At 62.2% G+C, this 56,504-nt stretch carries 57 protein-coding genes (1 of these 57 only partly in view); 22 read left to right on the plus strand and 35 right to left on the minus strand.

Going from position 1 to position 56,504, the window contains the following annotated elements:
* Nucleotides 1–473: 473 nt before the first annotated feature.
* Nucleotides 474–1,397, minus strand: coding sequence for a LysR family transcriptional regulator (locus NCT05_RS24330; protein WP_008348596.1), 924 nt, complete (start codon nt 1,395–1,397; stop codon nt 474–476).
* Between the two features lie 153 nt (nt 1,398–1,550).
* Between NCT05_RS24330 and NCT05_RS24335 the strand changes: the two genes are divergently transcribed.
* The 5 genes from NCT05_RS24335 to NCT05_RS24355 are packed head-to-tail and all read left to right on the plus strand — an operon-like array spanning nt 1,551 to nt 7,003.
* Nucleotides 1,551–2,726: an L-rhamnonate dehydratase gene (locus NCT05_RS24335; RefSeq protein ID WP_250503359.1), complete on the plus strand. Its 1,176-nt coding sequence runs from the start codon at nt 1,551–1,553 to the stop codon at nt 2,724–2,726.
* A gap of 46 nt (nt 2,727–2,772) precedes the next feature.
* Complete coding sequence (locus NCT05_RS24340; RefSeq protein WP_175981250.1) at nt 2,773–4,071, plus strand: MFS transporter; 1,299 nt, start codon at nt 2,773–2,775, stop codon at nt 4,069–4,071.
* A 24-nt stretch (nt 4,072–4,095) separates the two neighbouring features.
* Nucleotides 4,096–5,097, plus strand: coding sequence for a 4-hydroxythreonine-4-phosphate dehydrogenase PdxA (locus NCT05_RS24345; protein WP_250503360.1), 1,002 nt, complete (start codon nt 4,096–4,098; stop codon nt 5,095–5,097).
* A 4-nt stretch (nt 5,098–5,101) separates the two neighbouring features.
* The gene (locus NCT05_RS24350) at nt 5,102–6,058 is read left to right on the plus strand and encodes an amidohydrolase family protein (RefSeq protein ID WP_008348604.1); all 957 of its coding nucleotides are present in this window, start codon (nt 5,102–5,104) and stop codon (nt 6,056–6,058) included.
* Nucleotides 6,059–6,082: 24 nt separating this feature from the next.
* Entirely contained in the window at nt 6,083–7,003 is a 921-nt protein-coding gene (locus tag NCT05_RS24355) for a dihydrodipicolinate synthase family protein (protein ID WP_250457527.1), read from the plus strand.
* Here the strand turns inward: NCT05_RS24355 and NCT05_RS24360 are convergent, their stop codons facing one another.
* A complete protein-coding gene (locus NCT05_RS24360) occupies nt 7,004–7,915 on the minus strand; it encodes a LysR family transcriptional regulator (protein WP_250503418.1) in 912 nt (303 codons plus the stop codon).
* A gap of 94 nt (nt 7,916–8,009) precedes the next feature.
* Here NCT05_RS24360 and NCT05_RS24365 point away from each other — a divergent pair, with 94 nt between their 5' ends.
* Nucleotides 8,010–9,110, plus strand: a complete 1,101-nt coding sequence (locus NCT05_RS24365) for an NADH:flavin oxidoreductase/NADH oxidase (RefSeq protein WP_008348610.1) — start codon at nt 8,010–8,012, stop codon at nt 9,108–9,110.
* 42 nt (nt 9,111–9,152) lie between these two features.
* Here the strand turns inward: NCT05_RS24365 and NCT05_RS24370 are convergent, their stop codons facing one another.
* The 19 genes from NCT05_RS24370 to mdlC form a co-directional block, all read right to left on the minus strand.
* The gene (locus NCT05_RS24370; RefSeq protein ID WP_250503361.1) at nt 9,153–9,839 is read right to left on the minus strand and encodes a substrate-binding domain-containing protein; all 687 of its coding nucleotides are present in this window, start codon (nt 9,837–9,839) and stop codon (nt 9,153–9,155) included.
* Nucleotides 9,840–9,844: 5 nt separating this feature from the next.
* On the minus strand, nt 9,845–10,528 hold the full coding sequence (gene ligK / locus NCT05_RS24375) for a 4-carboxy-4-hydroxy-2-oxoadipate aldolase/oxaloacetate decarboxylase (protein WP_008348612.1): 684 nt from the start codon (nt 10,526–10,528) through the stop codon (nt 9,845–9,847).
* Between the two features lies 1 nt (nt 10,529).
* On the minus strand, nt 10,530–11,555 hold the full coding sequence (locus tag NCT05_RS24380) for an amidohydrolase family protein (RefSeq protein WP_008348613.1): 1,026 nt from the start codon (nt 11,553–11,555) through the stop codon (nt 10,530–10,532).
* 15 nt (nt 11,556–11,570) lie between these two features.
* Complete coding sequence (locus NCT05_RS24385) at nt 11,571–12,920, minus strand: MFS transporter (protein WP_034472432.1); 1,350 nt, start codon at nt 12,918–12,920, stop codon at nt 11,571–11,573.
* A gap of 74 nt (nt 12,921–12,994) precedes the next feature.
* Nucleotides 12,995–14,296, minus strand: coding sequence for a gallate dioxygenase (locus tag NCT05_RS24390; RefSeq protein ID WP_250503362.1), 1,302 nt, complete (start codon nt 14,294–14,296; stop codon nt 12,995–12,997).
* Between the two features lie 278 nt (nt 14,297–14,574).
* Entirely contained in the window at nt 14,575–15,564 is a 990-nt protein-coding gene (dhaK, locus tag NCT05_RS24395) for a dihydroxyacetone kinase subunit DhaK (RefSeq protein ID WP_250503363.1), read from the minus strand.
* Between the two features lie 14 nt (nt 15,565–15,578).
* Nucleotides 15,579–16,214, minus strand: a complete 636-nt coding sequence (gene dhaL, locus NCT05_RS24400) for a dihydroxyacetone kinase subunit DhaL (RefSeq protein ID WP_250503364.1) — start codon at nt 16,212–16,214, stop codon at nt 15,579–15,581.
* Nucleotides 16,211–17,230, minus strand: a complete 1,020-nt coding sequence (locus NCT05_RS24405; protein ID WP_250441112.1) for an ABC transporter ATP-binding protein — start codon at nt 17,228–17,230, stop codon at nt 16,211–16,213. Before NCT05_RS24405 ends, dhaL begins: the two co-directional genes overlap by 4 nt.
* Entirely contained in the window at nt 17,223–18,338 is a 1,116-nt protein-coding gene (locus NCT05_RS24410; protein ID WP_034472427.1) for an ABC transporter ATP-binding protein, read from the minus strand. Before NCT05_RS24410 ends, NCT05_RS24405 begins: the two co-directional genes overlap by 8 nt.
* 3 nt (nt 18,339–18,341) lie before the next feature.
* Nucleotides 18,342–18,536: a hypothetical protein gene (locus tag NCT05_RS24415; protein ID WP_008348936.1), complete on the minus strand. Its 195-nt coding sequence runs from the start codon at nt 18,534–18,536 to the stop codon at nt 18,342–18,344.
* Entirely contained in the window at nt 18,533–19,486 is a 954-nt protein-coding gene (locus NCT05_RS24420) for a carbohydrate ABC transporter permease (protein WP_175982596.1), read from the minus strand. The genes NCT05_RS24415 and NCT05_RS24420 overlap by 4 nt, the downstream gene beginning before the upstream one ends.
* Entirely contained in the window at nt 19,483–20,439 is a 957-nt protein-coding gene (locus tag NCT05_RS24425) for a carbohydrate ABC transporter permease (RefSeq protein WP_008348939.1), read from the minus strand. Before NCT05_RS24425 ends, NCT05_RS24420 begins: the two co-directional genes overlap by 4 nt.
* Before the next feature lie 72 nt (nt 20,440–20,511).
* Complete coding sequence (locus NCT05_RS24430; protein ID WP_175982597.1) at nt 20,512–21,843, minus strand: ABC transporter substrate-binding protein; 1,332 nt, start codon at nt 21,841–21,843, stop codon at nt 20,512–20,514.
* A gap of 114 nt (nt 21,844–21,957) precedes the next feature.
* Nucleotides 21,958–22,977: a LacI family DNA-binding transcriptional regulator gene (locus tag NCT05_RS24435; protein WP_175982598.1), complete on the minus strand. Its 1,020-nt coding sequence runs from the start codon at nt 22,975–22,977 to the stop codon at nt 21,958–21,960.
* A gap of 254 nt (nt 22,978–23,231) precedes the next feature.
* The gene (locus NCT05_RS24440) at nt 23,232–24,377 is read right to left on the minus strand and encodes an alpha-hydroxy-acid oxidizing protein (protein ID WP_250503365.1); all 1,146 of its coding nucleotides are present in this window, start codon (nt 24,375–24,377) and stop codon (nt 23,232–23,234) included.
* 157 nt (nt 24,378–24,534) lie between these two features.
* The gene (locus NCT05_RS24445) at nt 24,535–25,911 is read right to left on the minus strand and encodes an MFS transporter (protein WP_250457533.1); all 1,377 of its coding nucleotides are present in this window, start codon (nt 25,909–25,911) and stop codon (nt 24,535–24,537) included.
* A 188-nt stretch (nt 25,912–26,099) separates the two neighbouring features.
* Complete coding sequence (locus tag NCT05_RS24450; RefSeq protein WP_284502584.1) at nt 26,100–27,035, minus strand: ketopantoate reductase family protein; 936 nt, start codon at nt 27,033–27,035, stop codon at nt 26,100–26,102.
* A gap of 74 nt (nt 27,036–27,109) precedes the next feature.
* A complete protein-coding gene (locus NCT05_RS24455) occupies nt 27,110–28,561 on the minus strand; it encodes an aldehyde dehydrogenase (protein ID WP_175982602.1) in 1,452 nt (483 codons plus the stop codon).
* A gap of 37 nt (nt 28,562–28,598) precedes the next feature.
* On the minus strand, nt 28,599–30,212 hold the full coding sequence (mdlC, locus tag NCT05_RS24460) for a benzoylformate decarboxylase (RefSeq protein ID WP_250503366.1): 1,614 nt from the start codon (nt 30,210–30,212) through the stop codon (nt 28,599–28,601).
* 242 nt (nt 30,213–30,454) lie between these two features.
* Between mdlC and NCT05_RS24465 the strand changes: the two genes are divergently transcribed.
* The 4 genes from NCT05_RS24465 to NCT05_RS24480 all read left to right on the plus strand — a co-directional run bounded on the left by NCT05_RS24465 (nt 30,455) and on the right by NCT05_RS24480 (nt 32,896).
* The gene (locus NCT05_RS24465) at nt 30,455–31,381 is read left to right on the plus strand and encodes a LysR family transcriptional regulator (protein WP_250436857.1); all 927 of its coding nucleotides are present in this window, start codon (nt 30,455–30,457) and stop codon (nt 31,379–31,381) included.
* 439 nt (nt 31,382–31,820) lie between these two features.
* Entirely contained in the window at nt 31,821–32,366 is a 546-nt protein-coding gene (locus NCT05_RS24470; RefSeq protein WP_175982605.1) for a fimbrial protein, read from the plus strand.
* Nucleotides 32,367–32,465: 99 nt separating this feature from the next.
* Nucleotides 32,466–32,603: a hypothetical protein gene (locus NCT05_RS24475; RefSeq protein ID WP_250503367.1), complete on the plus strand. Its 138-nt coding sequence runs from the start codon at nt 32,466–32,468 to the stop codon at nt 32,601–32,603.
* Nucleotides 32,604–32,620: 17 nt separating this feature from the next.
* Entirely contained in the window at nt 32,621–32,896 is a 276-nt protein-coding gene (locus NCT05_RS24480; RefSeq protein WP_502801798.1) for a hypothetical protein, read from the plus strand.
* Nucleotides 32,897–33,137: 241 nt separating this feature from the next.
* On the opposite strand, the gene NCT05_RS24485 is transcribed toward NCT05_RS24480, so the two are convergent.
* Nucleotides 33,138–33,377 (minus strand): hypothetical protein, encoded by a 240-nt coding sequence (locus tag NCT05_RS24485; RefSeq protein WP_250503369.1) that lies wholly within the window; start codon nt 33,375–33,377, stop codon nt 33,138–33,140.
* On the opposite strand from NCT05_RS24485, the gene NCT05_RS24490 reads away from it, so the two are divergent.
* Nucleotides 33,376–33,681, plus strand: a complete 306-nt coding sequence (locus NCT05_RS24490; RefSeq protein ID WP_008348961.1) for a hypothetical protein — start codon at nt 33,376–33,378, stop codon at nt 33,679–33,681. The two genes, NCT05_RS24485 and NCT05_RS24490, sit on opposite strands and share 2 nt — an antisense overlap.
* Nucleotides 33,682–33,686: 5 nt before the next feature.
* Here the strand turns inward: NCT05_RS24490 and NCT05_RS24495 are convergent, their stop codons facing one another.
* The 3 genes from NCT05_RS24495 to NCT05_RS24505 form a co-directional block, all read right to left on the minus strand.
* Nucleotides 33,687–34,778, minus strand: coding sequence for an NAD(P)H-dependent flavin oxidoreductase (locus tag NCT05_RS24495; protein ID WP_250503370.1), 1,092 nt, complete (start codon nt 34,776–34,778; stop codon nt 33,687–33,689).
* Between the two features lie 25 nt (nt 34,779–34,803).
* On the minus strand, nt 34,804–35,718 hold the full coding sequence (locus tag NCT05_RS24500; protein ID WP_250503371.1) for a LysR family transcriptional regulator: 915 nt from the start codon (nt 35,716–35,718) through the stop codon (nt 34,804–34,806).
* Between the two features lie 166 nt (nt 35,719–35,884).
* A complete protein-coding gene (locus tag NCT05_RS24505; RefSeq protein ID WP_008348966.1) occupies nt 35,885–37,396 on the minus strand; it encodes a CoA-acylating methylmalonate-semialdehyde dehydrogenase in 1,512 nt (503 codons plus the stop codon).
* 112 nt (nt 37,397–37,508) lie between these two features.
* Between NCT05_RS24505 and NCT05_RS24510 the strand changes: the two genes are divergently transcribed.
* A complete protein-coding gene (locus NCT05_RS24510; protein ID WP_175982612.1) occupies nt 37,509–38,450 on the plus strand; it encodes a LysR family transcriptional regulator in 942 nt (313 codons plus the stop codon).
* A 61-nt stretch (nt 38,451–38,511) separates the two neighbouring features.
* Here the strand turns inward: NCT05_RS24510 and NCT05_RS24515 are convergent, their stop codons facing one another.
* Nucleotides 38,512–38,814 (minus strand): DUF4148 domain-containing protein, encoded by a 303-nt coding sequence (locus tag NCT05_RS24515; RefSeq protein WP_033536520.1) that lies wholly within the window; start codon nt 38,812–38,814, stop codon nt 38,512–38,514.
* 257 nt (nt 38,815–39,071) lie between these two features.
* Between NCT05_RS24515 and NCT05_RS24520 the strand changes: the two genes are divergently transcribed.
* On the plus strand, nt 39,072–40,307 hold the full coding sequence (locus tag NCT05_RS24520; protein ID WP_175982613.1) for an NAD(P)/FAD-dependent oxidoreductase: 1,236 nt from the start codon (nt 39,072–39,074) through the stop codon (nt 40,305–40,307).
* 7 nt (nt 40,308–40,314) lie between these two features.
* Here the strand turns inward: NCT05_RS24520 and NCT05_RS24525 are convergent, their stop codons facing one another.
* On the minus strand, nt 40,315–41,211 hold the full coding sequence (locus tag NCT05_RS24525; protein WP_250503372.1) for a fructose bisphosphate aldolase: 897 nt from the start codon (nt 41,209–41,211) through the stop codon (nt 40,315–40,317).
* A gap of 174 nt (nt 41,212–41,385) precedes the next feature.
* Nucleotides 41,386–41,784 (minus strand): hypothetical protein, encoded by a 399-nt coding sequence (locus NCT05_RS24530; protein WP_250436863.1) that lies wholly within the window; start codon nt 41,782–41,784, stop codon nt 41,386–41,388.
* A 305-nt stretch (nt 41,785–42,089) separates the two neighbouring features.
* Between NCT05_RS24530 and dacB the strand changes: the two genes are divergently transcribed.
* On the plus strand, nt 42,090–43,742 hold the full coding sequence (gene dacB, locus NCT05_RS24535; RefSeq protein WP_250503373.1) for a D-alanyl-D-alanine carboxypeptidase/D-alanyl-D-alanine endopeptidase: 1,653 nt from the start codon (nt 42,090–42,092) through the stop codon (nt 43,740–43,742).
* 12 nt (nt 43,743–43,754) lie between these two features.
* Here the strand turns inward: dacB and NCT05_RS24540 are convergent, their stop codons facing one another.
* Entirely contained in the window at nt 43,755–44,624 is an 870-nt protein-coding gene (locus NCT05_RS24540) for an alpha/beta fold hydrolase (RefSeq protein WP_008348981.1), read from the minus strand.
* A gap of 104 nt (nt 44,625–44,728) precedes the next feature.
* Between NCT05_RS24540 and NCT05_RS24545 the strand changes: the two genes are divergently transcribed.
* Complete coding sequence (locus NCT05_RS24545; protein ID WP_008348983.1) at nt 44,729–45,577, plus strand: LysR substrate-binding domain-containing protein; 849 nt, start codon at nt 44,729–44,731, stop codon at nt 45,575–45,577.
* Here the strand turns inward: NCT05_RS24545 and NCT05_RS24550 are convergent.
* From NCT05_RS24550 to NCT05_RS24560, 3 genes are all read right to left on the minus strand, one after another.
* Entirely contained in the window at nt 45,555–46,616 is a 1,062-nt protein-coding gene (locus NCT05_RS24550; RefSeq protein ID WP_250503374.1) for a phytoene/squalene synthase family protein, read from the minus strand. The two genes, NCT05_RS24545 and NCT05_RS24550, sit on opposite strands and share 23 nt — an antisense overlap.
* A 92-nt stretch (nt 46,617–46,708) precedes the next feature.
* Nucleotides 46,709–47,425 (minus strand): DUF899 family protein, encoded by a 717-nt coding sequence (locus NCT05_RS24555; RefSeq protein ID WP_250503375.1) that lies wholly within the window; start codon nt 47,423–47,425, stop codon nt 46,709–46,711.
* 27 nt (nt 47,426–47,452) lie between these two features.
* A complete protein-coding gene (locus NCT05_RS24560; protein WP_250503376.1) occupies nt 47,453–48,112 on the minus strand; it encodes a glutathione S-transferase family protein in 660 nt (219 codons plus the stop codon).
* A gap of 226 nt (nt 48,113–48,338) precedes the next feature.
* Here NCT05_RS24560 and NCT05_RS24565 point away from each other — a divergent pair, with 226 nt between their 5' ends.
* Nucleotides 48,339–48,842, plus strand: coding sequence for a response regulator (locus tag NCT05_RS24565; RefSeq protein ID WP_250503377.1), 504 nt, complete (start codon nt 48,339–48,341; stop codon nt 48,840–48,842).
* Here the strand turns inward: NCT05_RS24565 and NCT05_RS24570 are convergent.
* Entirely contained in the window at nt 48,817–49,176 is a 360-nt protein-coding gene (locus NCT05_RS24570) for a hypothetical protein (RefSeq protein WP_250503378.1), read from the minus strand. The two genes, NCT05_RS24565 and NCT05_RS24570, sit on opposite strands and share 26 nt — an antisense overlap.
* A gap of 77 nt (nt 49,177–49,253) precedes the next feature.
* Nucleotides 49,254–49,532 (minus strand): hypothetical protein, encoded by a 279-nt coding sequence (locus NCT05_RS24575; protein ID WP_175982621.1) that lies wholly within the window; start codon nt 49,530–49,532, stop codon nt 49,254–49,256.
* A gap of 133 nt (nt 49,533–49,665) precedes the next feature.
* Here NCT05_RS24575 and NCT05_RS24580 point away from each other — a divergent pair, with 133 nt between their 5' ends.
* From NCT05_RS24580 to NCT05_RS24595, 4 genes are read left to right on the plus strand one after another with little or no spacing between them, the layout of a single operon-like run.
* Nucleotides 49,666–50,505, plus strand: coding sequence for an ABC transporter permease subunit (locus tag NCT05_RS24580; protein ID WP_008348998.1), 840 nt, complete (start codon nt 49,666–49,668; stop codon nt 50,503–50,505).
* The gene (locus tag NCT05_RS24585; protein ID WP_008349001.1) at nt 50,502–51,218 is read left to right on the plus strand and encodes an ABC transporter ATP-binding protein; all 717 of its coding nucleotides are present in this window, start codon (nt 50,502–50,504) and stop codon (nt 51,216–51,218) included. Before NCT05_RS24580 ends, NCT05_RS24585 begins: the two co-directional genes overlap by 4 nt.
* Before the next feature lie 30 nt (nt 51,219–51,248).
* A complete protein-coding gene (locus tag NCT05_RS24590) occupies nt 51,249–52,253 on the plus strand; it encodes an NrtA/SsuA/CpmA family ABC transporter substrate-binding protein (RefSeq protein ID WP_033536495.1) in 1,005 nt (334 codons plus the stop codon).
* A gap of 16 nt (nt 52,254–52,269) precedes the next feature.
* Entirely contained in the window at nt 52,270–53,511 is a 1,242-nt protein-coding gene (locus tag NCT05_RS24595; RefSeq protein ID WP_250503379.1) for an acyl-CoA dehydrogenase family protein, read from the plus strand.
* Nucleotides 53,512–53,558: 47 nt separating this feature from the next.
* On the opposite strand, the gene NCT05_RS24600 is transcribed toward NCT05_RS24595, so the two are convergent.
* Complete coding sequence (locus tag NCT05_RS24600; protein WP_008349006.1) at nt 53,559–54,614, minus strand: LLM class flavin-dependent oxidoreductase; 1,056 nt, start codon at nt 54,612–54,614, stop codon at nt 53,559–53,561.
* Nucleotides 54,615–54,954: 340 nt separating this feature from the next.
* Here NCT05_RS24600 and tauA point away from each other — a divergent pair, with 340 nt between their 5' ends.
* Nucleotides 54,955–55,920 (plus strand): taurine ABC transporter substrate-binding protein, encoded by a 966-nt coding sequence (gene tauA, locus NCT05_RS24605; protein WP_372492545.1) that lies wholly within the window; start codon nt 54,955–54,957, stop codon nt 55,918–55,920.
* Nucleotides 55,917–56,504 carry the 5' portion of a taurine ABC transporter ATP-binding protein gene (locus NCT05_RS24610; protein ID WP_250503380.1) on the plus strand. The gene runs 192 nt beyond the window's last position, so the window shows 588 of its 780 coding nt (coding positions 1–588); it begins with the start codon at nt 55,917–55,919; its stop codon lies beyond the right edge, outside the window. Before tauA ends, NCT05_RS24610 begins: the two co-directional genes overlap by 4 nt.

The raw sequence follows: 56,504 nt of genomic DNA on the forward strand, positions 1-56,504 counted from the left end.
AACGACTGAGCGCGATCCGCAAAGGCTCGCCGAGGCGCGTTTAGTTGCGGGAAAGCGGTTGCTCACACAACTTGGCTTCGTTAGAGGAGAAGTCGAAACGGATACTCATATCTATGAACATTCTCGCCTGACCAACGGCAAGCGGGTCGAAGTCTCATTCCTTCCCGAGTGCCCCAACGTGTGTTGTCCGACAAGTTCGGGTCTTCCAAGGAATTAGGCAATGTCGCGGTCCGCTGTGGCGCGTCTGCCGGCGCACGAGTACGCGCCGCCCGCTCACTTCTCGATGTTTGTCTTCTCGTCATGTGCAGCATTGTGTGCCGGCAATTGGATGTGAGCTTAGCAAGGACGCAGTAAATGCCGCCAACCCCGACGCACTGTCCCATAGGACTCGCCGGCCGGCTCCCGCACAGGGGCAACGCCAATAGACCACTAAGAAAACGAGATCCGGCGAGAGCAAAAATAAAACCAAACCCTCAAGCCTTCCGGATAGCCTCAATCACCAACTGCGTGGCAGGACTAATCCGCCTGTTCTTCCTGAGAATCAACCCATAAGGCGCGAGACGCCCCCGCAACGGGGTTGGCAAAGAAGCGATGGTATCGAGCGCAGCATAATAATCCGCGACCGAGCTAGGCAACACAGCCAGCATGTCCGAATCCCGCAACAGCGACAACGTGGTCAGAATCGAAGAAGTCTCCACGGTACTCACCGGGGGCGCCACACGCGACTCACGAAACGTCTGGTCGATGATCTGCCGCATCGGACTCGGATGCGGCTGCACGATCCACGGATACTTCGCGAGATCGGCGAGCTTCGGCTTGCCCGCAATACCAACAGAAGGATGATCCGGCCGCGCAACGATCGCGAGCGCCTCTTCCGACAAGGTCTCGAACGTCAGGTCCAGCGCTGAAAAGCCATAAGGAATGCGCCCGACGACAATATCCAACTGATCCTGCTGCAAGGCCTGCACGAGCACATCGCTCGTATCGATCTGCACGCTGATCTGCAAGCGCGGATGCGCTTCCTTCAACTCCACGATCACCTTCGTCAGCAAGTCAGGCGCAGGCGCCATCACCGCGCCGATCCGCACCTTGCCGATATCGCCCGCCTCGATCGCCGCGAGCTCATCGCGCAATTCATCGAGGTCCTCGAACACGACGCGCGCATAGCGCATCACCGCTTCGCCGTAGATCGTCGGCTCCATGCCTCGCGCATGACGCACGAACAGCGACGCGCCGATCGTGTCTTCCAGTTCCTTCAACGCCTTCGTCGCGGCAGGCTGCGTCATCGCGAGTTCGTCGGCGGCGCTTCTGAGCGATTCGGTTTCCGAAAGCGCCATCATCAATTGCAGATGACGCAGGCGCAGACGTTTGCGGATGGTCGAAGCGGGCGCGATCATGCGAGTGATAACTCCAGGAAATAGCCTGATTCAAATTATTCAATGGTCAGTTATCGCGGAGTTTCGCACACTAGCGCTACCCGAAACAGCCGCGCAAACCCTCGCATCATGCAGTGCGCGCGGCATCAATCGAACCACACGGAGACACCGAAGATGAAGATCAAGCATGTCCGCGCGCGCGTTTTCGAATGGAAAGGCAAGGTCGTTCCGCCGCAATCGCATTTCTGTACGAACGCCGTCGATATCCTCTACGAGCGCGGCGATGCAATGGGCTCGTTCCGCTTTCACGGCTGGCTCGTCGTCGAGGTCGAATGCGACGACGGCACCGTCGGCATCGGCAATTGCGCGCTCGCGCCGCGCGTCGCGAAGCAGATCGTCGATGAATATCTCGCGCCTATCGCCATCGGCGAAGATCCGTTCGATCACGAATACATCTGGCAGAAGATGTATCGGCGCACGCTCGCCTGGGGCCGCAAGGGCATCGGCATGGCGGCGATCTCGGCGATGGATATCGCGCTGTGGGACATCATGGGCAAGGCCGTGAAGAAGCCCGTCTTCAAGCTGCTCGGCGGCCGAACGAAAGAGAAGATCTGGTGTTATGCATCGAAGCTCTATAACAACGACGATCGCGACGCGTTTCTCGCCGAAGCGCAAGGTTATCTCGATCAAGGTTTCACCGCGATGAAAATGCGCTTCGGCTATGGCCCCAAAGACGGTCCGAAAGGCATGGCGAAGAATCTCGAACAAGTGCGCCTGTTGCGCGAGCTTGCCGGCGATGACGTCGACATCATGCTCGAATGCTATATGGGCTGGACGCTGGAGTACGCGCGCCGCATGTTGCCGCGCCTTGCCGAATTCAATCCGCGCTGGCTCGAAGAACCGGTGATCGGCGACGACGTCGAAGGCTATCAGGAACTCAAGAAGATGAACATCGTGCCGATCTCCGGCGGCGAGCACGAGTTCACGAGTTATGGCTTCAAGGATCTGCTCGAACGCCGGGCCGTCGATGTCATTCAATACGACACGAATCGCGTCGGCGGCATCACGGCGGCGCGCAAGATCAACGCCATGGCCGAAGCGTGGTCCGTGCCGGTCATTCCGCACGCGGGCCAGATGCACAACTATCACCTGACGATGTCGAGCACCGCGAGCCCGATGTCCGAGTTCTTCCCGGTGTTCGATGTCGAAGTCGGCAACGAGCTTTTCTATTACATCTTCGACGGCGAACCGCAGCCGGAGAACGGCTATCTGCAACTCTCCGATGAAACGCCGGGCCTCGGCATCACGCTGTCCGACAAGCATCTGAGCGACTTCAACATCATCGAATGACGATGCGACCTCGGGACCATGCAGCCCGAGGCGACAGGAGACGAACATGGAAAGCAGAATCGAAGCGCACACGGCGCACGACGCCGCCTCGTCCACACACGCGACGAGCGTGCGCTGGCGCATCTTCGGCGTGGTGTTCCTCATCACGCTGATCAATCTCGTCGACCGCATCTCGCTTTCCATCGCGATGCCCACCATCGCCAAGGAGTTCGCGCTCTCGCCCGCGATGCAAGGGCTCGTGCTGTCGAGCTTCTTCTGGTCATACGCGCTGTTGCAGATTCCGGGCGGCTGGCTCATCGACAAACTCGGCCCGCGCAAAGTAGTTGCAGGTGCAACTGTCTTGTGGGGTCTCTTCCAGACGCTGATGGGCGCAGCCACCGGCGGCATGTCGATGTTGCTATTGCGCGTGGGTCTCGGCGGCGCGGAGGCACCGCTCTTTCCCGCCGGCAGCAAGCTCAACGCGCTGTGGCTGTCGCGCAAGGAACGCGCGCGCGGCGCGGTGCTGATGGATGCCGGATCGCCGCTCGGCGCCGCGATCGGCGGTCTCGCGATCTCGAACCTGATCCTCATGTTCGGCTCGTGGCGCACCGCGTTCGTCGTCGCGGGGCTTGCGACCATCGCATGCGGATGGCTCGCATGGCGCTATCTGCGCGACGATCCCGCGAAACATCCCGGCGTCAATGGCGCGGAACTGGCGCATATCCACGACGGCGCGCCGCCCGCATCGAAGGCGATGCACGCAAGCCAGGACGATGCGCCGCTGCCGCTGCGCTCGACCATCGCGATGTGCGTCGGCCGCATGAGCTGGGCGATGATCTTCTTCGGCTTGCTCACGTGGGGCCCGAGCTATCTGACGCAGGCGCGCGGTCTGAGCCTTTCGCAGATCGGCGCGGCGACCTTCTTCATCTTCCTCGCGGGCGCGCTCGGTTCGCTTTCCGGTGGCTTCCTGTGCGATGCCTTGTGCGGGATGAATCTGTCGCGCGGTAAAGTCGTGAAGACGATGATCGCGGTCTCGGGCATCGCAACGCTCGCCGTATTCGCCGCGCTGCCGACGATCACTTCGCCCGTCGTCGCGGTCGCCGTGCTGTGCGGCGCATCGTTCCTGCTGATGTGGGGCAGTCTCTACTGGAGCCTGCCTTCGCTGCTCGCAAGCCCGGGACGCGTGGGCCTGCTCGGTGCATGCATGAACTGCGCGGGCAGCGTCGGCGGCATTTCGATTCCGCTCATCACCGGCTTCATTCTTCAGCGCACCGGCTCTTTCGATGCGGTGCTGCACTTTTACGGCGCGTGCGCGCTGGTGTATATCTTCGGTTCGATCGCAATCGATCTGCGCCGCACGCGTTAATAACCGACAACGGACCATACAGACATGAAACCTCGCATCGCAGTGCTTCTCGGCGATCCCGCCGGCATCGGTCCCGAACTGATCGCGCGTCTCATCGCGAAGCCCGAGAATCGCGCGCGCGCCGATCTGCTCATCATCGGCGACAAGCGTGAACTCGATCAAGGCATGGAGATCGCGCAGCAACGCTTCGAGTATGGAGTCATCGACAACGAAGCGGCCGCCGCGCGCGATACCGGCGTGCCCTCGCTCATCGATTTCCGCCTGCCCGACGATGCGCCTTACGAGCGCGCCGTATCGACGGAACGCGGCGGCCGTTATAGCCTCGAAGCCTTCAAAGAAGCGCTTGCGATGACGCGCGCAAACCGCACGCAAGCGATGCTGTTCGCGCCCGTCAACAAGACTTCGCTGCACATGGCCGGCATGGAAACGAACGACGAGATGGAATGGTTCGCGCGTCAGCTCGACTATAGCGGCGCGTTCTGCGAGTTCAATGTGCTCGACGAATTGTGGACCTCGCGCGTGACCTCGCATATCGCGCTGAAGGACGTGAGCGCGAAGCTCACGCCCGAGCGCATCGTCGGCGCGGTGCAACTGATTCACGATGGTCTGAAGCGCGCGGGCGTGGACAAGCCGCGCATCGCGGTGTGCGGCTTCAATCCGCATAACGGCGACAACGGCGCGTTCGGCCGCGAGGAAATCGACGTGATCGCGCCGGCCGTCGAAGAAGCGCGTGCGCGAGGCTATGACGCGCAAGGCCCCTTCCCCGCCGACACCATCTTCGTGCGCGCGCGCGATCAGAAGGTCTTCGATGGCGTGGTCACGATGTATCACGATCAAGGCCAGATCGCGATGAAACTCATGGGCTTCTGGCGCGGTGTCACGGTGCACGGCGGCCTGCCCGTTCCGATCACGACGCCCGCGCACGGCACCGCGTTCGATATCCACGGCCAGGGCCGCGCCGATGCCGGCGCCACGCAAAAGGCCTTCGACATCGCCGTGCGCATGGCGCAAGACCGCGTGAGCTGACGCCATGATGCAAGAACGCATCGAAGCATTGCGCGAACGCTTTCTGCAAAGCGGCGACGACGCCGATCTGCCCATCGTCGACGCGCATCATCACTTCTGGGACGTGTCGCGCAACTATCATCCGTGGCTGCGCGATCTGCCGCGCATCGCGTTTCGTTACGGCGATTACGCGTCGATCTGCAAGAACTTCCTGCCCGACGACTACTTCGCGCAGGCGGGCAATCATCGCATCGTGAAGACGGTGATGATGGAAGGCGAATGGGATCCGCGCGACGTGCTCGGCGAAGCGCGCTGGGCGACGGCGCTGCACGAACGCACCGGCTTGCCGAACGCGATGGCCGCGCAGATCTGGCTCGATCGCGACGATGTCGCCGATGTCATCGACGCCTATCGCGAGATGCCGCTCGTGCGCAGCGTGCGTCATAAACCGAAGACCGTGCCCCGCGCGGAACATCGCGCGGATTTCGCCGCGCCCGGCTCGATGCGTTGCGAACGCTGGCGGCGCGGTTATGCGTTGCTCGCGCAAAGTGGCCTGATGTTCGAACTGCAGGCGCCGTGGTGGCACTTCGAGGAAGCCGCAGAACTCGCGCGCGACTTTCCGCAGATGAAAATCATCGTGAACCATGCCGGCCTGCCCGCCGATCGTAGCGAGGAAGCGCTAACGGCTTGGCGCGCCGCGCTCGATGCGCTCGCGCGATCGCCGAACGTATGGCTCAAGATATCGGGGATCGGCGAACCTGGCGTAAGCTGGCGTGTCGAGCGCAACGGACGCATCGTGCGCAATGCGATCGAAAGCTTCGGCGTCGCGCGATGCCTCTTCGCGAGTAACTTTCCGGTCGATAGCCTCGTCGTCACGCTCGATGATCTTTTTACCGGCTTCAAGACGATCGTCGCAGCGCGCTCGCGCGAAGAACGTCTCGCGCTATTCTTCGACAACGCGTGCGCGCTGTACCGGATCTAGACCAACCAAAGGAGACTTACTTCAATGGCTGCACCTGTTTATCGCGGCGTCTTTCCCGTCGCTCCGACCATCTTCGACGATCAGGGCCGCCTCGATCTCGAGGGCCAGAAGCGCGCGATCGATTTCATGATCGATGCCGGCTCGCACGGCGTATGCATACTCGCGAACTTTTCCGAGCAGTTCGCGCTATCCGATGCGGAACGCGACACCGTTCAGCGCACCGTGCTCGAACATGTGGCGGGCCGCGTGCCGGTGATCGTCACGACGACGCATTTCAGCTCGCGCATCTGTGCGGAGCGCAGCCGCGCCGCGCAGGACGCGGGCGCCGCAATGGTCATGATCATGCCGCCTTATCACGGCGCGACGATTCGCGTGGGCGAGCGCGGCATCCACGAGTTCTATCGCGAAGTATCGAACGCGATCGACATTCCGATCATGATTCAGGACGCGCCTGTCGCTGGCACGCCGCTCTCCGCGTCGTTTCTCGCGACGCTCGCGCGCGACGTCGAGCATGTGTCGTACTTCAAGATCGAAACGGCGCAGGCTGCATCGAAGCTGCGCGAGCTGATCGAACTCGGCGGCGATGCGATCGTCGGTCCGTGGGACGGCGAAGAGGCGATCACGCTGATGCCCGACTTCGACGCGGGCGCGACCGGCGCGATGACGGGCGGCGGCTACCCCGACGGCATCCGCAAGATCGTCGATGCCTACTTCGCGGGCGATTCCGACAAAGCCGCCGAGCTGTATCAGCAATGGCTTCCGCTCATCAACTACGAGAACCGTCAGTGCGGTCTCGCGGCGTGCAAGACGCTGATGAAGGAAGGCGGCGTGATTCGCTCGGATGCAGTGCGTCACCCGCTCGCGCCGATGCATCCTGCCGTGCGCGAAGGCTTGCTGAAAGTCGCGCGCAAGCTCGATCCGCTCGTGCTGCGCTGGGGACATTGACTAGCGCCGACGCTTCTTCTTCGAATCGGCCTTGATTGTGGGAACGCCCACACGTTCCCGCAAATACTCCACGGTCCGCGCGCAACGCGCGGGCAGCGGCCATTCCGCGCGGCGGATGAGCCACAGCGTATCGATCACCGGCGCGCCGCATTCGACCACGCCGATCGCTTCCGGCGGGCCGAACGCGATGCGCGCATAACGCGGTATCACCGTGAAGCCGAGTCCGCGCGCGACGAACTCCAGTATGAGGCTGATCTGATTGCTGAAGCCTTGCCGGCGCAAGCTCGCGACGCCTGGATTGCCCGGGAAGCGGCGGCTCAGCAGACGGCTCGCGGTCATGTGCGCTTCCGGATAGTCGATGAAGCCGAGCCGTTCGAGATCGCTCCATTCGTGTACGTCTTCGTTCGCGGGCACGACGAGTTCGAGCGGCTCCTCGATGAACTTGCTCGCCGCGAGACGCGGATCGTCGGGCTTCAACGCGACGATGCCGAGGTCGTAGCGGCTCTCCAGCACGGCTTCGAGCACTTCCGAATCGGGCGCGAAGCGATGACGCATCTTCCATTCCGGGCGCTGCTGCTGCAAATCGAGCAGCAGCGGAAACAGCACGAGCCCGATGCTGCCCGGCGTGATGAGGCCGATTTCGCCAGCTTCGTCTTCGCTATCCGACAGCCGGGAAGCGAGACGCTTGCCCGCCAGTTCCATCTCGTTGCAATAGTCGATCAACGCCCTGCCCGCCGGCGTGAGTTCGATGCCGCGCGGACGGCGAATCACGAGCAGGCCCAGTTCGTCTTCCAGATGACGAAGATGCTGGCTCACGGCGGCCTGCGTCAGATCGAGCCGCTCGGCGGCGCGCGTGAAGTTGCCGAGGTCGACGAGCGCGAGAAAGGTGCGCAGCCATTGCGGATTGAGCATCACGAAATTTTATCGAACCGATAATCTGCAGATAGTTTTCATTATGACACTGAACGGTTAATCTGAACGCCTTCATTGATACAGAGAACCACAGATGTCAGCACTCTTCACTCCTTTCAAATTGAAGGACGTTACGCTGCGCAACCGCATCGCCATTCCGCCAATGTGCCAGTACAGCGCCATCGACGGCTTCGTCAACGACTGGCACCTGAGCCATTACGCGAGCCTTGCGCGCGGCGGCGCGGGCCTCGTGATCGTCGAGGCGACGGGTGTATCGCCGGAAGGCCGCATCACGCCGGGATGCACGGGTCTTTGGGACGACGCGCACATCGAAGGCATGAAGAACATCGCGGCGGCGATCAAGGCGGCGGGCGCGGTGCCCGGCATCCAGATCGCGCATGCGGGCCGCAAGGCGAGCGCGAATCGTCCGTGGGAAGGCGACGATCACATCCCGTCCGACGATGCACGCGGCTGGGACACGCTCGCGCCATCGGCGGTCGCATTCGGCGGCGGGCTGCCGAAAGTGCCCAAGGCGATGACGCTCGACGACATCGCGCGCGTGAAGGCCGACTTCGCGGCGGCCGCACGTCGCGCACGCGAAGCGGGTTTCGAATGGCTGGAACTGCACTTCGCGCACGGCTATCTCGCCCAAAGCTTCTTCTCCGTCGATGCCAACCAGCGCGACGATCAATACGGCGGCGATCTCGCGGGACGCAGCCGCTTCATCGTCGAGACCTTCGACGCGGTGCGCGAAGTGTGGCCCGAGAACCTGCCGCTGACGGCGCGTTTCGGCGTCATCGAATACGACGGCCGCGATGAAGCCACGCTGAACGAATCCATCGAACTGACGAAGACGCTGCGTCGCAAAGGACTCGATCTGATGAGCGTGAGCGTCGGCTTCTCGACGCCCGATGCGCGCATTCCATGGGGACCGGCGTTCCTCGGCCCGATCGCGGAACGTGTGCGCCGAGAAGCGGAGATTCCGGTTGCGTCGGCGTGGGGCTTCGATTCGCCGCCGAACGCGGAACACGCGGTCGAATCCGGTCAACTCGATCTCGTGATGATCGGCCGCGCGCATCTGTCGAATCCGCATTGGCCGTATCAGGCAGCCAAGCAGTTGAAGGTCGAGAAGCCGTCGTGGGCATTGCCCGCGCCTTATGCGCATTGGCTCGAACGTTACGCCGTCGCTGAATGACGTCGTGAAATGAAAAAAGCGCGCAATGGTTGCGCGCTTTTTTTAGTAGACCGGCTCCATGCCGTGTTTGATTTTGGTCGCGTCGGTATCGCTCGAACCGAGAAACGCCAGGAACGCGCGAGCATCTTTCGATGCGCTTGCGTTCGCACCGATCGCGCCTTCGAATACCGTCTGCGTTTGAATCGCCGGCGGCAACATACCGAGCACGTCGATGCCTTCGACGCCGATCATCTCGCTCAACTGCTGGAAGCCGAGTTCGACTTCGCCACGCGCGATGAGCGCGCCGACAGCGACACCCGGCGGCGCCTGCACGATGCGCGATGCGATGCGTTGAGCGATGCCCCAACGCTCGAACAGACGCGTCAGATAGACACCGCTCGGCCCCGTCGAATAGCCGATGGTGCGCGCCGCGAGCACGGCTTCGCGCACGGCGGCTTCATCGTCGATGGCAGGACGCCGCGCGCCCGCTTTCACCGCGATCGCAACGCCCGAACGCGCGATCCGCACGCGACTCGCTGCGTCGACGTGTCCTGATGCCGCGAGCCGATCGATCGCATCCGAAGCGAGCACGACAATATCGAACGCTTCGCCCGCTTCGATACGCCTGACCGCCGCGACGCCGCCCACCGATACGATCGCAACGCGCTGGCCCGACTGCGCTTCATACGCGCAAGCGAGATCGTTCAGCACTTGGCGCGTGGCCATCGAAGAGATACCGGTGATGCTCATGCGCGTCAGTCGATATAGCGCAGGCCCGCTTTTTCCAGCGGTCCGCGCATCTTGTACATGTCGAGACCGAGCACGCCGCTTGCGAGCTTCGCGCGTTTTTCTTCCTCGAGCGCCTCGCGCGCAGTGGCTTTATCGAGCACCTGTTGCGCCGATGCGGACGGCACGACCACGACGCCATCGTCATCCGCGACGATCACATCGCCCGGCGTGACCCATGCGCCCGCGCACACGACCGGAATGTTCACCGAGCCGAGCGTCGCCTTCACCGTGCCCTTCGAGGAAATCGCGCGGCTCCATACGGGGAAGTTCATCTCCGTCAGCACGCGCACATCGCGCACGCCGCCGTCGATGATGAGCGCACGCGCGCCGCGCGCCTTGAAGCTCGTCGCGAGCAGATCGCCGAAGAAGCCGTCGGTATTGTCCGTCGTGCATGCGGCCACGACGATATCGCCAGGCTGAATCTGCTCGGCCGCGACGTGCATCATCCAGTTGTCGCCCGGTTGCAGCAACACGGTCACGGCCGTGCCGCTCACTTGCGCGCCCGCATAGATCGGCCGCATGTAGGTCTTCATCAGGCCGACACGGCCCATCGCTTCGTGCACGGTCGCCGAGCCGAGTGCGCCGAGCCTGGCGGCCGCATCCGCATTCGCGCGATTGATGTTGCGATACACCACACCCAGTTCGTACATATCAACGTCCCTTTGCTTTGAGCGCCGCATCGAGGCGCGGATACACGCGGCGCGCGTTGCCTTCGTAAATCTTGTAGCGCGCTTCCGGCTCGATCTGCGCGGCTTCGACGTAGCGCTTCGTATCGTCGAAATAGTGTCCCGTTTCAGGATCGATGCCGCGCACCGCGCCGATCATTTCGCTTGCAAACAAAATGTTGTCGACGGGAATCACGCGCGTCAGCAGATCGATGCCCGGCTGATGATAGACGCAGGTATCGAAGAACACGTTGTTGAGCAAATGATCCTTCAACAAAGGCTTTTTCAGCTCCTGCGCGAGTCCGCGGAAACGCCCCCAGTGATACGGCACCGCGCCGCCGCCATGCGGAATCACGAACTTGAGCGTCGGAAAATCGCGGAACAGATCGGACGTGAGGCACTGCATGAACGCGGTCGTGTCGGCGTTCAGGTAATGCGCGCCCGTCGTGTGAAAGCACGCGTTGCAGCTCGTGCTCACATGAATCATCGCAGGGATGTCGTACTCGACCATCTTCTCGTAGATCGGATACCACGAGCGATCCGAAAGCGGCGGGCTCGTCCAGTGCCCGCCCGACGGATCCGGATTCAGGTTGATCGCGACATTGCCGTATTGCTCGACGCACTTCACGAGCTCGGGAATGCACGTCGATACGTCGACGCCCGGGCTTTGCGGCAACATCGCCGCCGGAATAAAGCTATCGGGAAAGAGTTCGCTCACGCGATAGCACAGCTCGTTGCAGATCGCGGCCCAAGTGCTCGACACTTCGAAGTCGCCGATGTGATGCGCCATGAAACTCGCGCGCGGACTGAACACGGTGAGATCGAGGCCGCGTTCGCGCATCAGGCGCAATTGATTGCTTTCGATCGATTCGCGCAGTTCGTCGTCGCTGATATGCAACTCCGAAGCAGCCGGCATCTCCGATGGATTACTGATGCCGGCGATCTGCCGGTTGCGCCACCCTTCGAGCGCTTTTGGCGCGGTCGTGTAGTGGCCGTGAATGTCGATGATCATCCCTTACTCCAGGTACTAGTGTGCTGCAGTCGTTTGTGCGTGTGCTTCGTCGGCACGCGTGCGTTGTGCGACGAGAATCGATATTGCCGCGAGCGTCGCGGGCACGGCGAGCATCGCGAGGATCGCGCCGAACTCCCAACCGAGGCCGAGCAACGCGCCGCCGAATGCGGAACCGAAGATGCTGCCGAAGCGGCCCATGCCGAGCATCCAGCTCACGCCGGTTGCACGCGCGACGGTCGGATAACGTCCCGGCGCGAAGGCGTTGAGACCGGTTTGCGCGCCGCTCATGCAAAAGCCCGCTGCGAACACGAGCACCGCGAGCGACGACGACAGCGCGCCGATCCACGCCAGTCCGAGCACGCACACCGCGCCGCCGAGATACGCCGCGCTGATGACGGGCGCCGGACGCGCCTTGTCCATGATCCATCCGACGATGATCGCGCCGATCGTGCCGCCGATCTGGAACATCGCCGTGACGTTCGCCGCTGCGGAAACGGTGAGGCCCGCGTCCTTCATGAGCGTCGGCAGCCAGCCGGTCAGCAGGTAGATCACGAGCAGGCCCATGAAATACGTGACCCACAGCGCTGCCGTCATCAAACCGTAGCCGTGCGAGAACAACACGCCGATGGGCTTCTTCGTCGGCAGCGGAGGCTCGTTCGATACGAACGTTTCGCTACCATCGAAACGCGCCCCGCACACGCGGCCGAGCACCTTGCCAATGCGTTGCGAGGTCGCGCCGCGCACCGCGAGCAGACGCGCGGATTCAGGCAGCAGCCAGATTTGCAGCGGGATCAGCAAGAGCGGCAGCGCGCCGCCGAAGATCAGCACCGAACGCCAGCCGTGCACCGGAATCAGCCAGCCCGCGACGAAGCCGATCAGCGCGGAGCCGAGATTGAAGCCCGTGAACATGATCGTGATGAGCAGCGCGCGCTTGCGTTGCGGCGCGTATTCGGAGAGCAGCGTCGTCGTGTTGGGCATCGCCGCGCCGAGACCGATGCCGGTCAGTACGCGCAAAAGCGCCATGCTGGAAGGCGAATTCGTGAACGCGGTCGCGATCGTGAAGACGCCGAAGAGGAATACCGAGGTAATCAGAACCCACTTGCGCCCGATGCGATCCGATGCCGGTCCCGCCGCCAGTGCGCCGATCACGAGACCGATGGGCGCCGCGCTCATCACGAGGCCGAACGCGGGCCGCGAGATATGCCAGTCCGCGATGATCGATGGCGCGACGAAGCCCATGATCGCCACGTCCATGCCGTCGGCCGTCACGATGAGAAAGCACAGCGCCACCAGCAGCCACTGGTAGGCGGAAATCGGGCGTTCGTCGATGAAGCCCTTGATGTCGATGGTTTTACCGCTAGTCATGTTTGTCTCCTGTCCCCTGTTGGCCGGAGTCGGTGCTTCTGCGCTTACTCCGGTCCCATGCAACGCGTTCGTGTTTAGCTTCTGGCCTTTTCCGCTTTGTCCCAGTCGAGCTTCTCCGAGCCTTTGCCCGCGACCGAATACAACGCGCCCGGTGCGTTGCGCGTCTTTTGAAACGCTTCGAGCGTTTCGCCGCGCATCGCGGCGTAGATATGCAGATTCGATATGCCCGTCACCGCGCCGAGCTTTTCGAGCATGAAGAAGATCACGCCGTAATGAAGCAGGCCGCGCCAATCGCGCCGGCGAATGAGATCGCGCTCCTGCTCGGAAAGGCCCGCTGCTTCGAAGCTCGCTTCTTCATCGGCCTTGAATGCCTCGCGATGCGCGGGCTCGACCATGCGATGCAGATAATCGTTGATGCGATACGCGCGCACCGCCGTTTCGATCGAGAACGGATACGTGCCTTCGAGCTTCTCGACATCGGTGAGCTGAACGGCCATCTTCTGACGATGACGCTCGACGATCGCGGGCTTGGTCTCGCTGTCCTCGCCTTCGTAGATCGCGGTGGCGATGCCTGCCATCGACGGAAGGTAATAGCTGCGATGCTTGCACACGACGTTCGACGAAAGCGCACCGCGCATCGTCAGCCACATGATGACTTCGGCGCCTTCGTAGCCGCCGAGCGCCGCATATTCCGCGATGGTCATGTTCGCGAGCTGCTCGGGATCGCGCTCGAAGAGATCGAGGAAGCGCGCGTCCCATTCCGTGTTGTTGAAGCCCGAGCGCTCGCCGTGAACCTGATGCGAAAGACCGCCCGTCGCGAGAATCGCGACCTTGATGTCTTCCGGATAACTTTCGATCGCGCGGCGCAGCGCCTGCCCGAGCTTGTAGAAGCGGCGCGCGCTCGGCACGGGCAATTGCAGCACGCCCATCTGCAGCGGCACGAGCTTGACCGGCCATTCGGGCTTGTGCGGGCACAGCATCGAAAGCGGCGAGAAGCAGCCGTGATCGAGCGCCTTGTTCTGGAAGAACGACATGTCGAATTCATCGGTCATCAGCGAAGTGCCGATGTGCGCGGCGAGTGCGGGATGACCTTTGATCGGCGGCAGATCGCGCGCGCCGCCGCCTTCGTCCGCGACGCGCCATTCGAGACCGACGCCCAGCGCGAAGGCCGAATAGTGATCGAAAAAGAACGACGTGACGTGGTCGTTGTAGATCGTGACGATGACGTCGGGCTGCTTTTCCGCGAGCCAGTTCGCGAGCGGCGCGAAGTTCTCGAAGATCGGCGCCCAGACGGGATCGTCGCGCTTGTTCTTGTCGAACGCGAAACCGATGGTCGGCGTGTGCGAGGCGGCGATGCCTCCGATGATCCGTGCCATGTGCGCTACTCCTTCAGAATGCGTGGCCGAGCGGGCTTGCTTTAGGGAAACTGAAGCCGAAGGGTAGCGAGGAAGGAGGCAGGCCGGGTACTACGCGTAAACCAGAACTTTGCCTTTACGCATGGGGTTTTAGAGGCGCGGAAGGCCGCTGGGACGCGGCGCGCGGCGAAGCGCGCAAGGGCCGCGTCGCCGATATGCCGATAAACAAAACTGATGGCTCGTGAAAGAGGACGCAATTCCGGCCGAGCGACCGGACGATTGAAAACGTTCCGGCGAATCTACATTCCCCACCTGAGCGATGGCGTATGCACGGGGCTGTCCCAATGCCGCTTCATTTCATCGTCCAGCACGCACAAGGTGATCGACGCACCGGCCATTTCCAGCGACGTCGTGAGCGATCCGACCTGCACGCGCGTGACCGCGAGACCGCGCTGCTGCAGCCACGAGCGTGTGGAATTGAACAGCAGATACAGTTCGCCGAGCGGCGTGCCGCCCAGCCCATTGATCAAGACCAGCAGGTCCGAGCCGTTCCCCGGTTCCAGATCGGCGACGATCGCCGTCAGCAGTTCTGCCGCGATCGCGTCGGCGGCGGCAAAGCGCGTTCGCCGCCGCCCTGGCTCGCCATGAATGCCGACGCCGACCTCCATTTCATCGTCGCCGATCTTGAACGTCAGCGTGCCCGCTGCGGGCACGGTGCAACTCGAAAACGCGACGCCCATCGACGCCGTATGCTTGTTGATCCGGTCGCCGAACGCCTTGCATTGTTCGAGATCGGCGCCGCTCTCGGCGAGACTGCCCACCAGCTTCTCGACGATCACCGCACCCGCCACGCCCCGCCGGCCCGTCGTATAACTGGAGTTTTCGACCGCGACATCGTCGTTGATCAGCACCATCGCATTCGCCAACTCCGACATTTCGGATGCCATTTCGAAGTTCATCAGATCGCCGGAATAATTCTTCACGATGAAGAGCGTGCCCGCGCCCGTATCGACGGCCTTGGCGGCTGCCATCATCTGATCGGGCGTCGGCGAAGTAAACACCTGGCCAGGGCACGCGGCGTCCAGCATTCCGTACCCGACGAAGCCGCTATGCAAGGGCTCGTGTCCCGAGCCGCCGCCCGAGACCAGCGCGACCTTGCCCGGCTTCAACGTCTTGCGCCGCACGAACACAGGTTCGTGATTGAGCACGACGAGATCGTCATGCGCGGCGGCGAATCCGGCAAGGCTCTCAGTCAGAAAGTCGTCGACATGGTTGATGAACTTTTTCATGGCCTGCGCTCCTTTCACTCTCTGTATTGCGCGAGCCGCGCGCATACCGCACCGATCATCAACTGGCTCGACCGTGCGCCGGGATCGATGTGCCCGCGCGCGCGCTCGCCGAGAAACGACGCGCGCCCCTTGGTCGCGAGCATGTCGCGCGTCGCGAGCATGCCTTCTTCAGCCGTCCGCGGCAGCGCATCGAGCACGGCTTCGCGCGGCGCACTGCGCACGGCCAGTTCCATGAAGCGCGACGCGACAGGTATAAGCACGTCCATCATCGTCTTGCTGCCGGTGCCGGCCTTGCCGCGCTGGGCAACGGCATCGACTCCCGCGGCGAAGATCCGCGCCGCGTCCGCCACACTCAGGGTGTCCGCGTTCTGCGCCGCCTTCGCCATGCCATGCAGCAACGAAAAGAACAGCGGCCCCGACGAACCGCCCACCGTCGACAGCAATTTGGAGGCGGCCTGGTCCAGCGCGGGCGCAAACGCCTCGGCCTCGATAGCGGCGCGCATCGCAAACAGCGCATCCATGCCCCGCAACAGGTTGAAGATATGATCGCCGTCGCCAATCTGCTGATCGAGCGCGGCGATCTCGTCCGTATGTTCCTTGAGCGTCGCGTGCGCGGCTTCAATGCACGCCATGACCGTTTTCCCGTTCATGCCGGAATCCTCCTGCCGTCGGAGCGGAAATAGAGAAGACTGCGCAGAGGTAGCGACACGCCGACTGTCTGCCCCGGCGTGAAATTGCGCTCGGTCATGGTTGTCGCGACGATGGCGGTGCCGTCGCGCTCCATGATCAACAGATGCCGCAGCGGAGAATATTCGAGCACGCGAAGATTGAGCCCGTCGCGCGTATCGTGCGCGTGCAGCACGATGTCTTCAGGACGGATCGCGACCGTCGAGGTGCCTGCGGGCATCGTGGCAGGATCGAACAACACGGGCGGCAGCAAGTTGATGGGCGGTGAGCCGAGACGTTGCGCGGCGCCTAGCGAAGCCGGATTGCCATATACGTCGCGCGGCGCGCCCACCTGCACGATGCGCCCGTGTTCGAGAATGCCGATGCGGTCCGCGAGCGTGGTGGCTTCGACCTGATCGTGCGTCACGTAGATGATCGTGGCGCCGATCGTGCGATGCAGCCGCTTCAGTTCTATCCGCAGTTCCTCGCGCAACTTCGCGTCGAGCGACGACAGCGGCTCGTCCATCAGAAACACCTTGGGCTGACGCACGAGCGCGCGTCCGATGGCCACGCGCTGCATCTCGCCGCCCGACAGACGCGTCGCCAGATTGCCGAGCTTCGACTCGATATGCAACATCTGCGCGACCGACTGCACGCGCGCGGTGACTTCCGCCTCGCTCACGCGCCGCCGCGGGGAGCGCAGCGGAAACGCCAGGTTGCCGAACACCGTCAGATGCGGATACAGCGAATACTGCTGAAAGATGAAGGCGACGTCGCGGTCCGCGGGATGCATGTCCGTCGCGGCGGCGCCGTCGATGAATATCTCGCCATCGTCGGGCCGCTCGAGACCTGCGATGAGCCGCAACGTAGTAGTCTTGCCCGCGCCGCTCGGACCGAGCAACACGACGAACTCGCCCTCCTTCACGTCGAGCGACACATCATCTACCGCGACGATATCGCCGAATCGCTTCGTCACGCCATGCAAGCGAATTTCAGACATAAGCGCCTCCGTTGCCGCTTCCGTTGACGGCCATCTGCCGCGCGGCGCCGGGCAGCAGCTTGCCGCTCGATGCGTCGTAGAGGAGCGTGCGCTCCTTGGCGAACGACATCCCGACCTGCGACCCCGCCACCAGTCCTTCGTCCTTGCCGACCCGCACGCGCATCACACCCAGTGCCGTTTCGACGACGAGAATCTGATGCGAGCCGAGATATTCATCCGCGATCACGCGTCCACGCAACGCACCGCGCTCGTCGATCACGACATGCTCTGGCCGCACGCCGAGCAGCGCTTTCGCCGCGGACGTAGCCGTGCGCGGCACGGACACGGCGACGCCGGAGAGCGAGACCGATTCCGCGCCTGCCTCGACGCCGCCATCCACGGCCAGGAAATTCATCGGCGGGCTGCCGATGAAGCTGCCGACGAACACGGTCGCTGGAAAGTGATAGACCTCATGCGGCGACGCCGATTGCAGCACCTCGCCGCCGCTCATCACGACGATGTCGTCGGCCATCGCCATCGCTTCGCGCTGGTCGTGCGTCACGTAGACCGTCGTCGCGTTGAGCGCGTTATGCAGCTTGCGCAACTCGAGGCACATCAGTTCGCGGAAATCCGCATCGAGCGTGCCGAGCGGCTCGTCCATCAGAAAAGCCTTCGGGTGCCGGACGATCGCGCGGCCCAGGGCGACGCGTTGCCGATCGCCGCCCGACAGCCCGCCCGTCTTTCGGTCGAGCAGACTTTCGATGCGAAGCATATGCGCGGCCGCATCGACGCGCGCGGCAATCTCGCGGCGCGCAATACCCTCGTTCTTCAGCGGAAAAGCGATGTTGTTACGTACCGTCATATGCGGATACAGCGCGAACATCTGGAACACGAATGCAATATCGCGCTGACGCGCACGCAGCCCCGTGACATCTTCGCCGTCGATCAGAATCTGGCCCGAAGTCGGCAGTTCGAGCCCGGCGATCATGCGCAACGTCGTCGTCTTGCCGCAACCGGAGGGTCCGAGCAGCACCACGAAGCGGCCGTTGCTCACGGTGAGATTCGTATCGTGTACGGCAGTGAAGTCACCGAAGCGCTTATGAAGGTTGGATAGAACGATCGTCGACATGGCTCACTCCGGGAAGTGACTCGTCACGACGAATGCGAGCGCACCCGCCAGAATCACAGGGAACGACCAGGTATAGAGATCGACCGTGAACGGCTGGACGAGCATCGCAATGCCGAGGCCGATCAGCACGGTCGATGCGCCCTCGCCGTAGCGCCTGCGGAACAGACGGCGGCGCGGCATGACGGGCTGGGCTTTCATTTGCGTACCGCTCCGAAGGTGATCCCGCGCAACAGATGCTTGCGCAGCACAACGGTGAAGATCAGGATGGGCAGCACGAACAGCGTCGTCGCGGCCGCGACCGCTGGCCAGTCCTGCCCGCCCTCGCCGATGATGAACGGAATGAACGGCGGCATCGTCTGCGCGTCGCCGCTCGTCAGCAGCAATGCGAACGCGTACTCGTTCCACGCAAAGATCAGACAGAAGATCGCCGTCGCAGCAATGCCGGTGATCGCCTGCGGCAGCACGACCTTCACGAAGGCCTGCAACCGCGTGTATCCGTCGACAAGCGCCGCTTCCTCATATTCGCGAGGGATTTCGTCGATGAATCCTTTGAGTAGCCACACCGCCAGCGACACGTTCACGGCCGTATAGAGCACGATCATGCCGAGGTAGCTGTCGGCGAGGCCGAGCGTGCGATACATGAGATAGATGGGAATCGCCACCGCGATGGGCGGCATCATTCGCGTGGACAGTATGAAGAACAGCAGATCGTCGGCGAGCGGCACCTTGAAGCGCGAAAACGCATAGGCGGCCAACGTGCCGAGAAACACCGCAAGAAAGGTCGAGCCGAACCCGATCACGAGCGAATTGACGAAGCGCGGCAGGACCTTCGACGGCCCTGCAATCACCATGTTGCGCTTTCGGACATCGCGGTCGTACCAGGTCTCTGCGGGCGGCAAACTCGCGATGAACTCCGGCGTCTGCCGCGAGCGGATCGTGAAAAGATTCACGTAACCTTCCATCGACGGATGAAACACGACGACGGGCGGATACGCGATCGCATCCTCCTGTGTCTTGAAGCTCGTCAGGATGATCCAGACGATCGGCAGCGTCGCGATGAGCGCATACGCGATCACGACGACTGCGGCAAACGTCTTGCTGCGCGGCGATGCAGCCACCACCGACTGTTGAAGGGCGAGGTCTGTCATCGCTGTTTCACCCGGTTGAGCGCCTTCACATAGATGTTCGCCGCACCGAACACGACAACGAACAGAATGATCGCGAGCGCGGACGAATAACCCGTCCTCCACTTCTCGAAGGCTGCGCGCTTGAGCGTGATCGACACGGTTTCCGTCACGGAGCCCGGCCCGCCCGATGTCAGCAGGTTCACCATGTCGAACATCTTGAAGTTCTCGATCCCGCGAAAAAGGATCGCGAGCATCAGAAACGGCAGCGTCATCGGCAGTGTGATCGACCAGAACTGACGCCATGGCGAAGCGCGATCGACTTCGGCCGCTTCATAGATGTAGTCCGGAATCGATCGCAATCCCGCCAGGCAGATCAGCATCACGTAGGGCGTCCACATCCATGCATCGACCATGACGATCGTCCACGGTGCGAGCGGCACATCGCCGATCATCTGGAACGAGTTCGGCGGAATGCCCGTGAAAAAGCCGACGATGTCGTTGAAAAGACCCGTCTGCGGTTGCAGCAAAAAGGTCCAAAAGTTGCCGACGACAGCGGGCGAAAGCATCATCGGCAGCAGAATCAGCGTGGTCCAGAAACTATGGCCGCGAAACTGCCGGTTGATCAGCAGTGCGAGCCCGAAGCCGAGCAGCACTTCGAGTCCGACCGACCAGAAAACGAAGCGCGCCGTCACCTGCATCGCGTACCAGATGTCTTCGTCGGTGAGTATGTCCGTGTAATTGTCGATGCCGACATTGCGCGCGGGCACGCTCGGCATATTCGACTTGAAGTTCGTGAATGAGAGCCGCAATGCCCAGATCAACGGAAAGATGTTGATGGCGAGCAGCAGCACGATAGTCGGAAGAATGAACAGCCACGCGATGGTTCGGTCAGACAGTCCGCGCAAGCGCGCGGCCGCGCGCGTCTGCGCTTTGGTCTGCAACCCTTCCGGAGGAAAAGGCTTGTTTGCCAACATGCCTGACTCCTTGTTGTCGCGGACCGGCGAGATCGATCGGCTCGCCGGCCCGCGCGTTCATGTGCGGTAACGCTAGTTCTTCCCTTCCGCCTTGAATACTTTGTTCCAGTCCTTGACGAGCAGATCGAGCGCTTCTTTCGCCGTGCCCTTATCCGCAACCACATAGTCGTGCACGCGCTTTTGCATATCGAGCAACAACTCGGCATAAGTAGGCTCGGCCCAGAAGTCTTTCACTATCGACATCGACTTCAGGAATGCAGGCGCAAATGGCGCGCTCTTCGGAAAGTCCGGCGCGTCCACCACCGACTTCGCCGCGGAGTAGCCGCCGAGTTGCCACCACTTCTTCTGCACATCGGCTTGCGCGAACCACTTGATGTATTCGAGCGCGTCGGCCTTGTGATCCGAGTACGACACGACGGATATGCCTTGACCGCCAAGCTGCGTGAACTGTTTCGTTTCCTTCGGATTGACGAAGAAGCCGATCTTGTCGCCGCCGACATTCGGATCCTTGTACAGGCCGGGGAAGAAGGCGAACCAGTTCATCTGCATCGCGACCTGCCCCGACTTGAACGCATCGAGCCCTTCCTGCATGTAGGCGTTCGTCATGCCGGGCGCCGTGCAGCACTTGTAAAGCGCCTTATAGAATTCGAGTCCCTTTATCGCGCCTGGCGAATTCACGAAGCCCTCCAGGTGATACGGCTTCTTCGGGTCCTGGTATTCGAAGCCGAAGTTATAGAGCATGTTGGTCACGCCCATTGTGATCCCTTCCGAGCCGCGCTCCGTGAAGATATACACGCCATACACGGTTTTGCCGTCGATCTTTCGTCCCTGAAAGAACTCGGCTGTCTGCTTGAGTTCGTCCATTGTCGTGGGCGGCTCGAGTTCGCGCTTGTACTTTTGCTTGAACTCCGCGCGCAGTTCGGGCCTCGCAAACCAGTCTTTGCGGTAGGTCCAGCCCACGGCGTCCGCCATCGCGGGCAGCGCCCAGTAATTCGGCGTGTTCTTCGGCCACTCTGCGTAGCCGACGACGGTCGCCGGCACGAAGTCGTCCATCGAGATTTTGTTCTTGTCGAAGAAATCATTGAGCTTGACGTAGTGTCCATTGACCGCGGCACCGCCAATCCACTGACTATCTCCGATGATGAGATCGCACAGCTTTCCATGCGAATTCAGTTCGTTGAGGAAGCGGTCCGCATAACTCGTCCACGGCACGAACTCGAACTTCATTGCAATGCCGGTTTTCGCCGTGAAGTCTTTCGATAATTCGACGAGCGCATTGGCGGGGTCCCATGCGGCCCAACATAGCGTCAACTGCTTGCCCTGCGCATGCGCCGCCGATCCGAAGCTCAGTCCCAGCGACGCGACGAGCGCCGCTAATACCCTTGATGACGTAAGACGTAACATGTGTCTTCTCCTTGTCTCTGTCGGGTCTCAAACTGATGACAGACAGCGCCCATGCGCCGGACGCTGCATATGAGCTCTGGCGGACCGAAGCGAACTGTCCGCGTGTCGCGAGCTTCAGGCATGCGCATTCTCACGAAGATAGATACGGGTTTCGGGCGTCGGGATGGAAGGCACGCCGCGCACGTCGTTCAGGAAGTTGAGAGCGGCGAGACCGGCCCAATGGACAATGCCGCGCACGTCCTGATCGAGGATCACGTCGATCGCCCGCTCCGACAGCAGCGCCCGCGTATCGGCCGTGCACTCGTGGCCGATCAGTACGACGCGCGCCTTGTCGCCCGATTCCTGCAGCGTCGACGCGATGCCGGAAATGCCGCCGCACGTCACATACACGCCGACCAGATCCGGATGTCCCGCCGTCAGTCCTTGCACGGCGAGTCCGGCGCTGTCGTCGTCTTCGGCGAAATCGGGCTCCGTGAGCCAGCGCAGGTTGCGAAAGTCCTCTTCGAGCACCTGGGAAAAACCCGTCCGACGCTCGAGCTGATCGTGCAGACGCGACGACGCCGACAGCACGGCGACCGTGCCGATGCGCGAACCGACGAAGCGGCCCATCAGCAGACCCGCCGTTCGTCCGGCCATGCGGTTATCGACACCCACGTACGTGGCGCGCGCACTCGACGGCAAATCTGAAAAGACCGTAACGACGGGCACGTTGGCATCCATCATGTCCTGAATCATCCGCTCGACCCATGGGTAATCGAGCGGCACGAGCACGAGCGCGTCGTAGTCGATCAATTGCTGTGCGAGTGAGATCGCGTCGCGCTGGCTGGACAGGTCGCAACGGTAAAACGACGAGACAAGACGATGCTCGCGAAAGAAGCTGGCGGACAGCGCGATATCGCGTTCGACTTGATCGAGAAAGCGGGAATTGATTTGCGGTAAGACGAAGGCGACCCGGAACGATGTGGTTTTCGCAGGCCTGCCGCGGCTTGCGCGTTCGTCGCGCAGCGTGGCCAGCGCGAGATGTACACGTTCGGCCGTTTCGGGGCGCACCCCCTGGTCTTCGCGCAGCACACGATCGACCGTTGCCACGCTCACCCCGGCGCGGCGCGCAATCATCATACGTGTAGCTGGCATGGGTCTCCTCCGGTGCCAGGCGAAGAATCATTTTATGAACTCAAGATAGTTTTCTGCGCGGAGAATGCAAGCTTTTTTCACGCGTTAAATGCATCATTTTTGCCAGCATGCACCGTTGGATTTTTTCTCTATGTGCTTAATGTCGGCGCTTGCCTCGGCGTTGGATTCGCATCTGTGTGCCGATCAGAACGGATCTGTCATTAGTCATCCTTATAACGTCAAGAAAAGGGTGAACCGATGGCTGCCCCCCTCCGCTACAATGGCCGCCGAGCGACACAACTCCGATTGACTTCCATTATCGAACTGGACCCGATGAGGGCGAGGGTCCGGTCGATTTCCTCTTTGATCATCGCGATGACATCGGACACACCGGCCTCGCCTTTCGCGGAGAGCCCGTACAAAGTGGCGCGCCCAAGCATCACGGCCGTCGCGCCCAATGCGACCGCCTTCACCACATCGGCCCCTCTTCGGATACCACTGTCCAGAATGAGATCGGTGGTCGGCTTCGCATCGGAGATGCCCGGCAATGCGTCGATCGGCGCAGGAAGATCCGCGAGCTGTCGTCCGCCATGATTCGAGACTATGACACCGTCGGCGCCGATTTCCACGCATCGCGCGGCATCTTCAGCCGTCACGACGCCCTTGACGAGCAGCTTTCCGGGCCAGTCGTCGCGCAAGCGACGGAGGTCGTCCCAGCTAAAGCTCGCGTCCATTTCCCGCCGCAGCACCGCAGCCTGGGAGGCGGTATCAGAGGCGTCATCGGTCGCGAAGTTCTTCAACTGCGGCATACCATTCGTCAGGTAGGACCACAGCCAGCGGGGATGCGAAATGCCATCGAGAGCGCCTCGTGGAGTGACTTTGAATGGCATAGCAAACCCGTTTCGCAGATCGCGCTGCCGGAATCCATTTACCGCGACGTCCGTGGTCAGGATCAACGTCGAATAACGAGCCTCTCGCGCTCTCGTGACCAAGCTCTTCGCCACATTCCGGTGTACTACGTATAACTGGAACCACAAGTCTCCGTCCGCTCCCCTTGATACCTCCTCGATCGACATGTTCGACGCGGTAGAGAGTGCGAACGGGATCCCAGCCTTGCTTGCAGCGCGTGCAAGCGCAAGATCTCCGTCGGGCCAGAACGCACTATTCAGACCTGTCGGCGCGATCACGAGCGGCGACGAAATTTGTCTCCCCAGAAGGTCGGTAGACTGCACACGCTCGCTCACATCGACAAGACGCCGGGGACGCAATTCCCACTTGTCAAAGGCGGCACGATTGTGCGTCAGGCCGGACTCGTCGTCGGCCCCGCCTTCGAGATAGTCGAATACCATCCTCGGCAACCGACGCCGAGCCGCGGAACGATAGTCACCGACGGAGAAGATATGGGGAAACGCTCTTGCCATGATTGTGTCTTGCTTGACCGAACTGGAAACGTGGGGAAGAAAGCAATTTCTTGGCGTGTGTCACGGGCCGTCGAGCGACGACAGAGGAAGACCAACCGCAGTTGCGACTGGCAGACGGAGCGAGAATGCGCCGCTCATGCCAGTCGCCGACCTCGCGCTACTCAGTGACGACTTGCGTGACCAGCCGCTTCTGACGAAGCGCCGGGATATGGTTTCTGACCTGCGACAGCGAGATCAGTACCAACAGCATGGCGACCCCGAGCATCGCGAGATAAAGGGACGCTCCGCCCACGGTGATGACGACGGCGCCAGCGAATGCGCTGAGGATCGCACCGAGTCGTCCAAACGCGAGCGCCGAAGCGAGGCCGGTTGCTCTCACGCGAGTCGGATAGACATACGCACACAAGGCGTACATCGTCGACTGAACTGCATTGACGAAGAGACCGTGGACGCCCAGACCGATAACCAAGAGGCTCGTGTGACTCGCCACATCAACGCCTCGCAGAAAAAAGGCGCTCGCACATCCTCCGGCGCAGCACACCAGGAGCGGCCAACGCGAACCAAAGCGCGTGATGGCCAAGGCGCAGATGAGTGCCCCGAAGACGCCGCCGAGGTTATATGCGGTCAGGCCCGAACCGGCAAGTGCCACGGGAAGCCCTTCGGATGCGAGCATGGTCGGCAGCCAGCTAAAGGCGGCGTAGACCGCGAGCAGGCACATGAAAAACGCACTCCAGATAGCAATCGTGTTACGTCGCTGAGCCGGCTCGAAGAGCGACCCGAAGCCGTCGCGTTGTTCGAGCCTTTGCTCGGCGGCGTCGACGAAAGTCGTCTGCGCACTAATCGGCCGCGACATTCTCGCAAGGAGCGCACGCAACTCGGTCCAGCGCTGTTCCTTGCGAGCGAGAAAGCGGGGAGACTCCGGGAACACGAAAAACAGCAGAATGCCAAGGGCCAAGGGGATCGTGCCACCGATGAAGAACAAGCCACGCCAACCGAAGGTCGGCAAGACGGCACCGGCGAAGAACCCGGCAAGCATGCCCCCGAGCGGCACGCAAACGATGGTAGACGTGACGGCGAGCGTGCGGCGACGTGCCGGGGTGAACTCTGCGGTCATCGTCGTGGCACTGGGAAGCGCTCCGCCGATGCCCAGGCCCGCGATAAAGCGAAGCGCGGCGATCATCGGTATGTCTTGCGCAAGCCCGATGGCGCAGGTTGCCGCGCCGAACACCACGACGCTACCGATGAGCGCCCAGCGCCGGCCAAACCTGTCGGCGAACAAGCCAGCGCACGCGCTCCCGACGCCCATGCCAACCAGACCCGCCGCCACGGCCGGCGCGAACGCATTGCGCGTTATGCCCCATTCTTTGATGATGGTGGGAATGGCGTAACCGATGAGCTGGCCATCGAAGCCGTCCATGATGATCGACAGTGCGGCCAGGCAAACGACGAACTTCTGAATGAGCGTAAAGGGGCCGTCGTCGAGAAGACTGCCAATGTCAGCAGTCTTCGAAGCGCTGAAGGTCTGCGGATTCATTGCTCGACCTCCGCGCGCACATTCGATGGTCTGTCGATTGCAACAAGGTCCGCGACGTCGCGCGGGAGCATGGCAAAACATATCTTCATGGCGATGTCTCCTGGGTACGCTGCGCCGGGTCGATCGGCGCGTCTTTTGATGCATGATCGCGGACGTTTGTTGTTCTCGGTTGACGTGCCCGCGGCTACCTACTTCGCAACGGCTGATGCGTTTCGCGCGTCGATAAGCCTGACGAGCTTTGCCAATGTCTCCGTGTGCGGAACGGACACGTTGATGCTGCGGGCCACTTCAACGACTGCGCCGTTGATGCCTTCGATCTCTGTCTTTCGCCGGGCCAGAACGTCTTGCAGCATCGACGGCTTGTGCCCCTTGTGCTGTTCGATCGCATGAACGATGTTTGTCGAGCACACGCTCAGATCCGCGGAAACGCCGCTGGCGTTCGCCACTGCGATGACCTCGGCGGCCACGGTCAGTGCCAGGCTCTTGCTGTCCTCCAGCAGTCCAAGCTGGTCCACCGTCGTTCCAGTGACCGCACAGATGCTGTTGAGCGCAGCGTTGAACGCCACCTTTTCCCAGATAGCTGCCCAGACGTTGTCGTCGATCTGACAATTCAATCCGGCGGAATTCAGAGCCTCGGCGACGGCATTGACTTGGGAAGTGCGTTCACCGTCGGCGCTCATCATGCGAATTTTCCCTTCGCCGTGACTGCTCACCGAGCCAGGACCGACAAGGTCCGCCGGCCACGTGGTAACGCCAACAAGCACGTTGGAGAGCGGCACGAAGTCTCGAATCGCTTCGACGTTCCCGAGTCCGTTTTGCAGCGTGAGCACGGCGGTTGTCTCGCCGAGCAGATGCTCGATGCCGGACAAGGCCGCGCGCGTGTGCATCGACTTCGTGAAGAGCAACAGCAAGTCAGGCGGTTTATCCGTAGCTTCGGGTCGTATCGCGTTGATGTTCGTGATTGCGCGAGTATCGTCATCCATCTCCAAGCGGAGGCCCTTCGCACCGATAGCGTCCAGATGCGGTTGATTGATGTCGATCAGCGTGACTGAGTGACCGGCTTCCGCCAGGCGGCCGCCGAACAACGACCCCATCGCTCCTGCACCGAGTACGGCGATTTCCATAGTTGACATGTCGACCGCGGCTGCGGTCTTACCTGAGTTGTCGAACGAGTTGACGAGGGTGACAGGGACGTAACTCAGAACGGATAGTGTCGCGGCGACGTTTGCACAGTGACCCAGCGCAAGTCGGTAAAAGCGGCAATGCCTGCCTGTCCGCCGAAGTGGCCAAAGCCACTACCTTTGACGCCTCCAAAGGGCATCTGCGCTTCGTCGTGGACGGTTGGCCCGTTGACGTGGCAAATCCCGGATTGGATGCGGCTCGCCACCCGCATCGCGCGCGCGACATCGCGACTGAACACGGCCGCAGCGAGACCGTATTCGTTATCGTTAGCGCATCGGATCGCTTCTTCTTCGCCGTCGACGCGCACGATTGCCTTGACAGGGCCAAACGTCTCTTCGTTGTAGATCCGCATGTTCGGTCCAACGTTATCGACGAGCGTTGCAGGCATAAGGGTGTTCTCTGCTTTTCCCCCGCAGACCATCGTCGCGCCTTTGTGCAAGGCGTCATCGATCAAGGCGTTGCATCGTTGTACCGTCGCCATATCGACAACGGAGCCCAACACGACCGGCCCCTTTCGAGGGTCGCCGAGCGGCAGCGTCTTAACCTTTTCACCGAGCTGAAGAACAAACTCGTCGGCGATCGCGCGATCGACGATGATGCGCTCGGTGGACATGCAGATTTGTCCTGAATTCGCGAAGGCGCCGAAAGCGGCAGCATCGACCGCTGCCGCTATGTCGGCGTCGTCGAGCACGATCAGCGGGGCCTTTCCGCCCAGTTCGAGAACAGACGGTTTGAGATGCCGTGCGCAGCTTTCCGCGATGATTTTCCCGACCTTTGTCGAGCCCGTGAAATTGACACGTCGGATAGCCGGATGCGAAATCAGCGCTTCGACAACCGGACCTGCATCGGCAGGCGCGTTCGTGACGAAGTTGACGACGCCTGCGGGCAATCCAGCATCCATGAAGGCTTCCGCAATGAGTGCGTGCGTCGCCGGGCAGATTTCCGAGCCCTTCAGTACCACCGTGTTACCGCAAGCGAGTGGAAGCGCAACCGCACGCACGCCAAGGATGACAGGCGCATTCCACGGCGCAATCCCGAGGCATACGCCTGCGGGTTGCCGAACCGCCATCGCCACGCTGCCGGGGACGTCGGACGGAATGACTTCGCCTGAAATTTGCGTGGTCAGTGACGCTGCCTCCCGCAGGCCGTCAGCGGCCAATCGCACATTGAAGTCGGCCCAGATGCGCGAAGCGCCCGTTTCGGCCGCCATCGCGGAAGCAAACGCCTCCGCCTTCGCTTCGAGCGCTTGCGCCGCGCTAAGGAGATAGGAACGACGCTGGGTCGGGCCCTGCTGAGACCAATGAGCAAACGCGACGGCAGCTGAATCCACTGCATCACGAACGTCGTCCAGCGTACACGCGGGGGCCACGCTTGCGACGTCCTGATCCAAGGGGTTAGAACGTTGGAATGTCGCGCCATTGCTCGCGCCGACATGCGCTCCGTTGATAAGCATCGAAATCGTCTTCATAGTCTCCGCCTTATGTTTCTCTTTTCCTGTAGGCCCTTCAGGCAATCACGACCTCGACAAGACGCGGCTCGCCCGCCTCGAGGGCTTCCTTCAACTTGTCCGCGAGCTCCGCGGCGTTCGCGACACGGAGACCTTTACAACCCATGCCCTGGGCAAGCGACACGAAATCCAAGCCGGGAAGATCAGTGCCCTGAACAGCGTCGTCGGAAGCGAATCCAAACACCGGCGCAAACTCTTGAAGCGCGGCATAGCGCTGGTTGTTCAGAATGACGAACGTGATCGGCAGACGCATCTGCACCGCGCTATAGATCGCCTGGATCGAGTACATGCTCGAGCCATCTCCGATCAATCCAATCACTTTGCGATCGGGAAGAGCGAGCGCGACGCCGACCGCTGCAGGCATGCCGTAGCCCAAGCCGCCGCTAGCCATCGTGAAAAACGTATTGCTCTTTGTGAACGGCAGATACCGTTGCATGACCGGGCGAGAACTCGGTGCCTCTTCAACGACAACGTCGTTCGGATCGCGAACCTCCGCGAGGGTTTGCAGCGCGAAGGCGACCGACATCACGGGCGACGGCTCGGCACGAGGTGCTCTTGGCCGAGGCTCAGGCAAAGGACGCGTGTCTGGCGCCGCACGCGCAAGCAAGTCAAGCAAGCCGAGGCGGACGTTGCCGACCACCGCAGCCCCTCCGGGCGTCCACGCCGCGACGTTGGGGTCGTCGATGAGTTGATAAAGCGCCGCGCCCGCCGGCACGTGCGGGCCTGTACCTTCGACGTGATACGAAAAGGCAGGCGCGCCAAGGACGCAAACGACGTCATGCCCATCGAGCAGCGAGACGATCTTTTCACGCATCGCGGGGAGAAATCCCGCGAAAAGTCGATGGTCCTCGGGGAACGAACAACGCGCGCTCATCGGCGCGACAAAGACGCGTGCGTTATGTCTCTCGGCCAGCTGAACGACTTCCTTCCATGCGCCCGCCCGGTCGACTCCCGCACCTACCACGAGAGCCGGCGTTCTCGATGCGTCCAACGCTGCGCCGAGTTTCGCCAATGCCTCCGGGTCGGGACGAACCGAGTTGCTGACAGTCGCGCGCTCATGAAACTCCGCAGGCTGGTCCCAGTCATCCACGGGAATTGAAACGAAGACAGGCCCACGCGGCTCCTGCATTGCGATGTGATACGCGCGCTCCAGCGCGCGCGGCACGTCTTGCGCACGCGCGGGTTCGATCGCCCACTTCACGTATGGCTTGGGCAACTCGACTGCCTGTGCGGCGGAAAGGAACGGGTCGAACGGCAAGATCGAACGGGCTTGTTGACCCGCCGTGATAACGAGCGGCGTCTGATTCTTGAATGCCGTGAAGATATTGCCCATCGCGTTGCCGACGCCGGCCGCAGAATGAAGGTTCACTAACGCTGCGTTTCCAGTTGCTTGCGCATAGCCATCGGCCATCCCGACGACTGCCGCTTCTTGTAAGCCCAGGACGTATCGGAAGTCGGCAGGGAAGTCCCGAAACATTGGAAGCTCCGTCGATCCAGGGTTAGCAAAGATCGACGTCATCCCCAGTTCGCGCACGAGCTTAATGACGACATCCCTGACGGTGGCGTGTGTCGACGGACTGCTTCCTTCGCCTTGTTTGTCGCTGCCTGTCATTGCGATTCCTCTTTGGTTCAAGAGCGTTTCTGCTCTTCGGTGAAACGAGTATGGGTTTCCAAGACATGCTTGAATATTGCTTTTTTTCGCGAAACCCTTTACCTTCAGGTAAAGGCTCGGAGCTTTTGCGAAATGTCATATGTTGAAGTAAGTGGCTGTTTTTGATGCTCTTTTCCAAGCCCAATTTGAGTTGATGGCCAATGCCCTAGGCCAGTGTCCCTAGGGAACACCCCAACGAACTCATGAGCTACAACCTCCATCAATTGCATGCTTTTACGACCATCGTGTCGTCCGGCAGCCTCGGAAGGGCCGCAGCATCGCTCAATGTGACTCAGCCAGCACTCAGTCGAACGATCAAGCGCCTGGAGGAAGATGTGGGCGCGCCGCTCTTTGAGCGGCACGTCAAAGGCATGCAGTTGACGGATATTGGCGCTGCCTTGCTGCCGCATGCTCAGCTTCTATTGCGGGAGGCAGAAAATGCGCGCGAAGAGATCGACGCGATGCGCGGACTCGCCAAAGGAACGATCAAGGTGGGAGCGGTTGGCAGTCTCGCCGCCCACTTCCTTCCTTTGGCGGTCGATCGTGTCTTGGGGAAATGGGGCAACTTGCACGTCGAAATCATCGAAGGCGTGTGGGACCGCCTTGCGGAGGGGCTCATCAATTACGAGATCGACCTCGCTCTAAGCACGGCCACTAATGACAGCGACGAGATCGTGGCCGTACCTGACTGCCGATGGGAGGACAACAGCTTCGTCGTAGCGGCTTTCAGCCATCCATTGCGCAAGAAACCGAAGCTCGCTCTCGCCGACACATTGACCGCGCGGTGGGCCATCCCGCCCAAAGGTACAGCCCCTTATGAACACATGCGAGAGACGTTTCTCTCTCGCAACCTCGACATGCCGGATATTGCCGTCCGGACGCGCTCGGTGACCGTGCTTAAAAGTCTGGTAGCCGAATGCTCGTTTCTGAGCTGGATGCCGGAACCGATGTACGACTCCGAAAGCAAGGCAGGGATCATGGGGACTCTGCCTATTCCGGGCGTTCGCGCCGCCAGAACATTGACAGCGTTTCAGCGCCGCGACGGGATACTGCCGCGTCCAGCCGCGCGTCTGCTCGACGAACTCAGAAGCCTGACCGAGGGCGGCATGGCGTTGCGGACCACGCGATAAGCCAAAGATTGCCATCGAGTTCGGAATCTCGGGAACTGCGTTAGGAAATAATCTAAATCCTCCGCCTGATTCGATTTAGTCTGCGCAAGCGCCCAGCGGCCGGGCCAAAATCAGTTTCAAATACCAAGTTAGAAATAGTTCTAAATGCGGCTTTAGAATTATTTCTAACTACTGCTTTAAGGCATTTATTAACGGATAATTATTTAGGATTTCCAGACTTTCTATTTTCATTTGGAACCCTTAATATCCGTTTCCAGCATTTGGCCTGGGATCGCAGGATTCGAGAAGGCACGTTATCCCCAGATAACCCACCTTTACGACTCTCGTCCAGTGCAAGTTCGTTGCATCAGTATGAATCCAACGTCTTTAACGATCCGGAATTCCGGAGGCCCCTCCACGGCCATATGCTGAAACCAAACATTCCTGGGAGCATTGCTTTATGAAGTCTTTCGCTATTTCCACTTTGATGGCCGCTATTTTGGGAGCTACTGCAGGTAGCGCTCTCGCCGCTGATGGAACGATCACGTTCAATGGAGCCTTGACGGCTTCGACATGTGAAATCAATGGTAATGACACGTCGTCCAAAGACTTTACGGTCAATCTTCCGACGCTGTCCACGAATGCCTTGACGAAATCGGGCGATACGGCAGGCGCCACTTCCTACCATATCGCGTTGTCCAAATGCACGCCGGTAACGTCGACCAGCAAGGCTTCGGTCTTCTATGAGGCGGGCGCCACCGTCGATCCGGTCGATGGACGTCTTATCGTCGCGCCAGGCGGCGCTCAAAACGTCAAGCTGCAAATCAACAACAGCGACGGTTCCCAGATCAAGGCCGGCTTTTCGACCGATCTGCAGAACTCCAAAGCGGCCGATATCTCGAGCGGCGCAGCGACGCTGTACTACCAGGCTGAATACTACGCAACGGGCGCCACGACTGCCGGCGCGGCCAATTCGTCTGTCGTGTACAGCATCGATTATCAATAAGTCGATAAGCACCGGGACCTCTCAGTTGTCAGGGAGGTCGGGAAGCGGGGCGGCTGCCCCGCTTTTCCAATCGAATGTGGCATTGAATTTCTTCGCGCAATGAAACTGATCCGCAAGACACTTACCTTCGCAACGATCTGCCTGTCGATCGCTGCATTCGCCCCGACCGCCATTGCATCCGTGGTGATTGCCGGTACGCGAATCGTTTATAACCAGAACGATTCCGAAGTTATCTAAAGGCGCGCGTTCGGAGTATCTCACTCGAACAGCTATTGCAGACATCAAAGGAAGCATTGGCCGCAACCGAAACGGGCTTCAAGGTCGGCAGCCGGACGCAGGTCGACGTTCTGCGTGCGCTCGACTCGTACTTTACGGTTCGCCGCGATCTCATGCGTTCTCGATACGAGGTTATCGTTTCCTCGTTGCAATTGAAGGCGAACGTTGCGTCCCTGACCATCGACGATATTTCCTACGCAAACACGCTGTTGTGCTGCGCGAAAACATCGGACAACGGACCATCCTTACGCTGACTGTGCAAGAGTGCATTGACGTGCCGAATACCTTGAGTTCGTTTGCATAACCCTTCTGGCTTTGCCAGAGCAGTTCGCTCTAATACGCTTGAAACGCGCATCGGGAATTTCCCATTGCGCGTTTTTTGTTGCCTAAAAGGATCGACATGAGTTATTTGCATGCCGTCTCGCAGGCATCTATCAAATCTCAAAAAAGATTTGCTCCAAAAATAGGATGCGTCTTATTATGTTCTTAAGCTGATTATGTTCGCGCAGCGCGCAGATAAGGAATCCCGAGCACAAGAAGTTTCATTACAGGGGCCGAGATGAGAAAAGCGAAGTGGTTGAATATTGCCCGGCACGCGCTGCGCTGCGCCGTCGTGAGTTCCCTTGCCGGGCTTTGCGTGCCGGCTTTCGCGACGCTCGTTCCGGGCGGCACGATCACGTTCAGAGGTGCATTGGTTGCGCCGCCGTTTGACATCGCTGCCGGATCTGCTTCCATGCTCGGAACCAGTGGATTCCAGAACGATTCCGCTGATGTGAAAGGCGTACGTTCCTCCGCCGTTGTCACCTATTACGCGCCACCGCACAATGCGCCGAGCGCGGAGGTTTCGTTGGTCGTAGTGGGCGATCGTGCCGCTGCGGTGAGTTCGCATTTCATCGACGGCGCGGGACAGCGCGTCGGGCCGTCCCTGGGCCGCTCATATCACGTAGGCCCGGCAGGCGGCGCGCTTCTGATACGGCGATCCGAAAACGCGCGCGCCGAATCGACGACGCTCGTGACCGTCGTCACCCAATACAACTAGCGCATTCAACGCGATGCATATCGCTGCAATCCCGCGATGCTTTCCCGCAGTTCGTCTTGCAGCCGCGCCATCAATTCGGCGGCGGGCAACTCGCGCGCGAGCGCGGCGGCTTGCCCTGCCCATTGCGCGCCGTAGCCGAATTCGCTCTTTGCTTTCGCCGCTGCGTGCAATGCCTTGCCTGCATCGTAGGTAATCGGATACGCGGGAATGGCAGGCGCTCCTTCGGCGCGCCCGAGTTCGGTGAACTTGTTGACGAGGCTGCGCGCCTTGCGCCCCGAAATCGCCGATGTGAACGTCGTGCGTTCGGCCGCATCGGTCAAGATCGCGCGACGGTAGCCCGCATCGATCGACGTCTCCGTGCAAGGCACGAACGCCGTGCCCAATTGCGCGGCCTGTGCGCCCAGCGCAAGCGCCGCCGCAATGCCCGCGCCGTCCATGATGCCGCCCGCCGCGATCACGGGCACGTCGAACTTGCTGGCGAGAAGACGCGTCAGCGCGAACGTGCCGAGGTTGTCGTCGTCGGCTTGCGGATCGAAGATGCCGCGATGTCCGCCCGCTTCGATGCCCTGCGCGACGATCGCATCCATGCCCGCCGCGACGACCTGCTCCGCCTCACGCAAATTGGTTGCGGACGCAATCAGTTTGATGCCCGCGTTGCGCAACGCATCGATGTATTCCTTCGACGGCAAGCCGAAGTGAAAACTCACGATCGCGGGCTTCTCTTCGACGAAGACCCGGAGCATGGCATCATCGACGACGAAGCTCGTACAAATCTCGCTCAGCTTCGCGGGCGGCGTCGCGCCGTATTGCGCGAACACCGGCGCGAGCCAGTTCGTCCATGCCTGCTCGATAGCGGCGTCGGCGCGGGCCGGCTCATGACAGAACACGTTGATGTTGAACGGCTTGCTCGTCAGCTCGCGCGTCTCGCGAATCACCTTGCGCGCGCCTTCCGCGTTCATCGCGCCGACGCCGAGCGAGCCGAGCCCGCCCGCATTCGATACGGCCGCCGCGAGCGCGGGCGTGCTGACGCCGGCCATCGGCGCCTGAATGATCGGCACGTCGATGCCGAGTAGCGATGTCAATGCGTTCTTGCTCATGAATGTGCATCCTCTGAACGTTGATTCAACGCGTGCCGAGCTTCTCGACGACGAAGTCGACAAAAGCCCGCACGCGCGACGACAAATGTCTGCCGTGCGGATACAGCAGGATGAACGGCCTGCTGCATCCGCCGTAATCGCGCAGCACCTCGACAAGCGTGCCCGCGCGCAATTCTTCCTCGACGGTGAAGCGATAAATCTGGAACAGACCCGCGCCGTGACGCGCGAGCGGAATGCCCGCGAGCGCATCGCCGGACGTGCCGTAGCCGCCTTGCGTCGTGATTTCCACGAGTTCGCCGTTCTGCATGAAGAGCCACGGCACGGGCCGTCCGGTACTTGGCATCTCGAACTGGATGCATTCGTGCGCGAGCAGATCTTCGATTGTTTTCGGCACGCCCGCGCGCTTCAGATAAGCCGGCGACGCCACCGTGACCAACTCCGCATCTTCGAGCTTGCGCGCGATCAGACCGGAATCGCGGGGTGCGCGTCCGCGTATCGCGAGGTCGAAACCTTCATCGGCGAAGTCGATGTTGCGGTTGCTCAGATGCGCTTCGACCGTGACATCGGGATAACGCTCTCTGAACTCCGCAAGCAACGGCAGCATGCGGTAATGCCCGTAAGGCGTCGGCATGCTGATGCGCAACACGCCCTTCGGCGTCGTCTGCTGGCCGGTGGCTTCGCGCTCCGCTTCCGCGAGACGATTGAGCGCATCGCGACATTGCTCGAAGTAGCGACGGCCTGCATCGGTCAGTCGAATCTGGCGCGTCGTACGCACGAAAAGCCGCACGGCGAGGCGCTTTTCGAGTCGCGCGACCGAGCGGCTCACGGCCGCCGGCGTGTCGCTCGCAGCGGTCGCCGCGAGCGTGAAGCTGCCGAGTTCGGCTGCAAGGCAGAAGAGTTCGATGCTGCCGAGAAGAAGGTCGTCGAATTGCCGCTGCATGTCGATTGGCTTCGCGTCGCTGTCGTTTTTGCTGCATCTTCGCCGCTTGCACATGAACGGTCAACCGACGGCGTTTCATACGGTTCGGCGCGCCGGGGCACAAAAACGAACGCCCGCTTCTTCCACACGGAAAAAACGGGCGATTAGTTGCAAGCGTAACGATCGATTACTTCGCGGTCGGCATCACGAATTCCGCGCCCTTCTCCGTGCTCTCGGGCCAGCGCTGCATGATCGACTTTTGCTTCGTGTAGAAGCGCACGCCTTCTTCGCCATACGCGTGCATGTCGCCGAAAAGGCTGCGCTTCCAGCCGCCGAATCCGTGCCACGCCATCGGCACCGGAATCGGCACGTTGATGCCGACCATGCCCACTTCGATGCGACGGCCGAATTCGCGCGCGATATGACCATCGCTCGTATAGCAGGCGACGCCGTTGCCGAATTCGTGCTCGTTGACGAGATCGACCGCTTCGCTGAAGTCCTTCACGCGCACGCACGCGAGTACCGGGCCGAAGATCTCTTCCTTGTAGATGCGCATGTCCGGCGTGACATGATCGAACAGCGTGCCGCCCGTGAAGAAGCCGTCTTCGTGGCCCGGCACCTTGAAGCCGCGGCCATCGACGACGAGTTTCGCGCCTTCTTCCACGCCCAGCGCGATATAACCTTCGATGCGTTCGAGTGCCTGGCGCGTGACGATCGGACCCATTTCCGCGTCGTCTTCCATGCCGTTCTTGATCTTGAGTTGCTGCGCGCGCTCTGCGAGACGCGGCACGATCTTGTCGGCGACATCGCCCACGAGCACCGCGACCGAGATCGCCATGCAGCGCTCGCCGGCCGAGCCGTAGCCCGCGCCGATCAACGCATCGACGGCCTGATCGATGTTCGCATCGGGCATCACGACCATGTGATTCTTCGCGCCGCCGAGCGCCTGCACGCGCTTGCCGTGCTTCGCGCCGGTCTCGTAGATGTAGTTCGCGATCGGCGTGGAGCCGACGAAGCTGATCGCCTTCACTTGCGGATGCGCGAGCAGCGCATCGACGACGACCTTGTCGCCCTGCACGACGTTGAAGATGCCATCGGGCAAACCGGCTTCCTTGAGCAGATCGGCCATGAACAGCGACGCCGACGGATCGCGCTCGCTCGGCTTCAGAATGAACGCGTTGCCCGCCGCGATCGCGACCGGGAACATCCAGCACGGCACCATGCACGGAAAGTTGAACGGCGTGATGCCCGCGACGATGCCGAGCGGCTGGCGCGTCGTCCAGTTGTCCATGCCCGTCGAGACCTGTTCGGTGTAGTCGCCCTTCAGCAGTTGCGGAATGCCGCATGCGAATTCGATCACGTCGATGCCGCGCGACACTTCACCCTGCGCATCCGAGAAGACCTTGCCGTGCTCGGCGGTGATGATCGCGGCGAGTTCGTCGCGATGCTTGTTCATCAGTTCGAGGAACTTCAGCATGACGCGCGCGCGGCGGATCGGCGGCGTGTCGCGCCAGGCCGGGAACGCGGCTTTCGCGCTCGCGACGGCTGCATCGACATCGGCGGCTTCACCGAGCACGAGCTTGCGCGGACGCTCGCCCGTCGCGGGATTGAACACCGGCTGCGTGCGCGTGGCCGAGCCATGCGTGCGCTCGCCGTGAATGTAATGAACGACGTCGGCGGTGTCGTTGAACGCTTGCATGCTGTCTCCTCTCACGGACTGGTTTGGCAATTGACACAGTGTAGGAAGCGATGCGCCCCTTGCAAAGACGCTATGATTGAACTCATTGTTTATATTGGCAAACAATCGGTTGATGGACGAGCAAAAGATCGAAGGTCTGTGGACCCATTTGCACTGGCTCACCGTGCTTGCGGAACAAGGCAGCTACACGGCCGCCGCCGCGCGGCTGAACGTATCGAAAGCGGCGATGAGCCAGCGCATCGCCGAACTGGAGCGCGCGGCGGGCGTGCCGCTCGTCACGCGCACGACGCGCAGCGTGCGTTTCACCGAAGCGGGCCGCAGGCTCGTCGACGATACGCGCGAGCAGTACGAGCGCATCGCATCGAGCTTCATGAGCGTCAAGGAGATGGCGGGCGTCGCGCGCGGGCTCATCCGCGTAACCGCGCCGATGGCCTTTTCGCGGCAGCAGCTCGTGCCGCGCATGGCCGGATTTCTGCACGCGCACCCCGATGTGCGGGTGCAACTGGAGGCATCGGACCGGTTGAGTTCGATCGCGACCGAAGGCTTCGATCTCGCGCTGCGGCACAGCGCGCAGGTGCCGGATACGCACGTCGCGTGGAAGCTGTGCGATACCCGTTCGGTGATCGTCGCGACACGCGCCTATCTGAAGCGGCGCGGCACGCCGGCGACGCCCAACGATCTCGTCACGCACGATTGCCTGGTCTATCCGCGGCCGCAGGCATCGAGCATCTGGTCGTTCGAAAGGAAAGGCGGGCGCAAGACTTCGACCGGGCCTCATACGCTCGCGGTGAGCGGTCCTTTCGCGGCGAACAACAGCGAAGTGCTGCGCGATGCAGCGCTCGACGATCTCGGCATCGCGCTCTTGCCGGATTTCACCGCGCAGGCCGCCGTGCAAGCGGGAAAGCTCGTCGTGCTGTTGCCGGAGTGGCGTCCGGTCGGCGCGTTCGCGGATCAGCTATTCGTGGTGCGGCCTTATGCGCCGCATGTGCCACGCGCGGTCGCGCTTTTCATCGGATATTTGCGCGAGACGTTCGCAGGCGGCTTTCCGCTCTAGAACGAAAAAACGCGCCGGTCCGAGACCAGCGCGTTTCGTGATGCGGCTTGCTGCTTGCTGCTCAGTGATGCGCGAACGTCGGGAAAACGTCGGCTTGAACCGCGTTGACGCGAGCGCCCGATTGCGCTGAACCATCCGCCACACCGCCATATCCGTTTTGCGCGGCGACGCGCGCTTCGGCAGCTTGAACGTCGGCGGGATACTTCGAATCGCTGATGACGTTCGGGTTATAACCGGCCTTTTCCAATTGCACGATTTGCTCGCGGACTTCGGCGCGCGTCAAAGGCTGATTCGACTGCGCGAACGACGCGACCGGCGCGGCAAAAGCAAGAGCGACCGCTGCGATACCGATGAACTTGTTCATGATGCTTTCCTCCATCCATAAGTTTTGAGTTGCCGCTCACGCTGCCTTGTTTGCTTCGTGCGCGACCGTTGAACAGAGTTTAGGTATCGCACGCCCTAGGGTAAATACCTAAACGGCGAAATCACTTTTGGCGAAAACCCGACTAATACGGGCACGCGCGATGAGGACCAACGCCTTGCGAATCGCCTATAACCAAGAACGGAGCGCCGCTCTACGCGACGCATAGCACGAACGATCGTTTAATCAGGGGAATGGCCTTGAAACGAATCCTTGTGATTGGCGCGGGTTTCGCCGGTCTGTGGAGCGCGCTGTCGGCGGCGCGCAAGCTGGACGAACTCGGGCACGCCGACGAAGCGGAAGTCGCCATCGTCAATCCGGTGCCTTTTCATAGCGTGCGGGTGCGCAACTACGAACAGCCGCTCGACCCGACGCTCGTGCAACTCGATACCGTGCTCGGGCCCGCGGGCGTGCACCTGATTCAGGCGAAGGCGACGAGCCTCGACAGCGCGAATCGCCGTGTGACGATCGAACGCGACGGAGCATCTGAGACGCTCGGCTACGACCGGATGATCCTCGCGGCAGGCAGCGTGCTCGTGCGTCCGCCGATTCCGGGCCTCGATCGCTATTCATTCGATGTCGACACCTACGCGGGCGCGTGCAAGCTGCAGGCGCATCTGCTGACCTTGCCCGCGCTGCCCGACACGCCCGGCCGCTATACCGCGGTCGTGGTCGGCGCGGGACTGACGGGCATCGAGTTGGCGGCGGAATTGCCCGCGCGCCTGCGCGAGATCGTCGCGGAAAAGGATCGCGGCAAGGTGCGCGTCGTGCTCGCGGATCGTTCGGCGCGGATCGCGCAATCGATGGGCGGCGCGCAGCATGTCATCGAAGGCGCGTTGCAGACGCTCGAAGTCGAGATGCGGCCAGGCGTGACGCTCGAATCGGTCGATGGCCAAGGTCTCACGCTCCACGATGGCGCGGCGAGCGAGCGCATCGAAGCGGCGACGGTCGTCTGGTGCGGCGGCATGCACGCGAACGCGCTCGCGGCGCAATTGCCGGTCACGCTGGACCCGCTCGGACGCGTGCCCGTCGATACGTTTCTGCGCGCGGAAGGCGTGCCGGGCGTGTTCGCGGCGGGCGATTGCGCGCGCATATTGATCGACGGCACGCGGCCATCGGTGATGTCGTGCCAGCATGGCCGGCCGATGGGACGTTACGCGGGCAACAACGCCGTCTGCGATCTATTCGGGCTGGAGATGCTGCCGCTGTCGATCGACTGGTACACGACCATCTGCGATCTCGGGCCGTGGGGCGCGGTGTATACGGAAGGATGGGACAGAAAGCTCGTCTCGGAAGGAGAGACGGCGAAGGCGACGAAGCGCACGATCAACGGCGAGCGCATCTATCCGCCGAAAAGCGGCACGCGCGAGGACATTTTTCGGGCGGCGGCGCCCGTCGTGCAAACGCCGCCGCCTACCGAACGCGCCAACAAGTAACGAAGCGTCAGACCTTCTTCACGGACGCTTCGTAGATCTCGTCGATCGACTGCTCGAGCGTCTTGTCGAACTCGCTGTCGCTCATGTCCTTCTTCAGCTCGTTGATGAGCGCGCGCGAGAAGCTCGCGATCATGCCGTGGTTCTGCGCGAGCTTCTTGCACGCGTCGCTGCGCGTATAGCCGCCCGACAGCGCGACGACGCGCACGACACGCGGATGCTCGATCAGCGGACGATAGAAATCCGCCTCGTCGGGGATGGTCAGCTTGATCATCACGTTGCTCGATTCCGGCAGCGCGTCGAGGCCCTTCAGCAATTCTTCGCGCAGAATCTTTTCCGCGCCTTTCTTGTCCGGGCTCTTGATCGAGACTTCGGGTTCGAGAATCGGCACGAGACCGTGCTTGATGATCTGCGCGCCCACTTCGAACTGCTGCTTCGCCACGGCGGCGATGCCCTTTTCGTCGGCTTGATGGATCACCGAGCGCATCTTCGTGCCGAAGATGCCGAGCTTCACGGCGCGCGCCAGAAGATCGTCGAGACCGGGGATCGGCTTCATGATCTGCACGCCGTCGGCTTCGGCTTCGAGACCCTTGTCGACCTTCAGGAACGGCACGACGCCGCGGTCTTCCCACAGGAACGTGGGAACGGGCTTGCCTTCCGCTTCGCCGTCCATCGTGCGCTCGAACAGAATCGCGCCGATCACCTTCTTGCCCGTGAACGAAGGCGCCGTGATGATACGCACGCGCATTTCATGCATCAGCTTGAACATTTCGGCGTCGCCGTTGTAGGCGTCGTCCGGAATTCCGTATTGCCGCAGCGCGCCGGGCGTCGATCCGCCGCTCTGATCCAGAGCAGCGATGAAACCATCCTTCTCAGCCATTTGCGCGAGCATCTTTTCGTTAGCCACGAACATTTCCTCCTCGAAGTTCAAACACCGGACTTGTGCGCGCACAGTCCGGGCTTATGGTTCAGCTTCTGCAAGTGTAAAGGTTTTGACGGGCGCTCAAGTCGTGCAAATCCGCCATTTGCGCGCAAATGGAGTGATGTCGTGCGCTGGCGCACGGCCCGCGACAAGAAAACTTCAGGAAGGAGCGGAATTGAGGCCGCCCGCGTTGCCGGATCGCCAGACGATGCCGAGGGCGCGCTTGAAGAGCGATGGCGCGCGCGTGAAGTCGCCGGCTTGCGGCAGTTGCGCATGATCGTTCGATGCTTCCGATGCAGCTTCGATCGCCTCCGGTTCGGGAACGGGCTCCGGAACAGGCGCGAGCTTTTCGCGCGCGTCGCCGCAACGCTGGTTCAGCACGCGGCGCATGTCGGGGTCGTCGATCAGCGCTTGCGCGGTCGCCATGCCGCGCTCGAATTGCAGCGCATAGGCGATATCGGTGAAATCTTCGTAGCGGCCGCTATCGGCCAGCTCGTACGCCAGTTCGAGCGTGCGCCGGCGTTTCCATGCATCGAGATCGTCGTGGGCCGTGCTCAAGGTGTCCTCTTCTTCGCGATGAGGTGCCGAAGATGTTAGCCCGCGCCAAACTTTTTTCCGTTGTCGCGTCACAACAAGCAGACGAAAAGCATTCACGATTTCAAACAAAAAGCGCTTGCCTGAAGCACTGGATTCGCGATAGTCCTCGCTTGACAAGGCTCGTGTAAGGTATTTAATTCACTCACCCGCCTCGCTGCGAAATGATGGGCGGCCGCCGACATGTCCTGTCTGCGCTGTGAAGCAGTCCCGACGTATGGATGTTCGCTCCGGTGCGGAGCGCGATGTGCCTTTATCGGAGCCGCGTCATGAACCCGCTTTCAGGAAGTCCGGCACGCGTGGCCGCTCTCGCTCTCGGCTGCGCGCTCGTCACGTCCGTAACCGGATGCGGCGGCTCCGATTCCACCGATACGTCCGTCCCCGACGCCATCACGCAGATCATGAAAAAGCCCATGTATCAGGGCGCGACGTGGGCATTGCGCGTCGTCGATCTGAACTCGGGCGATCTCGTCTACGACATGAATTCGAACGCGCAGGTGTATGTGGCGTCGGTGCGCAAGGTGTTTTCGCTCGGCGCGGCGCTCGATCAATACGGCGCGCAGCATCAGTTTCAGACGCCGGTGTATCGCACGGGAACCGTCGATGCGGCCGGCACGCTCAACGGCAATCTCGTGCTCGTCGCGAGCGGCGATCTCTCGATGGGCGGCCGCACGAACGCCGACGGCACGCTCGCCTGGACCAACTTCGACCACAACGAAGCGAACAATCTCGGCAACGCGCAGATCACCGCGCCCGATCCGCTCGCGGGCTACGACGCGCTCGCGGCGCAGGTGACGGCAGCGGGCATCAAGCAGGTCAACGGCGAAGTCGTCATCGACGATCGGCTTTTCGAACCCTTCGACTTTCGCGGCGAATTTCAATTGCGGTCGATCTTCGTGAATGACGATGTCGTCGATACGATCATCTCGCAGGGCAGCGCCGGCTCGGCGACGCCGGTGGACTATCGGCCGAAATCATCGGCGTTCACGGTGCAATCCACGTTGATGACAGCGGCGGCGGGCACCGAGGCGAAAATCACCGTCACGCCGACGGACCCGACCTGCTTCGGCTCGCTTGCCTGCACCGGCACGATCGGCGGTTCGATTCCGGCGAATTACGTGCCGCCGATCGTGCCGAATTTCCCGGTCATCCGCACGTTCCGCATCACCGCGCCGCAGAACTATGCGCGCACGGTGCTCATCGAGGCGCTCGCGCGCGCCGGCGTGAGGGTCACGGCGCCGGTTGTCGAAAACAACCCGACGCAACTTCTGCCCGCGAAGAATTCATATTCCGCCGATACGCGCGTCGCGCAGCTCACATCGCAGCCGTACAGCGAATATTCGAAGTGGATTCTGAAGGTCAGCTACAACATCGGCGCGGACACGAGCCTCATGCTATTCGGCGTCGCGAACAACGGTTCGACCACGCTTCAGTCGGCGCTCGCGGCGGAGAACGCGAAGCTATCCGCCGCGCCGTTCAACGTGCCGATGAGCCAGACGCATTTCATCGACGGCAGCGGTGGCGGCGAAACGACGGCGACGCCGGTCGCGGTCATCGCGATGTTGCGCGCGATGAACGGCCGTCCGGCGTTCCCGGCGTATCTGGATTCGATGCCTTTTCTCGGCGTCGACGGCTCGCTCGCGAGCACGACCGACTTCGAAGCCGATCCGACGCTCGCGGGCGCGAAAGGCAAGGTGTACGCGAAGACGGGAACGTACGTGACCGGCACCGAAAACCCCGACGGCACCGCGACGACCACGCTCAAAGGTCAGGCGCTCGCGGGTTATATCGACGCGAAAAGCGGACGAAGGCTCGCGTTCGCGCTGATCGTGAACAACGTGCCGATCAGCGACGTGCCCGACATCATCAACGTGTTCAACGACGAAGGCACGATCGCGGCGAACATCTGGAAGCTGCAGTGAGCCGCTTTCGACTCACCATGCGCCGGCGAACGCCAGCACCGCGCGATTGAACGCGCCGGGACTCGCGACGTTCATGCCGTGCGATGCGCGCGCGATCGTCTGACGCTCCGCGAACTCGATCCACTCTTCGAGCTTCTCGACGTTGTTGCGGAACATGCGCGGGCTTTTCTCGCCGTCGATCAGCAGCGTGCGGCACTTGATGTCGCGCGCCGCTTCGCGCGTGTATGCGGGCAGCGGATCGCGGAATTGCTTCGGCAGCGTGAGCGCGTTATCCAGCGCCATGCGACGGAAGCTCTCCGTGCTCTTCTTCCAAAAGCCCGGCATGCTGACCGAATCCACGAACATTTCGAGGCCGCGGTCGAATTCGCCCTGTTCGATCAGCTCGGCCACGCGCGTGCGCAGCGCGTTGGTCGCGGGCGGCAGCGTGGCGGGCGTGGCCTGCGGCGAGGTTTGCAGCGGACCGCCCGGATCGGCGAGCGTGAGCGTCTTCACGAGCCGTGGATACTCGCGCGCCAGATGAAACGCGACGCAGCCGCCGCGCGAATGCCCGACGAGATGCACAGGCGCGAGATCGAGCGCCTCGATGAACTCCGCCATTTCCGCGACATGCGCTTCCCAGCCGAATTCGCCTTGCACGAAAGCATCGACGGCGGGCCAGTAATGCGACAGGCTCGGCGCGATCACGCGGAAATGCTTCGCGAGCGGCAAAATCTGCGCGTCCCAGTAGCGGTAATCGCACAGCGAGCCATGCACGAGAACGAGCGGCTCGCCCTCGCCGCACTCGATATACGGCACGGAAATGCCCGATTTCGTCGTGGCAAACGACGGTTCAGGCAGACCTTGCACGGCAGTGAGGACGGAGAGATCGGTTCGCGCGTTCATGAGTTAGCTCCTTGGATGCGACTATGCGCCGCGGCGAAGCAAAAGAAAAACGCATAATTTTGATAGAATCGTTCAGAATTTCTGATAGCAACCGGTCGCTCACCATGAAAGCGCTCGATCTGGACGTCCTTTCGATGATCATCGCGGTCGCGGATACCGGCAACATCAGCCGCGCGGCGGAGCTCGTGCATCGCTCGCAGTCGGCGGTCAGCATGCAGATCAAGACGCTGGAAACCGCGCTGGGCAAGGCGCTGTTCGTGCGCAAGCCGCGCAGCGTGGTGCCGACGCAGGACGGCGAAGTGCTCCTCACCTACGCGCGGCGCATGATCGCGCTGCGCGACGAGGCATGGGCGGCGGTCGTGCGGCCGGACGTGACGGGACGCGTGGTGATCGGCGTGCCGGACGATTACGCGTCGTCGCTTTTTCCGCCGATCCTCAAGAAATTCTCGGCGACGTATCCGAAAGTCGAGATTCAGGTGGTCGGCCTGCCGAGCGTCGCGCTCGCGCCGATGGTGAAAGACGGCTCGGTCGATCTTGTCTGCGCGACGCGCGTGAAGGGTTTGTCGGGCGAATTTCTCCGCCACGAGCCGATGGTCTGGGCCGCCGCGCCCGGCACCGAGATCTGGAAGGAGCGGCCCTTGCCCATCGCCGTGTTTTTGCCGGGCAGCGTCGCGCGCGAAAACGCGATCCGCAGCCTGGAGCGCGCGCGCATCGGCTATCGCACGTCGTATGAAAGTCCGAGCCTGCTCGGTCTGCTGACGATGGCCGAAGCCGGTCTCGCCGTGACGCCGCTCGCGAAATGCGCGGTGCCGGCGCATTTCACGCTGCTCGGGCCGGCGCAAGGCCTGCCCGATATCGGCACGCTCGAAGTGGTTCTGGCGCGCAGCGCGGCGTCGAAACGGCCGCCGTGCGACTTTCTCGCCGAACGCATCATGGCCGAGTTGCGGCGCTGATCTCGGCTTGGATTGCCTGAACACGGCGCGCGGTCCACGCGCGCAACATGCCGTTCGATACGACCATCGGCAACGATGCCGCCATGATCCGGTACACGTCGTTGCGGCCCACCTTCGAGACCTTCCGCGGATCGAGCCACGCTTCGTTGCGGGCGAGCAGGACGAGCGTATCGAGGCCGATCATGATCGGCCAGAGACACGCGAGACGCAGACGGATCGCGCTCGCCGGAATCGCGAGCGTGTAATCGACGGCGTCTTCAAACAGCGCGAGCGACGTGCGCAGCAATTCGAAAAGCACGGGCCGCGCGCGCGCCGACGTTTCGGGCCGCAACACATCTTGCGGCGTGAGGCCATGCCGCGCGAGCATCGATTCGGGCACATAGCATCGGCCGATGCGCAAATCCTTCGCGCAGTCGCGCAGCACGTTGGTCATCTGCAGCGCCTTGCCGAAGCGCACGCCGAGCGCGAGCATCGTGTCGGGCGCGGCTTTCAGCGTGCCGGGCATATGCGCGTACGTCATCTTCGTCCAGAATTCGCCGACGCAACCCGCGACGAGATACGTATAGCGATCCAGTTCGCCGAATTCCCGCAACGCGACGATCTCGCCCGATGTTTCGTCGGGAAACGTGCGCAGATCGAACTCCATGCCGGTGGAAAGCGTCGTGACGATGTCGCGCACGGCGGCCCGGTCGTCGGCGTTCAATTGCGGCAGGATCGCGAGCGCCGCATCGAGCGATTCGAGCAGCGCGCGTTCGTCCGGCTGCGCCTGCTGCCCCGCGACCTCACCCGCGATGCGCGCGAGCGCGCCGTCGTCGGGCGCTCCGTTGATTTGCGCGCGCAGCGAGAGCAGCAATTCCAGCCGACGCTGCGGCGAAATCAGCGATGTATCCGCGATCGTATCGGCGGCGCGCGCAAGCAGATACGCGAGCCCGATGGGGTCGCGCATGCCCGCCGGCAAAATGCGCAGCGTGAGATAAAACGACCGCGACACGCTCTTGAGAAGCGGGCCCAGCAGGAAGGCCCGGGGCGAATTGTTCATGACTTGGATCGGATGACTCGGCCGGAAGCGCGTTGGAAAGCGCGCCGCGGCATTGTATCCGTCCTCGTCGATTTCCTCCGGCAGCGACCGGCTCAGTCACGCGGCCCGTAATCCAGCTTCGGATACCAGTTCGTCCCGCGTCCCTCGGGCGTCATGTCGAGCACGGTCCAGAGCGGCATCAGATCGGGCGCGCCGCGCGGATCCTCGTTCGGATCGGCGGTCGAAAAATCCATCTCGCCGCTCCAGAAATGACGGATCACGCCGTCACGCCGCGTGAAGACGTTGAGCGCGGGATCGTCGCCGCCTTCCTTCGATATCGCGTGATAGTCGCGGCTGAAATTGCCGTTCGTATCGGAGAAAAGCCGCAGGTCGCGCCAGCCGCGCTCCTTCTTGAACGCGACGAGTTTCGCGAGCGGCGAACGCGCGATCACCGCGAGCGCCACGCGCTGCTCGATATCGCGCGCCTCGCCGTCCCACGCCGACAAGAGCGACGTGCACATCGGACACGGCCGCTCGCGCTGCGGCCCGAACATGTAGCTATACGTGACGAGCGTGTCCTTGTCGCCGAAGAGCCCGGCGAAATCAACCGCGCCACGCTCGCCGTCGAATCGATAATCGCCCGTCACTTCGCCGCCGGGCGGCAACGCGCGACGCATCTGCGCGACGCGCTCGATATGCCGGCGCAAGTCGATTTCCTCGGCCAGCAACGCGGTGCGCGCCCGGCGATATTCGGCGCTTTCGTTGGGAAATCTCATCGTCGCGCGCTGCGCGAGTTCATCGGCGGGAATGTACTTCGTGGTCGTGCTCATATCCGATCTCCTTTCAGAATGGGCGATTCAGTCGCGGTCCGGCGCGCCGAGCGGAAACAGCGACCGGTAAGGCCGCGCTTCGTCGACGGCGCGCGCGAACGACGGCCGCGCGAGCAGCCGCTTGCGATACGCGATCACGTTGGAATACCGCTCCGCGATGCGATGACACCAGTCCGCATAGAACAGGAACGGCGCGGCGCCGCAATCCGCGAGGCTGAACGCGTCGCCCGCCGCCCATTCGCGCGCGGACATCTTGCGATCGAGAAACGCGTACGACGTGTCGAGCATCGCGCGGGCATCGGCGACGCCGCGCGCGTCGCGCTCGTGCGGATCGCGCATCGCGTCGAAAACGATCTTCTGCTGCGGCGTGGACACGTAGTTGTCGAAGAAACGATCCATCCAGCGCGTTTCGAGCGCGGCGCGCGGATCGTCGGGAACGAGGCGCACCGGGCCGGCGTGATACAGCCCGAGATATTCGATGATGACCGTCGATTCGATCACCGGGCTGCCGTCGTCGACGAGCACGGGAAAGCGCTTCATCGGCCAGATTTCGGCGAGTTCGGCCATTGGATGCGGCGTTTCGGGTGTCAGCGCGCGCCATTCGAACGGCGTGCCGTTCTCGTACAGCGCCACCAGAACTTTCTGACAGTAAGACGAAAACGGATGTGCATAGAGTTGCAGGCTCATCGGGCTGTCTCCAGATAGTCGAGCGGATTGCGGACGCGGCGCAGCGATCGCGACATTTGCAGCGCCGGCTACTTCCACGACGAACGGCAGCGCTACGGATCGACCATGAATCGAGAAATTTTGTTGTGCGCCGCAGCGTGAACGCTGCCGATTTGCTAACGTGCGCGCTCGAAGAAATTCCAACCCGGACATCGTGTGCATTGTCCGTCGAGGCCGGTCTAAAAGAATGAAGCGCAAAAGCAAAATCGAGATCGTCTTTGCCGACGATCGCCCCGTCGTTTTATATGGGCTGCAAAGCTGGTTCGAGTCGAATGACCGGTTTCGGGTGTCGGCTTGCGTCAGGAACGCCGATAAATTGCTCGCGAGGCTGAAGACGACGAGCTACGACGTAATCGTGCTGAGTTGCGGCATGGAAGGCTCGCCGGCTGACGACTTCGCGTTTTTGCGGGCGATGCGCGCGGCGTGTCCGGATACGCCGGTCGTCGTTTTCACCGACGGAACCAACGCCCACGCGCTCGCCGAGACGCAGCGCGCAGGCGCGGCGGGCCTCGTGAGCATGCGCGAGGGCGCGGGCGAGTTCGAACGCGTATGCGAGCGCGTGCTTTCCGGCGCGACAGGGATCGTCTCGGCGCGCATCGCCGCTTATCGCGACGCCGCCGTTTCTTCCGATGCCGCGCCCGACTATTGCGGCGAAAGCATGAGCGTCACGCAGTTGACCGTGCGGGTCTGACTGCGGCGACGTTATCCGCCGGTACTCTGGCGATTTCGTGCGGATTCTTGCTCTTCGGGAATCCGACGTCTCGCCCGTCTTCGAATCCCTTTTCGTATGCGCGCTGATCGAGCGACTTGAATAGCGGCTCGATTTCGTCGACGTGCATGCGGATCAGTTCCATGAGCGGCTTGACGAGCGCGGCGCTGTCCTCGGTTTCTTTTGCATGGCTGACGACTTGCACCATTGCGCGCAGCGTTTTTGCTCGTTGAGCGCAGTAGTCGCTCAGCGGCATCGAATACGTGATGACTGCATGACCGTGGTCATTGACCGAGACGTTCATTCTGGATTCCATGGTCACTCTCCATCGGACGTTGTGGGAAGCCACACTGTAGACGCCTCCCCCCGCCACGGACCACTAGACAATTCCGATCATGCGCGCAGATACGTGGCTACCACCGCGCTCTTGAGCCGATCGAGTGCTTGCTGCCGCCGTTTCAATACCAGAAGAGATTCGACCATCATCAGATCGTGTTTCAGGCGATCGTCCATTATCGAGGCGGCTTCGATCTGTTTAATCAGCGTGTAAATCCGAACCGCGCACTGTTTGTCGCTCAAAAGCGACGTGTCGAGCTCTTGTTGCAGACATTGAATGGCGCTGACGAGGTCATATTGATTCATGCGGCGGGCATAAGCGAAAGAGGTTTGCAAGCGCGTCTCTCGTAGTAGGCAATGCGTATGCCCTAACGCGGTGAAGCGTGAAAAGCAAAGCACAATAAAACGTTTGTTGCGTGCATTCCGAAGCTTTCTAATTACAGGCTCGAATTCACGACGAGCCGACAAGATGGCTGACCTGACATCCACGCGCGACACCTATCGCTCGGGACACGCGTCTCGCGCGCTGATTTCCAAAGACGTGCTCTACCGATGGCTCTCCTGGACCATCCCCGCAATCGTGGTGCTGCTATGGGAAATCGCGGCGCGCCTCGGACTGATCGCGCCGCAGGTCCTCCCGGCACCGAGCAGCGTCTTCGAAACGGCCGTCCACATGGCGCAAAACGGCGAACTCTTCGTGCACCTGGGCGTGTCGCTGCTGCGCGCCGCGGGAGGCTTCGTCATCGGCGGAACGATCGGGCTCGCGCTCGGCATCGCCGTCGGATTCTCGCCGCTCGCGCAGGCGCTCCTCGACCGCTCGATCCAGATGGTGCGCGCCATTCCTTTCCTGGCGATGCTGCCGCTCGTCATCGTCTGGTTCGGCGTCGGCGAAATCGCCAAGATCTTTATGGTCGCGCTCGCGGTGCTCTTCCCGATCTACATCAACACGATGCTCGGCATTCGCCAGATCGATTCGAAACTGATGGAACTCGCCCGCGTGATCGGCCTGAACCGAACGGCGATCGTGCGACGAATCATCCTTCCCGGCGCGATGCCGTCGATCCTCACCGGCGTGCGTTACGCGCTCGCCCACGCGTGGCTCGCGCTCGTCATCGCCGAGACGCTGGCCACGACGAAAGGCATCGGGTTCCTCGCGATGGACGCCCGCGAATTCCTGAACACCAACGTCATTCTGCTCACCATCATCATCTACGCGATCATCGGCGTCGTCGCGGATGCGCTCGTGCGCCTGCTCGAAGCCCGCTATCTCTCGTGGCACGCGAACTACGCAAAAGGGGCGCGCACATGACGGCCATCGTTACGCGCCGCGACGCGCGCGTCGGTTCGCCGGCGCTGGCGGTGTCCGTGCGCGGACTGCAAAGACGCTATGGCAGCCGCGTCGTCATCGATGCACTGGACCTCGATATTCGCAAAGGCGAATTCGTCGCGCTGCTCGGCGAAAGCGGATGCGGCAAGACAACGCTGCTACGCGCGCTCGCGGGGCTCGATTCCCCCGACGCCGGGTCGATCCGCGCGCCGGAACGTCCGTCCGTCGTGTTTCAGGAGCATCGCCTGCTGCCTTGGTCGACGTTATGGCAGAACGTCGCGCTCGGCTACGAGAATACGATCGGCCGGACGGGCGCGGCGCGCGCGCTGGCCGAAGTCGGACTCGCCGGCCGCGAGGACGACTGGCCGCGCAATCTGTCGGGCGGTCAGGCGCAGCGCGTGGCGCTGGCGCGGGCGCTCATCCACGATCCCGCGCTGCTGCTGCTCGACGAGCCGTTCGCCGCGCTCGATGCGCTCACGCGCATCCGCATGCACGGTCTCGTCAAGGAACTCGTCGCGCTGCATCGGCCAGGCGTGCTGATCGTCACGCATGACGTCGACGAAGCGCTCACGCTCGCCGACAGGATTCTCGTCATGCGCGCCGGACGCATCGCGGCGTCATTCGAACCCGGCGAACACGCGCCGCAGGCACTGCGCCCCGCCCTGCTCGCGGAACTCGGCGTCCGGTCTCACTGATCACTTTTCCATAAGACAAGAAGGACGAGCATGAACGACTCATCGCTGAGCCGCCGCCGGTTGCTGCGCGCGGCGGGAGGCCTCCTGGCCGGCGCCGCGACCGGCGGATTGTTCCCGGCACGCGCGGCCGAGCCGCGCAAGCTGACGCGCAACACCGATACGGTCCGCATCGGCTGGGGTTACGGCAGCCTGCCCGACATCGCGAAGCAGCGCGGCGTGTTCGAGAAGACGCTCGCCGCGAAAGGCATCAAGGTCGAATGGGTCGGCCCTTTCCCGAACCATGCGCCTTCGATACAGGCCGTGGTCGGCGGCAGCGCCGACTTCGGATTCTGGGGATCGACGACTCCCGCACTCGCCGCGATGCTCGCCGGCTCGCCGATCGTCTTCACCGCGTTCGACATCTATTCGCCGCGCTCGACGGCCATCATCGCGAAGAAGTCGAGCGGCATCGAATCCGTCGCCGATCTCGCAGGCCGCAAGGTCGCCGTCAACCGGTCGGGGCTTGGCGAATTCCTGTTGATCGCCGCGCTGGAGAAGCATCGCGTCGATCGCGACAAGGTCCAGTTCGTCTATCTGAATCCGCCCGACGCGGCGCCCGCCTTCGCGCAAGGCAAAGTCGACGCTTGGTCGATGTGGTCGCCCGGCGTCGACATCTCGCGCTTCTCTAACGACGCGAAAGACATCTTCAACGAAGGCCGCGATCTGGATTTTCTGATCGATTACAGCTCGCTCGTCACGCGCCGCAAGTTCACCGAGGAGAATTCCGAGCTGATCCGCGCGGTGATCGATGCGTATTACGTGGAAGGCGCGTGGCAGTCGGCGCATTCCGCCGAAGCCGAATTGCTCGTGCAGCGCGAGGGCAAATATCCGGATCAGGTGCGCGACTATCTCGCAAGCCTCAAGCGCGTCAATCAGTTTCACGAGCCCGACGATGCCGCTTTCATCGCGCAATTTCAGCGCGCCGCCGACTGGCTGGCCGAGCGCAAGATCATCAACTCGCGCATCAAGGTCGCGGATTACAGCATCAAGGTGTGAATCGAGGAGCGCACGAATGTCTGACGTCAACTATCCGACGAGCGCCGGACCGACGCTCGTCTCCCCGCTGTCCGCCGCGCTCGGCTTTTCGGAGATCATCGGTGACATCGCCGCGACTGCCGCCGAGCGCGAACGCGGGCACCGGCTGCCGCACGAAGAGATTGCAAAGCTCAAGGCGCTCGGCTTCGGCGCGCTGCGTCTTCCCGTCGATGCAGGCGGAAGCGGCGTTTCGCTGAACGGGCTTTTCATCGTCGCACGCGATCTCGCCGCGGCGGATTCGAACATCGCCCACGCGTTTCGCAATCATCTGTGGCAAGTGGAAGCCGCGCTCCGGAGACGCGAGCAACCGTTCCATACGCGCGTGCTGGAGCTGACCGCGCAGAAGAAGACCATCGGCCTGAGCTTCGTCGACAGCGACGTGGTCGCCGCCGGCGCGCGCCCGACCAAAGTCCTCAGTCGGCTCGAATGGGATGCGTCGCGCGACGTGTACGTCGGCTCCGGCGACAAGATCTACGCGACGGGTAATCTGTATAACGACGCGTTCACCGGCCTCGCCGTGGAAAGCCGCGCGGGCCGCACCGTGCAGTACGTGCTGGAACGCGGCGCGGGCGTCGACGACGACGATGACTGGCAAGGCTTCGGCCAGCGCCTCACAGGTTCGGGAACGGCGCGGTTTCGCGATGTGACGGTTCCAGCCGCGCAGCTTTATCCGCCCGATCCGCCGAAGTCCGATGAAGCCGCGCCCTGGGGCTTCACGTTTCATCAGGTTTATCTCACCAACTGCATCGCGGGCATCGTGCGGCGCGTGGCGCTGGACGCCGTCGACTTGCTGCGCGCGCGCGGACGCAACTTCTATCACGGTGAAGCCGCGCATCCCGTCGATGAACCCGTGCTGCAATCGCTGCTCGGCCGTATCCGCGCGTATTCGGCGAGCGTCGAAGCGATCGCGGATCGCGCGGCCGGCGCGTTGCAGCGCGCATGGGATCGACACGGCACACGCGACGAATACGAGGCGACGCTCGCGGCCACGCTCGCGGCATCGGAAGCCAAGGTCGTGATCGACGATCTCGCCCCGCAGATCGCAAGTTGGCTGATCGATCTCGGCTCGGGCTCCGTCGTGTCGCGCGTCGGCGCGCTGGACCGGCACTGGCGCAACATCAAGGTGATCGCGTCGCACAATCCGCGCGTCTACAAGGAACGCTTTCTCGGACAGAACCTGCTGACCGGACAATTGCCGCCCACGGGCGCGTTCTTCTGATCGCGCGCGCCGTCCCTTGTCGAAGGCGGACGGGACGGCGCGCTTTCTTAGTCGAGCAGACGTCGCACGCGCGGCACGACTTCGTGCGCGAAGCGGGCCATGTCGGCCTCGAAGGGCTGGAATTGCAGCATGAAGAGTTCGATGCCCGCGCGATGAAAGTCGACGATGCGCCGCGCGACCGTGTCGTAATCGCCGACGAGGTCCGCGGCCGTGCCGCCGTTCGACCCGACGCGCGCCGATCGCGCGAAGGTCTGGTGCATCACCGCGTTCGGATCGGTATTGGCCTTTTGCCGTTCGCGCAGCGGCTTGTCGAGTTCCGCCAGCGCGAACAGATGTTCGAGATGAGCCTGCGCTTCGTCCTGCGTCTCGCGCGCGATCACGAACGCCGACAGGCCGAAGCGCAAAGGCTCGTGCCCCGCCGGGCGCGCGCGGGCGGAGACATCGGCGATCAGGGCCGCAACGTCGTCGTGCGGCTGGCCGTTGATGAACCACACATCGCCATGCGCCGCGACGAGCGAGCGCGCCGGCTCCGACTCGCCGCCGACATAGATGCGCGGACGCGCGCGAAACGGATCGGCGGGCCGTAACTGATAGTCGTCGATCCGGAAGTTGTCGCCGCGATGCTTCACGGCTTCTCCGCGCAGCAACGCATCGACGACCGAGATCCACTCGCGTCCGTACGCATAGCGCTCGTCATGCTCCGCGAAGCCGATGCCCGCGCGCTCCAGCTCCGGACGATTCCACGCATTGACGAGGTTGATCGCGAAGCGTCCGCCGCTGATGTGCTCGATCTGCTGCGCCATCTTCGCGAGCACGACCGGATGATAGAGATAAGGCTTGATCGCCGCGATGATCTCGATGCGCGACGTAAGCGCAGCCAATGCCGCCGATGCCGTCCACGCTTCGAGCTGATCGAGCGAAGGATCGTGCGGATTGATCGTGTGCTGGGCGACGAGCACGGAGTCGTAACCGAGGCGCTCGGCCTCTAGCACGAGCGCCTTGTTGCGCGCCCACGAGGCATCGTAGGGCTCGGCGGGATCCTGCAACGCCGCGCGACTGCCATGCACGAGCGCCCAGACGCCGAAGCGGGGAAGATTGGACATCGCTTGAATGAACCGAAGGACAGGTTGGAGAGGATGCTCATGCTAACGCCGGGCCCGCCCGCGGCGATCCAATTTCTATCGATAAGGAATTATCCATTTGGCATTTGAAGACTCGGGAAACTGTCTTCCTGAGCGCAGTTCTTCCGATAACCCTATGACGGCGCACGGCGAATATGCGAAGCACGCGCCGCGTCATTTGCTACGCACGATTGCTTCGTAGCCGCGGCACGCAAAGTGCCTATAGTCGAAGGCTTCACCACATCATTTCGTCCGTTCCATGAAACCTTCGATCCATCGCCGCGCGCTGATCGCCGGCATCGCATCCATCGTTCTCGCTGCTATGGCGCCCGTTCACGCAAACGCCGAAACGCGCGAAGTGGTCATCGGCTATCAGGACATGGTCGTGCCCTGGCGTTATGCGCAGGCGAGCGGCGCCGTCGAGAAAGCCACCGGATACAAGGTCACGTATCGCAAGCTCGGCAGCGGCGCGGATGTCATTCGCGCGCTCGCATCGGGCTCCATTCAGTTGGGCGAAGCCGGCTCCAGCCCGATCGCGGCGGGCTTGTCGCAAGGCGTCGACCTTTCGCTGTTCTGGATTCTCGACAACATCAACGACGCCGAGGCGCTCGTCGCGCGCAACGGCTCGGGCGTAAGCAAGCTCGCGGATCTGAAAGGCAAGACGCTCGGCGTGCCGTATGTGTCGACGTCGCATTTTCATGCGCTCGTCGCCTTGCAACAGGCAGGCGTCGATCCGTCGACGGTGAAGATCGTCAATCTGCGTCCGCCGGAGGTCGCGGCGGCGTGGGAACGCGGCAATATCGACGCGACGTATATCTGGGACCCGGTGCTCGCCAAAGCCAAGCAGAACGGCAAAGTGCTGATCACGTCGGGCGAAGTGGCGAAGGAATCGGGCAAGGCGACCTTCGACGGCTTCGTCGCGTCGCGCAAGTTCGCGCAGGACAATTCGGCGTTCCTGAACGGTTTCGTCAAAGTGCTCGCCGATACCGACGCGCAATACCGCGATCACAAAGCCGACTGGACCGCCGCGTCGAAACAGGTGCAGGCCGTCGCGCAGGAATCCGGCGCGAATCCCGCCGACGTGCCCGCGAGTCTCGCGCTCTACGCCTTCCCGAGCGCGGGCGAGCAGGCGTCGCCGACCTGGCTCGGCGGCGGAGCGCAATCCGGGGCGGCAAAGTCGCTCGCGGCAACCGCTCAGTTCCTCAAACAGCAGGGCACGATTCAGAACGTGCTCGCGGATTACTCCACGGGCGTCGATCCGCGCTTCGTGCAGCAGGCCGCGAAATGACATCGCTTTCCATCCGCAACCTCGGCGTCACGTATGAAGGCGCGAGCACGCCCGCGTTGCAAGGCGTCGACTTGCAGATCGGCAGCGGCGAGTTCGTCGTGGCGCTGGGTGCATCGGGATGCGGCAAGACCACGCTGCTGAATTGTCTCGCGGGTTTCCTGGAGCCGACCGAAGGCGAAGCGTCGCTGAATGGCGAACCGATCGACGGGCCCGGCGCCGAGCGTGGCGTCGTGTTCCAGAAGCATGCGCTGATGCCGTGGCTGAACGTCATCGACAACGTCGCGCTTGGCTTGCGTTTTCGCGGCGTGAAGCGCGACGAGCGCCGCGAGATCGCGCGTCGCACGCTCGCGCTCGTCGGCCTCGCGCAACATGAACACGCGAAGGTCTACGCGCTGTCGGGCGGGATGCAGCAGCGCGTCGGAATTGCGCGCGCGCTCGCGAGCGATCCCGAAGTATTGCTGATGGACGAACCGATGGGCGCGCTCGACGCCCTCACGCGCGAAACCGTGCAGGAACTCGTGCTCGACGTTTGGGCGCGCACCGGAAAGACGGTGTTCTTCATCACGCACAGCGTGGAAGAGGCA

The sequence above is a fragment of the Caballeronia sp. AZ7_KS35 genome (assembly GCF_023631045.1).
In the GTDB taxonomy this organism is placed as follows: domain Bacteria; phylum Pseudomonadota; class Gammaproteobacteria; order Burkholderiales; family Burkholderiaceae; genus Caballeronia; species Caballeronia zhejiangensis.

Coding starts and splice junctions, on each gene's coding strand:
- NCT05_RS24405 (WP_250441112.1), bottom strand. CDS start 17,230: ATGTCTGAAATTCGCTTGCATGGCGTGACGAAGCGATTCGGCGATATC.
- NCT05_RS24495 (WP_250503370.1), bottom strand. CDS start 34,778: ATGAGCAAGAACGCATTGACATCGCTACTCGGCATCGACGTGCCGATC.
- tauA (WP_372492545.1), top strand. CDS start 54,955: ATGGCGCCCGTTCACGCAAACGCCGAAACGCGCGAAGTGGTCATCGGC.
- dacB (WP_250503373.1), top strand. CDS start 42,090: ATGAACCCGCTTTCAGGAAGTCCGGCACGCGTGGCCGCTCTCGCTCTC.
- NCT05_RS24590 (WP_033536495.1), top strand. CDS start 51,249: ATGAACGACTCATCGCTGAGCCGCCGCCGGTTGCTGCGCGCGGCGGGA.
- NCT05_RS24370 (WP_250503361.1), bottom strand. CDS start 9,839: ATGAGCATCACCGGTATCTCTTCGATGGCCACGCGCCAAGTGCTGAAC.
- ligK (WP_008348612.1), bottom strand. CDS start 10,528: ATGTACGAACTGGGTGTGGTGTATCGCAACATCAATCGCGCGAATGCG.
- NCT05_RS24505 (WP_008348966.1), bottom strand. CDS start 37,396: ATGCAAGCGTTCAACGACACCGCCGACGTCGTTCATTACATTCACGGC.
- NCT05_RS24340 (WP_175981250.1), top strand. CDS start 2,773: ATGGAAAGCAGAATCGAAGCGCACACGGCGCACGACGCCGCCTCGTCC.
- NCT05_RS24595 (WP_250503379.1), top strand. CDS start 52,270: ATGTCTGACGTCAACTATCCGACGAGCGCCGGACCGACGCTCGTCTCC.
- NCT05_RS24570 (WP_250503378.1), bottom strand. CDS start 49,176: ATGGAATCCAGAATGAACGTCTCGGTCAATGACCACGGTCATGCAGTC.
- NCT05_RS24350 (WP_008348604.1), top strand. CDS start 5,102: ATGATGCAAGAACGCATCGAAGCATTGCGCGAACGCTTTCTGCAAAGC.
- NCT05_RS24435 (WP_175982598.1), bottom strand. CDS start 22,977: ATGCCAGCTACACGTATGATGATTGCGCGCCGCGCCGGGGTGAGCGTG.
- NCT05_RS24455 (WP_175982602.1), bottom strand. CDS start 28,561: ATGAAGACGATTTCGATGCTTATCAACGGAGCGCATGTCGGCGCGAGC.
- NCT05_RS24355 (WP_250457527.1), top strand. CDS start 6,083: ATGGCTGCACCTGTTTATCGCGGCGTCTTTCCCGTCGCTCCGACCATC.
- NCT05_RS24430 (WP_175982597.1), bottom strand. CDS start 21,843: ATGTTACGTCTTACGTCATCAAGGGTATTAGCGGCGCTCGTCGCGTCG.
- NCT05_RS24485 (WP_250503369.1), bottom strand. CDS start 33,377: ATGGAAGCAGATCCGGCAGCGATGTCAAACGGCGGCGCAACCAATGCA.
- NCT05_RS24555 (WP_250503375.1), bottom strand. CDS start 47,425: ATGAGCACGACCACGAAGTACATTCCCGCCGATGAACTCGCGCAGCGC.
- NCT05_RS24330 (WP_008348596.1), bottom strand. CDS start 1,397: ATGATCGCGCCCGCTTCGACCATCCGCAAACGTCTGCGCCTGCGTCAT.
- NCT05_RS24425 (WP_008348939.1), bottom strand. CDS start 20,439: ATGTTGGCAAACAAGCCTTTTCCTCCGGAAGGGTTGCAGACCAAAGCG.
- NCT05_RS24390 (WP_250503362.1), bottom strand. CDS start 14,296: ATGGCACGGATCATCGGAGGCATCGCCGCCTCGCACACGCCGACCATC.
- dhaL (WP_250503364.1), bottom strand. CDS start 16,214: ATGAACGGGAAAACGGTCATGGCGTGCATTGAAGCCGCGCACGCGACG.
- NCT05_RS24380 (WP_008348613.1), bottom strand. CDS start 11,555: ATGATCATCGACATTCACGGCCACTACACGACCGCGCCAAAAGCGCTC.
- NCT05_RS24600 (WP_008349006.1), bottom strand. CDS start 54,614: ATGTCCAATCTTCCCCGCTTCGGCGTCTGGGCGCTCGTGCATGGCAGT.
- NCT05_RS24335 (WP_250503359.1), top strand. CDS start 1,551: ATGAAGATCAAGCATGTCCGCGCGCGCGTTTTCGAATGGAAAGGCAAG.
- NCT05_RS24500 (WP_250503371.1), bottom strand. CDS start 35,718: ATGCAGCGGCAATTCGACGACCTTCTTCTCGGCAGCATCGAACTCTTC.
- NCT05_RS24410 (WP_034472427.1), bottom strand. CDS start 18,338: ATGTCGACGATCGTTCTATCCAACCTTCATAAGCGCTTCGGTGACTTC.
- NCT05_RS24585 (WP_008349001.1), top strand. CDS start 50,502: ATGACGGCCATCGTTACGCGCCGCGACGCGCGCGTCGGTTCGCCGGCG.
- NCT05_RS24345 (WP_250503360.1), top strand. CDS start 4,096: ATGAAACCTCGCATCGCAGTGCTTCTCGGCGATCCCGCCGGCATCGGT.
- NCT05_RS24545 (WP_008348983.1), top strand. CDS start 44,729: ATGAAAGCGCTCGATCTGGACGTCCTTTCGATGATCATCGCGGTCGCG.
- NCT05_RS24420 (WP_175982596.1), bottom strand. CDS start 19,486: ATGACAGACCTCGCCCTTCAACAGTCGGTGGTGGCTGCATCGCCGCGC.
- NCT05_RS24440 (WP_250503365.1), bottom strand. CDS start 24,377: ATGGCAAGAGCGTTTCCCCATATCTTCTCCGTCGGTGACTATCGTTCC.
- NCT05_RS24415 (WP_008348936.1), bottom strand. CDS start 18,536: ATGAAAGCCCAGCCCGTCATGCCGCGCCGCCGTCTGTTCCGCAGGCGC.
- NCT05_RS24450 (WP_284502584.1), bottom strand. CDS start 27,035: ATGGAAATCGCCGTACTCGGTGCAGGAGCGATGGGGTCGTTGTTCGGC.
- NCT05_RS24560 (WP_250503376.1), bottom strand. CDS start 48,112: ATGAGCCTGCAACTCTATGCACATCCGTTTTCGTCTTACTGTCAGAAA.
- NCT05_RS24445 (WP_250457533.1), bottom strand. CDS start 25,911: ATGAATCCGCAGACCTTCAGCGCTTCGAAGACTGCTGACATTGGCAGT.
- NCT05_RS24470 (WP_175982605.1), top strand. CDS start 31,821: ATGAAGTCTTTCGCTATTTCCACTTTGATGGCCGCTATTTTGGGAGCT.
- NCT05_RS24565 (WP_250503377.1), top strand. CDS start 48,339: ATGAAGCGCAAAAGCAAAATCGAGATCGTCTTTGCCGACGATCGCCCC.
- NCT05_RS24540 (WP_008348981.1), bottom strand. CDS start 44,624: ATGAACGCGCGAACCGATCTCTCCGTCCTCACTGCCGTGCAAGGTCTG.
- NCT05_RS24550 (WP_250503374.1), bottom strand. CDS start 46,616: ATGAACAATTCGCCCCGGGCCTTCCTGCTGGGCCCGCTTCTCAAGAGC.
- NCT05_RS24465 (WP_250436857.1), top strand. CDS start 30,455: ATGAGCTACAACCTCCATCAATTGCATGCTTTTACGACCATCGTGTCG.
- NCT05_RS24385 (WP_034472432.1), bottom strand. CDS start 12,920: ATGACTAGCGGTAAAACCATCGACATCAAGGGCTTCATCGACGAACGC.
- NCT05_RS24360 (WP_250503418.1), bottom strand. CDS start 7,915: ATGCTCAATCCGCAATGGCTGCGCACCTTTCTCGCGCTCGTCGACCTC.
- NCT05_RS24515 (WP_033536520.1), bottom strand. CDS start 38,814: ATGAACAAGTTCATCGGTATCGCAGCGGTCGCTCTTGCTTTTGCCGCG.
- mdlC (WP_250503366.1), bottom strand. CDS start 30,212: ATGACAGGCAGCGACAAACAAGGCGAAGGAAGCAGTCCGTCGACACAC.
- NCT05_RS24490 (WP_008348961.1), top strand. CDS start 33,376: ATGCTCGGAACCAGTGGATTCCAGAACGATTCCGCTGATGTGAAAGGC.
- NCT05_RS24475 (WP_250503367.1), top strand. CDS start 32,466: ATGAAACTGATCCGCAAGACACTTACCTTCGCAACGATCTGCCTGTCG.
- NCT05_RS24580 (WP_008348998.1), top strand. CDS start 49,666: ATGGCTGACCTGACATCCACGCGCGACACCTATCGCTCGGGACACGCG.
- NCT05_RS24365 (WP_008348610.1), top strand. CDS start 8,010: ATGTCAGCACTCTTCACTCCTTTCAAATTGAAGGACGTTACGCTGCGC.
- dhaK (WP_250503363.1), bottom strand. CDS start 15,564: ATGAAAAAGTTCATCAACCATGTCGACGACTTTCTGACTGAGAGCCTT.
- NCT05_RS24510 (WP_175982612.1), top strand. CDS start 37,509: ATGGACGAGCAAAAGATCGAAGGTCTGTGGACCCATTTGCACTGGCTC.